We start from the raw sequence: 53,159 nt of genomic DNA, 5'->3' as shown, positions 1-53,159 counted from the left end.
GCTGCAGAAATTGTCGGTCAGGTGATGATGGCGCGCGACGATCTTGAGGAATGGCCGGTTCCCGGCGCGCCCAAGGACGAAACCCGCCTGCTGTCGAATATCGTTCTGATGGGCATGGGTGAACCGCTCTATAATTTCGAAAACGTCCGCGATGCGATGAAAATCGCGATGGACCCCGAGGGAATTTCGCTGTCGCGCCGCCGCATTACCCTGTCGACTTCGGGCGTGGTGCCTGAGATTGCGCGAACTGCCGAGGAAATTGGCTGTCTGCTGGCGATTTCCTTCCACGCCACCACGGATGAAACCCGCGATGTGCTGGTGCCGATCAACAAGCGTTGGAATATCGAAGAACTGCTGGATGCGTTGGCCAGCTATCCCAAAGCCTCGAATTCCGAGCGGATCACCTTTGAGTACGTGATGCTGGATGGCGTCAATGACAGCGACGAGGATGCGCATCGCCTGATCGACCACATCAAGCGCCACAATATTCCGGCCAAGATCAACCTGATCCCATTCAACGAATGGCCGGGCGCGCCGTACAAGCGCAGCTCGAACAACCGTATCCGGGCCTTTGCAAACATCATCTATCAGGCGGGCTATGCCTCGCCGATCCGTAAAACCCGCGGCGAGGATATCATGGCGGCCTGTGGTCAGCTGAAATCGGCCACCGAGCGCGCCCGCAAATCGCGCAAGCAGATCGAGGCCGAAGCCGGGCTGCAAAACTGACCGGTACCATTGTCTCGCGATGGGCGACAATAAATTAATGTTTGTCCCGCTGTTTTTTGAATGCACAATTTGATATATTTAAGCAGTCAAGGCGGGATGGGCGCATTTCACTCTTGCGCACAAAGCGGTGAAAGCCGCTGTCCGGTCGTGGCGTGTTTGTTCACGGCCGCTATCTTTTTTCAGGCATGACGAGCGGCGTTCAGGCGAACCTTTTGAAACAGGTGGGCCATCCCTATGTTATTACGATTAAAACGAATGTATTCGATCTCTCTTGCAGCGTTGGTGATTTCGGGCGTTTTTGCCACCCATGCCGCTGCACAGTCTACCGGCGAGAATGCGCATATTGCCATCGAAAACCCGGCGGATTTGACCAAAGACGAGGCGTTGCAGGTCTACCAGTCGCTGCAACGACGTATGGCGCGCGGGTACCGTGCCGCCCAATTGGACCAGTTGCTGAACTACCAGAACTGGCCGCTGTTCAATGATGCGCCCTATATTTCGGCCACACATGGCCAGCGTTTCGTGAACACCTATGCCAATCGCATGGCACATAATTACGGCACCTTGCAGGAGGGTGAAAAACTGCCCAAGGGCTCGGTGCTGGCCAAGGACAGCGTGACTGTCACGGATGAGGGCAACATCCATCCCGGCGCCCTGTTCGTGATGGAGAAACTGGCCGAGGGTGCCAGTCCCGAAACGGCAGACTGGCGCTATATCATGGTATTGCCGGACGGGTCTTTGTTCGGTGACACGATGGGATTCCGCGCCTCAGCGGTCGGTTATTGCCATGACTGTCACGAAGCGGTCGCGGATCGGGACTACACGTTCTTTGTTCCCGAAGAATACGCCGTCGGGAACTGATCGTCAGACGGCCTCGTCGGGCAGTTTCAGCGCCGTGGCTTCGCGGCGGCTGAGTTGTTCACCCTGTTTTCGTTTCGACAGGACCTCTCGGGCCAGCGCGTATTTCTCATCCTGCCAGAAGATCAGACAGCCGTTGCAGCCTTTGCCGCAACAGCCTTCGGTACCGATCCGGTTGGTCTTGAACCGGCGTTGGTTGCCATCCTCGCCGATCTTTTCCACCAGTTCGTCGCGGCGGCGGGCATAGGCGTTGGGGTTGTCACGGCCCGAGGTTTCCAGCCCTTGCACCAGCTTGTCAAAGCGGATGCGGCTCCAGTGTTCGTCGGTCAGTGCGCGTTCCTTGCGCAGCACGGAGTAGACAGGGAACCGGGCACGCAAGTCGTCGATGTCTTCGTGATCGAACAGGCAGAAGGGCAGGCGGATGACGGTTTTCGTGCTGCCATGCATCACGTCCAGCCGCGCGCCATCATGGGCGCGTTCGAAATCATAGACCCGCAGCAGAACCGTGTCGCGCGAGATGGGTGAGACGAAATCCAGCACGTCGCCTGGTTCCAGCTTGTTCTTCACCTCGACCAGAAACGCGTCCTCGGTGACCTCGGTGACGATCCCGGCATATTCCCATTGTGCGATCGAGGCCGTGTGTTCGTAATCATGCGCATAATTGGTCAGGCGCCCTTGGTGGAAGGCCAGCGTATAGCCACGGTTCCCGACGGTTTCGAGTTCGCGCATGTAAGGTTTCGGGTCCCAGCTCTCGGGGTCGGCGTGATAGTCATCAATGGCCATACGATAGGCCCGCGCGACGATAGCGGCGTAATACTCGGACTTGCCGCGCCCTTCGACCTTGAGGCTGTCGACGCCGATCTTCAGGTATTCATCCAGCTTGGGCATGATGCACAGATCGCGGGAGTTCAGGATATACGAGCCGCGATCATCCTCTTCGATGGGCATCAGATCACCGGGGCGGCAACCTTCTTCCAGCAGGAATTCGAACAGGTCGGCATTTTCCTCGGTAATTCGGATTTCTTCACGCGTGCCATCCTTGAGGCGCAGCTTCAGGCCATAGTTCCAGCGGCAGGAATTGGCACAGTTGCCCTGATTAGCACCACGCTCGGCCATGAAATTCGACAGCAGACAGCGGCCCGAATAAGTCATGCACATGGCGCCGTGAACAAAGGCCTCAAGCTTGATGTCACGGCATTTCTCGCGGATTTCGACCAGTTCAGGGTAGGAAACCTCGCGGGCCAGAACCACCAGTTCGGCCCCCTGATCCTGCCAGAACTTCACCGACAGCCAGGAACAGATATTGGCTTGGGTCGAGATATGCAGTGGCAATTCGGGCGCGCGTTCGCGCACATATTGGAATACACCGGGATCGGCGATGATCAAACCGTCGGGCTTTACCTTGCGGACCGTGTCGATATATTCGTCCAGCTTCGGGATGTCCTTGTTGTGCGAAAACAGGTTCAGCGTCAGGTAAGCGCGCCGACCATGCTGGTGACAGAACTCGACCCCTTCGATCACCTCTTCCAGCGAAAACTCGGATTTTGTGCGCAGCGACATGTCGGGCGTACCAAGATACACCGCATCCGCCCCGTAGAGGATGGCGAGTTTCAGCTTGCGCAGATTACCCGCGGGCATCAGCAATTCGGATCTGGACTGGGTCATGGACATACCGGGGTTTGGATCAAGGGGGCCTTTTACGGCAAACACCCCGAGTCCAAAAGCCCGTTATCTGCGACGGAACCGCGCTGTGCCGATAACCTCGATCAGTTGTTGCCGGACGGGGTCGGGCTGCGCCTGGACGGCGTTCAGCACCTCGCGAAGTTCGGCGCGCAACCCGTGCATCTGGTCGATCAGAGAAATCATCATCGACAGCGCGTCCGGCTCCATCTCGTACTGATCGTGAAGTTCACAGGCCAGTTCCAGACGGGCGACATCGAGGCTGTGATAGACCAGACCCTCATCCGTTTGTTCAGGGATCACGATCTCGGCGGCTAGATACTCGGTCAGCCGGGCCGAGGTCAGGCGGGTGACTGTTGCGATCAGTTCCTTTTCTGTCAGGCTCATGACGGCATTCCTTTGCGCGGATCATAGCGGTGGCTTTCGCGCCACGTCTCCATGAAGTGCTTCAAATCGTCGTCGATTTGGTCGGGCATCGAAACAGTCAGTTCGATCAGTTGATCGCCCCGTTCGGTTGAGCCGCGTTTCTTGACCCCTTTGCCACGTAGGCGCAATGTCTTGCCGCTGCTGGTACCCGCCGGGACGCTGACATTCACGCCACCGTCGATGGTGGGGGCGGGGACCTTGCCGCCCAGAATGGCCTCGTCAATCGTGATCGGCAGAATGATGTGGATGTCGTCGCCCTGACGGTCGAAGACCGGGTGTTTTGCAACCGAGACCGTGACCAGGGCGTCACCCGGAGGACCCTCACCAAAGCCGGGATCACCCTTTCCGCGCAGACGGATGGTCTGGCCGTCCGTGATGCCAGCGGGTATCTTCACCTCGATCCGGTCGCCGTCGGGCAGGGTCAGTTTCTGGCTGGCGCCGAATACGGCATCCAGAAAGCTGATCTGCAGGCTGTAGGCGCGATTGTGCCCCGGCGCGTGGAATTCATGGGTGCGCTGACCGTATCCGCCGCGGCCCCGCATGAACTCGGCAAAGATGTCCGACATGTCGTCCGGGTCTGCGGCGCGCCCGCGATAGGGGTTTCCGGCGGCCTCGGCGTAGTCGCGGTAATACTGCTGCTGCGGGCGTTCCTGACCCGAGGCGTCTATCTCGCCATTGTCGTATTGCTCGCGCTTTTCGGGGTCTTTAAGCAGATCATAAGCTGCAGCGGCGGCCTTGAACTTGGCTTCGGCCTCGGCGTCACCGGGTTTCAGGTCGGGGTGGCATTCCTTGGCGATGCGCCGATAGGCCTTTTTGATCTCGGCATCGCTGGCGTCTTTGGCGACACCAAGGACGGAATAGGGATCGTCGCTCATCTCACCTCTCGCAGGTCGGGCGGAACAGGATGGGTTTTATCATGCGTTTTCAACGGCCCAAAAGGAAGGGACTTTTGAAACCGCTCGCAAATTCCCGCAGGTCTGTTAACATATGCATGTTTCGAATTGTTTTTTGACGGAGATCCCCATGACGCGCAGAATCAAGTCCATTCTGGCTCTGCTGGCCGGGAATGCCATCGGGTTGCTGCTGGCGGCGGTTCTATTGTCAGAATTTGCGATCCGGCCGATCTCGTTCATCGTGGTGGTGATCGTCTTTACGCTGGTTCAGGTGATTGCCGAGCCACTGATCCTGAAGCTGGGGGAAAAGAAAGCACCCGCTTTGAAAGGCGGGATCGCGTTGATCGTGACATTCGTAGGTTTGCTGGTGACCGATCTGGTGACCAACGGGCTGACGATTGGAGGGATTTCGAACCTGCTGGCCGCAACACTGCTGGTATGGTTGGGCGCGCTGATCGGCAGTATAGTACTGCCGATCTATGTGTTCACGGAACTGCGCGAGCCCAAGAAGTAGCTACAGCGCGTTCAGGCTGGTCTCGATCGCCTGCCACAGCTCTTCCACTGGTTCACATCCGACAGACAGGCGGATGAAGGCGGGGTCGACATTGTCACCCCACCGCGCGCGGCGCTCGGCCGAACTGTGTACGCCACCGAAGGATGTTGCCGGGCGCAGCATCGGGCAGGCGTTGATGAAGGCTTCGGCCTTTTCTTCGGTCTCGAGAGTGATCGACATCAGGAACCCGAACCGCGTGGTTTGGGTTTTGGCCAGCGCGTGTGAGGGATCATCTGGCAGGCCGGGATAGCGGATTTGCTGAATCGCCGGGTGATCGGCCAATCGTTCGGCCAGCACCTGCGCCGAGGAACACATGCGGTCGAAGCGCACGTCCAGCGTTTCCAATCCGCGATGCAGCAGCCATGCCTCATGCGGGCCCGGGATCGCGCCGGAAACCCGCCGCCATTCCTCAACCCGCTCCATGATCTGCGCATTGCGGCTGGCTACATGCCCCATCAGCAGGTCGGAATGCCCGCCCATGGCCTTGGTGTCTGATGCCACCACCACGTCGATGCCCATATCCAGCGGGCGCTGGCCCAAGGGGGTCAGGGTCGTATTGTCGGCAATTGTGATCCCGCCGGCGTCACGAACGGCCGAGGCGATGGCAGGCAGGTCTATCATGTCCAACCCGGGGTTCGAGGGGCTCTCGACAAAGACCACATCGAACCCGTCTAACCCGCCTTCGGTGAAGGTGGTTGTCGGGCGTTCTGTAACCGAAACACCCAGACCGGACAAAAACCGGTCGGCCAATACCCGCGTGACGTAGTACCCATCCGAGGGAATCAGCAGGCGCGACCCCGCTTTCAGTGTTGCGAACAAGGCCGCCGAGATCGCCCCCATGCCGGACGGGAATGTCAGACAAGGTGCGTCCTCAAGGTGGGCCAGCACATGTTCCAGATGTTGCCATGTGGGGTTGTCGACGCGCCCGTACGTGGGCAGACCGGCCGTTGCGCCCGGCAGGTGGTACATACTGCTTTGGGTCAGCGGCAGGGTCAGCGGCTCACCCGCGTTCAGCGTGTTGCCGCGCAGGTGCAGCATTTCTCCGGTCTTCGGGGCCATGGCTCAGCGCCCCGGGATTTCGTCACGAGGCGGGGCGGGTTCCCAGTTCTCGATGATGTCGACTGCCTCTTGCGCGGTGTCGACAAAGCGGAACAGGTCGAGGTCTTCGTCCGAGATCGTGCCCGCATCAGCCAGAGCCTCCCAGTTGATAACCTTTTCCCAGAATTCGCGACCAAACAGCAGGAAAGGCACGCGCTCCATCCGGCCGGTTTGGATCAGGGTGAGGGATTCGAACAGCTCATCCATTGTACCAAACCCGCCGGGGAAGATGGTGATGGCGCGGGCGCGCATCAGGAAATGCATCTTGCGGATTGCGAAATAATGGAAGTTGAAGCTGAGATCGGGCGTAACATAAAGGTTCGGCGCTTGTTCATGCGGCAGCACGATGTTCAAGCCGATGGAACAGCCACCCGCATCCTGCGCACCCCGGTTCCCGGCCTCCATCACACCGGGGCCGCCGCCGGTGACGATGACGTTTTCACGGCAACCGGTTTCATTAGATTTCTCGGTCATCAGCCGCGCAAACTCACGCGCCTCGTCATAGTATTGCGACAGGTTGGCCAATGTCTCGGTTCGGGCGGTGTGTTTCTGCGACGGCTCGGGGATGCGCGCACCGCCGAACATGACGATGGTCGAGGTGATCTCGCGCTCGGTCATAATCATCTCGGGTTTCAGCAGTTCCAGCTGCAGGCGCACCGGGCGCAGCTCATCCCGACACAGGAAATCGTCATCCGCAAAGGCAAGGCGATAGGCGGGTGAGCGTGTCTGCGGCGTGTCCGGAACTTCACTCGCGGTCGAGCGGTCGGTCTGCGCGTCGCGGAAGGGGCTCAGGCGGTCTTCTCTCATAGGTGATCTATCCCTGCTTGCGTGTTCTTCAAACAGCTATAGGGTTCGCGGCCAGAGCGCCAGTCACGGAAGAACAACAATGAATTGGAAGAGTGAAATTTCGGAAGCAACCGCCCGGATTGCCGGGTACGCGCAGGTGACTCCGGTGGTGGAAAGTCAGGCTTTGGGGCTGGGCTATCCGGTCGAAATGAAGCTGGAGCACTTGCAGCATACCGGCAGTTTCAAGGCGCGCGGGGCGTTCAATACGTTGCTCAGCCTTGATGTGCCCGAGGCGGGTGTTGTTGCTGCATCCGGCGGAAACCATGGCGCGGCGGCGGCTTACGCAGCGCGGTCCTTGGGCTATCCGGCGAAAATCTTCGTGCCGGAAATAGCGGGGCCGTCCAAGATTGCCCTGATCCAACAGACTGGCGCTGATCTGAGCGTGGTGTCCGGTGAATATGCCAACGCGCTGACCTGCGCGCAGCAGCACGAAGAGGCAACCGGCGCGATGCAGATCCACGCTTATGATGCACCCGCCACCGTGGCCGGGCAGGGCACCTGCTTTGCCGAATGGGAGGCGCAAGGACTGAAGGCCGATACGGTTCTTATTGCTGTCGGCGGTGGTGGATTGATCGCGGGGGCGCTGGGCTGGTTTCAAGGCGCGCGCAAGGTTGTGGCGGTCGAACCAGAGGCCTCTTGCGCGCTGAACGCGGCCTTGCAGGCAGGAAAGCCGGTGGATGTCACCGTCTCGGGCATTGCCGCCAACGCGCTGGGCGCGCGGCGGATTGGCTCGATCTGTTTCGGTCTAGCGCAGGGGATGACCTCGGTTCTGGTGAGGGATGAGGCCATTGCCGAGGCGCAGCAGTTGCTTTGGCAAGCCCATCGAATCCTTGTGGAACCGGCAGGTGCGACGGCGTTGGCGGCACTGCTATCGGGGGCCTATCAGCCGGAACCGGGCGAGCGGGTGGCGGTGCTGATCTGCGGCGGCAATATCTCTCCAGACCCTCTGGGCGCATAAAACCGCAGCAAACAGCCGCAAAGCGCGCGTTCAGCGTCGCATTGCGGCCAGTCCTTCGCTTGCGTATAGGCAACACCAACGTGAACAGATTCTGCAGGGAGCCCACACATGTCCAACGCGCAACTGGAAGCCGCCATCGAAGCCGCCTGGGAGGCGCGCGACACCATTACCCCCGCCACCACCGGTGAGACCCGAGAAGCGATCGAAGATACGCTGAACGCATTGGACAGTGGTTCGCTGCGTGTGGCCGAAAAGCTGGAAAGCGGTGACTGGCACGTGAACCAGTGGGCCAAGAAAGCGGTTCTGCTGGGCTTTCGCATCAAGGATATGGAAATCCAGAACGGCGGCCCGCAGGCTGGCGGCTGGTGGGACAAGGTGGACAGCAAGTTCGCCGGTTGGGGCGAGAACCAGTGGCAAGCCGCCGGTTTCCGCGCGGTTCCGAACTGCGTGGTTCGCAAGTCGGCCTATATAGCGCCGGGCGTGGTGCTGATGCCGTCTTTCGTGAACTTGGGCGCCTATGTCGACGAGGGTACCATGGTTGACACATGGGCCACCGTCGGCTCTTGCGCGCAGATCGGCAAAAACGTTCACCTGTCCGGCGGAGTTGGCATCGGTGGCGTGCTGGAGCCGATGCAGGCCGGCCCCACCATCATCGAGGACAACTGCTTTATCGGCGCGCGCTCCGAAGTGGTCGAGGGCTGTATCGTCCGTGAGGGCTCGGTTCTGGGCATGGGCGTGTTCATTGGCAAATCGACCAAGATCGTCGACCGCGAAACCGGTGAGGTCACGTATGGCGAAGTGCCGCCTTATTCGGTGGTCGTTGCCGGCTCGATGCCGTCCAAGAACAATGTCAGCCTGTACTGCGCCGTGATCGTGAAGCGGGTGGACGAAAAGACCCGTTCGAAAACCGGTATCAACGAGCTGCTGCGCGACTGATCGAACCGCAGATCAAACAGGGGCCGCGGCATCGTGCTGCGGCCTTTTTTGTTTACGCTTTAACCGGATAGCGGTCGGGTTCCTCGAATACGTCGATCACCCGCGTTCCGGCCTTGATCTTGCCGCCATGTTCGACACCGGACGGGATCGAATAGCTATCGCCGGGGCGGTAGATTTTGGTCTCATCCCCGATAATAAGTTCCACTTCACCTTCAATCACCGTGCCCCATTGGGCCTTGTGCGAATGTGCGGGCAGTTCGAAATCCTTCAGGAAGGTGAAGAAGGCTACCAGCCCCGTATCCGACCGGATCACCGCTGATTGCACCACGTCCTCGGGAAAAGGCACGTCGAGGCTCGGAAAGTCGGTGATGAATTCAGGATAGGGCATGGATGCATCCTTTGCGATATGTGTCACCGCACTATGACGGCGAAGTCGCGGTCCTGCAATTCCCGAACGCTTGACCGTAGGCGGGCGCACGGCTATGGCCCCCACCATGGAAAAGCAAAAGAAACCCTCTCGTCAGCAGGTTTATACCCTGCTTGTGCAGATCGGCCGCAAGGACGGCGACGGCCTGCCCGAAGGCGCGACCGGGGCGGCGCTGATGTGTTTCGCCAGCGGAGTGGACGAGGCCGAGGCCGTGCGTGAAACCGTGGCCATACTTAAACAGGCCGATACCGCGCCGCTGGATGTCACCGGCTATGGCACCTTGGCCGAGCGCGAGGCGCAGGGTCATGACATCGACCCCGACGAACGGGCGTTGATGCAGCGGGCTTTGGATGAAAACGCCGTGGTCGTCGCGCAGATGACGCCGTTTTTTGGCGATGAGGAACAGGCCTAGTTCCGCGCCCCGAACCACTTGCGGTAAATCTCGTCATAAGTGCCATCTTCGCGCAGCGACAGCAGGGCCTGGTTGACTTCTTCGACCAGGGGTGAGCCGGTCGGAAACGCGATCCCATAGCTTTCACGCAGGAAGACGCCGCCAGTCATTGTGGCGATCCTGCGGCCTTCGTGCGAGGCGTAGTAGGACAGGATCGGTGCGTCAAAGACCGCAGCGTCCAAGTCCTTGTCCTCGAAGGCGGCCAGCATCTCATCAAGGCCGGAATACCCGACAAACTCGATATCGCGACGGTTCAGGAAACTGGCGGCGGTCGAGTCGGTGATCGTGCCGACCTGTTTGCCATACAGATCGTTGACGGAATTAACGCTGCCGCTGATTGCATCCACCGTCATGACCGAGGTGATGCGCGCCGTGAACACCGAAACGATGAACAGGGACGAGACAACCAAAATTACGCCCAACAGGCGGCCGAACGGGGTGCGGGGCATCCGTTCCTCGAAGCCGCCATTCACTACAAGATTCAGCGCCCACCAGAATGAGGGGAACCACGCTTCGTTTAACTTGCGGTCGAAATAAGGCTGCGAGCGGCGTTCGAACGTCCACATCAACATGCCACCGCCCAACAAGAGGGCGAAGGCCAGGCCGATGGCGATAAACAATTCGCGCGACAGCAGCGCATGCAGCAATGACGGCTGGCGCGCTGCCTCGGACGGGACCATAATCTGCAACCCGGCCTCGAAAATCGGCTGGCTGAAGTCCATCTGCGTCTCACGCGCGGCGGTGATCGAGATATTGGCGATGGCCAGATCAGCGGATCCGTTCTGCACCGCGCCCAGCATCTCGCCGAACGACCCGACACGGTTGACCGAATACTCCCAGTTCAGCGACTCGGCGAGCGCCTCAAGCAAGTCCATGGAAAACCCGGTCTGCGCCCCGTCTTCAGCATAGGAAAACGGAGGGCGGGTCACCGTGGTGACATTCAGGGTCTGTGCCTGGCTTTGCTGTGCAAGAACGGCAAAGGTCATACAGACCAATGCGAAAAGCGCGCGTATCATCTTCTAATCACCTGTTTCGCGGGGCTCTAACGCAGATTTGAACGGTGCAGCAAGGTATTCGCGGGGTAAAGTCCTGTGTTTTGTTGGGGTGTCAAAGCGAAACGCTTGCAAAAAAGCGATCAGATTTACGTGGGCAGGGGTTGGCAATCGGCCCAATTCGTTGAATCTGTGCGCGCAAACGAACCAGAGGGGCTCCGCCATGACTGATCCGGTAGAATTGACAGCGGCCCTGACCCGTTGCCCATCGGTCACACCCGAGGAAGGCGGCGCCCTGGTTCTTTTGGAACAACTTCTGTCCGATGCGGGGTTCGACTGCACCCGCGTGGACCGCGGAGGCATCAGCAACCTGTTTGCCCGCTGGGGCGAAAAAGGCCACGGGCGCAGCTTTGGCTTCAACGGTCACACCGATGTTGTGCCCGTCGGGGACGAGGCCGCGTGGACCATGCCGCCCTTTGGTGCCGAGATCCGCAACGGCTTGATGTATGGGCGCGGGACCACCGACATGAAATCCGGCGTGGCGGCCTTTGCAGCAGCAGCGGTGGATTTCGTGCGCGAAACGCCGCCCGATGGCGCCGTTATCCTGACCATCACCGGCGATGAAGAGGCCGATGCGTTGGACGGCACCACAGCACTGTTGGACTATATGACTGAATCCGGTGAACGGATGTCGGTCTGTCTGGTGGGCGAACCGACCTGCCCAAACACGATGGGTGAGATGATGAAGATCGGCCGCCGAGGTTCGATGACCGCATGGTTCACCGTGACCGGCGTGCAGGGCCATTCGGCCTATCCACACCGGGCAAGAAACCCTGTGCCCGCGATAGCGCGGCTGATGGACCGGCTGGCCAGTCACGAGTTGGATCGCGGTTCGGACCATTTCGACGCCTCGACGCTGGCGGTTGTGAATATCGACACGGGCAACGAAGCGACCAACGTGATCCCGGCGCAAAGCAGTGGGGCGGTGAATATTCGTTTCAACGATCTGCACTCAGGGGCAAGCCTCAGCGAATGGCTGCGCACCGAGGCGCAAACCGTGGCCGAAGACTTTGGCGTCGAGGTCGCAGTAAGCATTAAAATCTCGGGCGAAAGCTTCCTGACTCCGCCCGGCCCGCTGTCCGATCTGGTGGCGCAGGCGGTCGAGGCGGAAACCGGTACCCGGCCCGAGATGTCCACGACGGGCGGCACCTCGGATGCGCGGTTTGTGAAAAACCACTGTCCGGTGGTCGAGTTTGGCCTGGTTGGCCGCACGATGCATCAGGTGGATGAATGCGTTGAGGTGGCGCATATCGATCAGCTAAAGGCGATCTACACGCGCATCCTGCGGGACTATTTCGCCTGAGTGATGCAGCGCACTCTGGTCATCATGGTCAAAGAGCCACGCCCCGGGCGGGTAAAAACCCGGCTGGGCCGCGATATCGGCATGGTCGGTGCGGCGTGGTGGTTTCGGCAGCAGACCCGGTCGCTGATCCGGCGACTTCGCGACCCGCGCTGGCAGATCGTGCTGGCGGTGTCCCCGGATCGCGAAGGGCTGACCAGCCGCATCTGGCCTGCTGATCTGCCGCGCGCGGCACAAGGGCGGGGGGATCTGGGTCACCGGATGGGTCGGATGCTGCGCGGAATGCCGAAAGGACCCGTTTGCCTGATCGGCGCGGATATTCCCGGCATCACACGCGGGCACATCGCACGGGCGTTCAAGGCGCTTGGTCAAGACCAGATGGTCTTCGGCCCTGCACCGGACGGAGGGTACTGGCTGGTCGGTGCGCAACGATACAGTGCGCTGCCGCTGGGCCTGTTCCGCGATGTTCGTTGGTCAACCGAACACGCCCTGGCGGACACGCTGGCCTCTGTCACCGGCACGCGCGTGGCCTTGCTGGATCAGTTGCGCGATGTCGACACGCTGGCCGATCTGAAGCCCTGACCCTTTTTAGTCATGACGCGGTCGCATCCCCGTGCTAGGCCGGAATCATGACTCGCATCCCCACCAAGCAAGAGGTCCTCGACTGGATCTCGGCGAACCCCACCCTGACCTCGAAACGCGATATCGCCAAGGCCTTTGGCATCAAGGGCGCGGACCGGATCGACCTGAAACGAATCCTCAAAGAGCTTGAGGCCGAAGGACATCTGGAAAAGCGCAAGCGCAGCTATCGCGACCCGGATCGTCTGCCGCCGGTCAGCGTGTTACAGGTGAAGGCTCCGAATGCCGATGGCGATCTGTTTGCCCGTCCGCTGGAATGGCATGGCGAAGGGGTCGAGCCCATCGTTCTGATCATCACCCGTGCCAGCGACCCGGCGCTGGGCGAGGGTGACCGAATCTTGGCCCGCCTGACCGTGGTGCATGAGGAAGACCACAATTACGAGGCCCGCCTGATCCGCCGCATCGGGACCAACCCGCGCAAGATCGTCGGCATTTTCCGCAAAGGGGCCGAGGGCGGGCGGATCGTGCCTATCGACAAGAACGGCCAGACCGAATGGCTGGTCCAGGACGGCGCGGTTCTGGGCGCGAAAGACGGCGAATTGGTCGAGGCCGAACAGGCCGGACCCAAGAACCGCATGGGCCTGCCCCGCGCACGGATCGTGGAACGTCTGGGCGACCCGTCTGCGCCGAAGGCCGTGTCCCTGATCGCCATCCATCAACATGGCATCCCGGACGATTTCCCCGACAAGGTGATTGCCGAGGCCGACAAGGCCAAACCTGCTGGCCTGAAGGGCCGCGAAGATCTGCGGGACATGCCGCTGCTCACCATCGACCCCTCGGATGCGCGGGATCATGACGACGCCTGCTACGCCCATGCCGATGACGATCCGAAAAACCCCGGCGGTCACGTGGTCTGGGTCGCGATTGCCGACGTTGCTGCCTATGTGCAGCCCGGCACCGCGCTGGATCGTGAGGCACGCAAGCGCGGCAACTCCAGCTATTTCCCCGACCGCGTGGTGCCGATGCTGCCCGACCGTCTGTCGGGTGATCTGTGTTCTCTGCACGAGGGCGTTCCGCGTGCCTGTATCGCCGTTCGGATGCAGATCGATGCTGAGGGCAACAAGATCGGCCACCGTTTCGTTCGTGGCCTGATGCGCTCTGCCGCGTCGCTGCATTACGCCGAGGTGCAGGAGGCCATCGATGGCAACCCGAACGACCGCACTGGGCCGTTGTTGGAGCCGGTGCTGAAACCGCTCTACGCCGCTTACGCTGCGCTGAAGAAGGCCCGCGCCGTGCGGCAGCCGCTGGAGCTGGACCTGCCGGAACGCAAGATCGTCCTCAGCGAATCAGGAGAGGTCGAAAGTGTGGCTTTTCGCGAGCGTCTGGATGCGCACAAGCTGATCGAAGAGTTCATGATCCTCGCCAATGTCGCCGCTGCCGAAACCCTGATCGCCAAACGCCGCCCGCTGCTGTTCCGCGTGCACGAGGAACCCGCGCCCGAGAAACTGGAAAGCCTGCGGGAAACGGCGCAAGCAGCGGGGCTGAATCTTGCCAAAGGGCAGGTGCTGCAGACCCGTCATCTGAACGCGCTGCTTAACGCTGCCGCCGGGACCGAAGACGCCGAACTGATCAACCTCAGCACGCTGCGGTCGATGGCGCAGGCCTATTATAACCCCGAGAATTTCGGCCATTTCGGGCTGGCGCTGCGGAACTATGCGCATTTCACCTCGCCCATCCGGCGTTATGCCGACCTGATCGTGCACCGGGCGCTAATCTCGGCGCATGGCTGGGGTGAAGACGGGCTGACCGAGGACGAAATCGCGCGGCTCGATGAAACCGCCACCCATATCTCGGACACGGAACGCCGTTCGATGATGGCGGAACGCGACACGACCGATCGCTATCTGGCCGCCTATCTCAGCGAGCGGGTGGGCAATGAGTTCTCGGGCCGTATCAGCGGTATCGCCCGGTTCGGGGCTTTCGTGAAGATGGATGAGACCGGCGCGGATGGGTTGGTGCCCGTGCGATCGCTGGGGCGCGAGTTTTTCCACTTTGACCGCGAGGCCGGGACCCTGATGGGTTCGGACACCGGGCTAATCATTGCCATCGGCCAGCGCGTCACCGTGCGCCTGACTGAGGCGAAACCCGTCACCGGCGGGCTGGAACTGGAATTGCTGTCCATCGATGATCAGGCTTTGCCGCGCGGTCGTGGCCCGAAAGGGCGGCCGACACGACGCAAGGCGGTCAGCACCAAGCGCAAGAAAGACAAGATTAAACGCAAGGTCGAACGCAAACGCCGTCAGAGGTGATAGGTCAGCGCACGCGCAATCAGCCAGCCGTGGCGGGTCGGGTCGATCTGCGCGGGTTCGTCGAATAGAACGGCCCTGTTGCCATCCAGCCGATCCACACCAGGAAAGGCCGAGGTGAAATCACCCATCAACCGGCTTTGGCAGTGCACGAACAGTGCAAAAGACGCGGCCTTATGCGTTCCGACCCGGATCGTCGATCCTTTTGGCGCCAGATAGGCGGGTTGCCCCCAGCGCAGCGCTTCTTCCAGAGGCTGCGCACGGGGGTGGGACTCGGCCGTCTCAAAGATCAACTCGCGCAGGACCAGCGCACCAGCGCGGGCCTTTTTTGGCAGCGCTTCGTAAGCAGCGGCTACTTTTGGGTCATCAAATGGCTTCATCTCAGCAGCTTATCCCGTTTGATCCGACACGTCAGAAGTTTCGGCCTGAGTACTTTGTGAATCCCGCGTTTTGCGCTATTCTGGCCCCGAGCAGTAATCAGGAATTTCGGAATGCGTAAATGCACAAGTGGCGTCATTGCCGCTGCATTATGGGCATCCATTGTGCAGGCGGAATCCCTCAATTCGGCGGATGGGTCTCAGACCTTTCAGCTGGCCTCGGCCGATCTGACAGTATCGTTACGACCGGTTCTGCGGCCCTCAGCGATGGAGTATCGGGTGTCAACCGAAGGAAACGCGCGGTTTCAGGCGTGGCTGGGGGCGTTTCGGGAACGGGCGCTTGAACAGGACATCTCCGCCGCAACGCTGGATCGGGCGCTGGCCGGGCTGACCTATGACAAGAAGATCATCGAACGCGACCGCGATCAGGCTGAATTCTCGAAACCGATCTGGGAGTATCTGGATTCTGCCGTCTCGGATACGCGCGTCTCCAACGGCCGGGCAGGGCTTGAGCGTCACCACGCAATCCTGACCCGGATCGAGGCGCAATATGGCGTCGAGAAAGAGGTGGTCACCGCGATCTGGGGCCTTGAGACCGCGTTCGGCACGTTCCGGGGCAGTGACCATACCATCCGATCACTGGCGACGCTGGCCTTTGACGCGCGGCGGTCGCAGTTCTTTGAAACCCAGCTGATTGCTGCGTTGCAGATCATTCAGGCCGGGGATGTCAGCCCCGGTGATATGGTTGGCAGTTGGGCGGGTGCGATGGGGCACACGCAGTTCATGCCGACCTCATACCTGGATCACGCGGTGGATTTTGACGGCGACGGGCGGCGGGATATCTGGTCGGATGACCCCACCGACGCGCTGGCCTCGGCCGCCGCCTATCTGGCGCGGCACGGCTGGACCAAGGGGCAACCCTGGGGGGTTGAGGTGCACCTGCCCGAAGGGTTCGACTATGCCATCGCCAAACGGGACTACACCCAGATGCCATCTGACTGGGCCGCGCGTGGGGTGGTCGGGCGCGACGGCAACCCGGTCCCGGATCACGGGCAAGCCGCCATCCTTTTGCCCGCTGGAGGGCAGGGTGTGGCGCTGATGATCTTCGACAATTTCGGGGTGATCGAGACCTACAACGGCGCCGACGCTTATGTGATCGGCATCGGCCATCTGTCCGACCGTCTGGCCGGACGCAACCCGTTTCAGGCCGACTGGCCCCGCAGCGACCGGGCGCTGAGCTTTTCCGAGAAAAAGGAACTGCAATCCCGCCTGACCGAGGCCGGGTTCGATACGCAGGGCATCGACGGGCGTACCGGGCCAAATACGACCGACGCGGTGCGGGCTTATCAACTGGCACAGGGGTTGTTGCCGGATGGATATGCGAGTCTCAGACTGTTGGAGCGGTTGCGGTAAGGACGCAGCAAAGACCCTGACCTTTGACAACGTTCCGGCGTATTAGTTGCAGAAGGTTGGTCGAGTTGGCCAATCTCTTGTTACTTCCTGCCACGGATATTGTGTCGGTTCTTACCGGTCCCAAGTGTGCTTCAAATTGATGAGGCCGCTCCATGATTGATGACGAACCGAAGCCAGCACAATATTACGATGATCGCAGCATCTGGACCCTAGACCCAACATCCGCAGACAAAGAAGTCTACGATGTCTTCGCGACCAACGTGGTCCAACTGGTACAGCTTCTCGACGAAAAGGAACCTCTTATGTCGAGGGACGTTTACGCAAGGCTTTTTGCGTCCTTGCTGGATTTGTCCAGAGTTTTGGGAGAGTACGAAGACAGTTGGAGCCGGAGCTATGAAACGCGGTAAACCGGTACCTGCCGAAAAAGTGAACCCGAAGGACACCGGCAAAAAAGCCGGTGTCATCAGGCGGTCCTTACGTTTTCTTATGCCGCCGCCTTCATCAGCCCTTGGGCGATGATCTCGGCCTGCGCCTCGTCCAGCGACTTGCGGATACGCACGAACATCTCGTCGATATCCGCAGGCGTCAGAACCAGCGGCGGTGAGATGATCATCCGGTCGCCCACATGGCGCATGATCAGGTTGTTGGCAAAGCAACGGTCGCGGCAGATATAGCCGATGGTGCCGGGCTCGGACGCGAACTTGGCACGGCTGACCTTGTCCGGCGTCAGTGCGATCGAGGCCATCATGCCGACAATCTTGGCCTCACCCACCAGCGGGTGATCGACCAGCGCCTCCCACTTCTCTTTCAGATAGGGCGCGGCCACGTCGCGGACGTGATCGACGATTTTTTCTTCTTCGAGGATACGCAGGTTTTCCAGCGCCACGGCGGCGGCGACGGGGTGGCCGGAATAGGTGTAGCCGTGGTTGAACTCGGTGCCGCCGATAACTTCGGCAATCTCGTCGTTGACGATGGACCCACCGATGGGCGCATAGCCCGAGCTGAGCCCTTTGGCGATGGTCATGATATGCGGTTTGATCCCAACGGTTTGCGAACCGAACCAGTTGCCGGTGCGGCCAAAGCCGCAGATCACCTCATCGGCGATCAGCAGAATATTGTATTTGTCGCAGATGCGCTGAACCTCGGGCCAGTAGGTGTCGGGTGCCACGATCACACCGCCCGCGCCCTGAACGGGTTCGGCGATGAAGGCAGCGACGCGATCCTCGCCCAGCTCCAGAATGGCCTCTTCCAGCTCACGCGCGCGGGCCAGACCGAAATCCTCGGGCGTCATGTCGCCGCCCTCGGCCCACCAGTTCGGCTGGTTGATGTGATGGATGTTCGGGATCGGAATGCCGCCTTGCGCGTGCATCCCGGCCATACCGCCCAACGAGGCCGAGCCCACGGACGAGCCGTGATAGGCATTCTTGCGGCTGATGATGATGTTCTTGTCGGGTTGGCCTTTCTCGGCCCAATAGGTGCGCACCAAACGGATATTGGTGTCGTTTGCCTCTGATCCGCCCGCAGCAAAGAACACATGGTTCAAATCGCCCGGTGCCAGTTCGGCCAGTTTCCTGGCCAGCGCAATGGCTGGCACGTGGGTCGTTTTGAAGAAGGTGTTATAGTACGGCAGTTCACGCATTTGGCGGGCGGCGACCTCGGCCAGCTCATCCCGACCATAGCCGATATTGACGCACCAAAGGCCAGCCATGGCGTCCAGAATCTCTTCGCCCTCGCTGTCGGTCAGATAGACGCCATTGGCGCGGGTGATGACGCGCGCGCCTTCTCGGCCAAGCGACCCATTGGCCGAAAACGGGTGTATGTGGTGGGCGGCATCCAGCGCCTGCAACTCAGCGGTGGGCATGTGATTGGTGATGGTGGACATCCGGAAATCTCCTGCAAAAGCGGTTACCATTCACAATATGATCAAATTTTTTCCTGTCAATCGAATCGACTGTGTCTAGCCGTCGGTCAGGGAGTCCGCCATCAGCTCCATCCCCTGTTCGATGTCCTGAGCGGTGGCTTTTGCCGCCCCGTCGACATCTTTGGCGCGCAGGGCGGCGATGATGTCCTTATGCCGGTCCGGTAAGCTTTGAGTGCCAAACCGTCCGCAAACCACGCGCAGAGACGGCCCGAATCTGAGCCAGAGCCGTTCGGCCAAGTCACGTAGAATCGGAGCATCCGCAAAGGAATAAAGCGTCTCGTGGAAAGTGTGGTTCAGATGCAAATAGCCGCTGACATCTCCATCCGCGATCATGCGGTCCAGCCGCCGGTCGATATGCTCCAGATGGTCGATATCGGCGCCGCTCATATTCACGGTCGCGCGTTTGGAAAGCTCTGATTCTATTGACAGTCTAGCGAAAATCATCTGCTCGACATCACCCGCGGACAACAGCGGGACACTGACCCGTCGGTTGCCCTGAAACACCAGTGCACCGTCGGAAATCAGGCGGCGGATCGCCTCGCGAACGGGGGTCATGCCAACCTCCAGAGAATCAGTCAGCCCCTGAATCGTGACGGGCTGTCCGGGTACCAATTCACCGAACATGATCTGAGCCTTGAGGGTTTGATACACCTGCTCATGCGCGGGCCGTTTTTCGGCCTCTGTTTTGGAGCTCGACGCTTTATTTTTGATCAAATCCAATTAGTTTGCCCTGTTTCCAATGATGCTGACTTGCCAGATGCCTGACCTTTTGAAACCATACGCGGGATCGGGGGAAAACGCAAAACTTGATCAAATCCAAAAAAACGGGAAAATACCCGTACACTTTCAGGGAGAAAAAAATGTCAATCAAAACGCTGACGATGACCGCAGTCATCGCATTGGGGACTTCGGCGGCCTTCGCCGAAGAGGTGCGCGTTTACAACTGGTCCGACTATATTGATGAAGACCTTCTGAAGAAGTTCGAGGAAGAGACCGGCCTGACGCTGATCTACGACGTCTATGACAGTAATGAGGTTCTAGAGACCAAAATACTGGCTGGCGGATCAGGGTACGACGTCGTGGTGCCAACCGGCAGTTTTATGGGGCGTCAGATCGAAGCCGGGGCCTACCAGGAGCTGGATCAAGCCAAGCTTTCGAATATCGGAAACGCGTGGGATGTCATTGCCGAGCGCGTGGCGCAATTCGACCCGGGCAACAAGCATTCAGTCAATTACATGTGGGGGACGACCGGACTTGGCGTCAATGTCGACAAGGTCAAGGAAGTTCTGGGCGAGGATGCACCGCTGGACTCGATGGAATTGATCTTTAACCCGGAAAATATGGAAAAGCTCGCGTCTTGTGGCGTGCATTTTCTGGATGCCCCCGACGAGATGGTGCCTGCCGCAATGATTTATGCGGGCGTTGATCCGAACTCGTCAGAGAAGGACGATATCGCAAAGGCCGAAGAGGTTTTTGCAGCCGTTCGTCCCTACGTAACGAAGTTCCACAGTTCAGAATATATCAACGCGTTGGCGAATGGCGACATTTGTGTTGCCGTTGGTTTCTCGGGCGATGTTCTGCAAGCGCGCGACCGGGCTGCAGAGGCTGAAAACGGTGTTGATATTGCCTACAACGCGTTCAAGGAAGGATCGCAGATGTGGTTCGACCAAATGGCTGTGCCGGTCGATGCCCCCAACCCGGATGGTGCGCACAAGTTCATAGACTTTATGCTTGATGCTCAGAACATGGCCGCCGCGTCGAATTATGTGTACTACGCCAATGGTAACAAGGCTTCTCAGGAATTTCTGGCGGAAGACGTGATCGGTGATCCGGCGATTTACCCCTCTCCTGAAGCTATGGATAACACCTATGTCAAAGGGCCTTACCCTCAGAAAGTTCAGCGCGTCGTGACGCGCATGTGGACCAAGATCAAATCGGGCACCTGATCCGGTTTTGCGCAAGGCGGCCTGGCCGCCTTGCATCCTTTTACAGAATGTCGAACGGGGGCCGTTTTGAACTCTGACGTCTTTGCGCCGTGGAATGACCCACAGGCGAAACCTTTGATCCAGTTCCAGAATGTCACGAAACGGTTCGGCGACTTCACGGCCATCGACAACCTGTCTCTGGATATCTTCGAAAAAGAATTCTTTGCCTTGCTGGGGCCATCGGGCTGCGGCAAGACCACGATGATGCGGATGCTGGCTGGGTTCGAAAAACCCACCGAGGGGCACATAATGCTGGGTGGGAAGGACATCGACCCGATCCCGCCGAACAAGCGGGCGGTGAACATGATGTTCCAGTCTTATGCGTTGTTTCCGCATCTCAGCATTTGGGACAACATCGCTTTTGGCCTGCGCCGAGACAACATGCCCAAGCATGACCTTGAGGATCGAGTCGAAGAGATGCTGCGCCTGACCCGGTTGGAGCAATTCGCACGCCGCAAGCCGCACCAGATCTCGGGCGGGCAACGTCAGCGGGTGGCGCTGGCGCGGTCTCTGGCCAAGGCGCCCAAGCTGCTGCTGCTGGACGAACCGCTGGGCGCGCTGGACAAGAAATTGCGGCAGGACACTCAGTTCGAACTGATGGATATTCAGGAAAAGACCGGCACCACCTTTGTGATCGTGACCCACGATCAGGAAGAGGCGATGACGGTCGCCAGCCGCGTTGCGGTGATGGATCAGGGCAGGCTGATGCAGGTGGCAACGCCGGATCGCATCTATGAGAACCCGAACTCGGTCTATGTCGCGGATTTTATCGGCGATGTGAACATCATCGAAGGCCGGGCCTCGGCCAATGGCGAAGATACCTATCAGATCGACTGGGCCGAGGGGCAGTCGCCCTTGACGGCGACCTCGGCCAACGGGTTTTCGCAGGGACAGACCTGTCACCTTGCGATCCGGCCTGAAAAGGTGACGATCTCGGCAGACCGCCCGGCGGATGCGATCAATGCGGTGCAGGGCAAGGTGCACGACATCGCCTATCTGGGCAATCTCTCCACCTATCACGTTGAACTGCCGAACGGCACGATTATCAAGGCGCAGACGGCCAACACTCGCCGTATCTCGCGCCGGTCGTTTACATGGGAAGACCCGGTTTGGCTGTCCTGGACAGCAACCGCCGCGGTTTTGCTGGCAAGCTGATGCGCCGCGCGTTTCTGATTGCCGTTCCGTATGTCTGGCTGCTGGCGCTGTTTCTGGTGCCGTTTTTCATTGTCCTGAAAATCTCGCTGTCGGATACCGAACTGGCGATCCCGCCTTACACGCCGACGCTGGACCTGTCGCAGGGTTGGGCCGGGATCAAGGATTTCTTCAGCCAGTTGGACTTTGAGAATTTCGTCTGGCTGACCGAAGATGATCTGTATTGGAAGGCCTATCTCTCCAGCGTCAAAATCGCGGTCATTTCTACTTTTCTGACGCTGCTGGTGGGCTATCCCATCGCCTATGGTATGGCCCGCGCGCCCGCAGAATGGCGCCCTTCGCTGATGATGCTGGTAATCCTGCCTTTCTGGACCTCGTTCCTGATCCGGGTTTATGCGTGGATGGGTATCCTGTCGAACGAAGGCTACCTGAACCAGTTGCTGCTGTGGACGGGTATCATCTCAACTCCGCTGACCATTCTGAACACCAATACGGCTGTCTATATCGGCATCGTCTACACTTATCTGCCCTTTATGATCCTGCCGATCTATTCGTCTCTGGAACGGATGGATGAATCCCTGATCGAGGCCGCCGAGGATCTGGGTTGTTCCCGCCTGCAAGCCTTCTGGCTGGTGACCATCCCACTGTCGCGCCCCGGTATCATCGCCGGGTGTTTTCTGGTGATGATCCCGGTGATAGGCGAGTTCGTGATCCCGTCGCTGCTGGGCGGCTCGGGCACATTGATGATCGGCAAAGTGCTGTGGGAGGAGTTCTTCTCGAATCGTGACTGGCCGGTCGCCAGTGCAGTGGCGGTGGTGTTGCTGCTGATCCTTGTGATCCCGATCGTGCTGTTTCAGCGCAACCAGCAGAAACAGGCGGAGGTAGACCGATGAACAGGATGAGTTGGTTCAACACGGTTTCGCTGACCCTGGGGTTTGCATTCCTTTATATCCCGATGATCATCCTGATCATCTTCAGCTTCAACGAAAGCAAACTGGTGACGGTCTGGGCTGGGTTTTCGACCAAATGGTATGCATCGGTCGTGCAGAACGAAGCGTTTCTGGACGCCGCTTGGGTAACCGTACGTGTTGCGGTGTTCTCATCGACGCTGGCCACCATTCTGGGTACCGCGGCGGCTTATGTGCTGGTGCGCGGCGGTCGGTTCTTTGGCCGCACGCTGTTTTCCGGCATGATCTACGCGCCGCTGGTGATGCCCGAGGTGATCACCGGCCTGTCGCTGCTGCTGCTGTTCATCGGCATCGGGTTGGACCGGGGCATCCTGACCATCGTTCTGGCGCATACGACCTTTTCGATGTGTTTCGTTTCCGTGGTCGTCTCCTCGCGTCTAGTGACATTCGATCAATCGCTGGAAGAGGCCGCGTTGGATCTGGGCTGCTCGCCTGCGCAGGCGTTTCGTCTGGTGACCTTGCCGATCATCGCCCCTGCGGTGATCTCGGGCTGGTTGCTGGCCTTTACCCTGTCGCTGGACGATCTGGTGATTGCCTCCTTCACATCGGGGCCGTCTGCGACGACCTTGCCGATCAAGATCTTCTCGGCCGTGCGTCTGGGCGTAAGCCCCGAGATCAATGCGCTGTCCACGATCATGATCGGGATTGTGACGGTGGGGGTCATCACCGCGTCGTTGATCACGAAACGGGCGATGGTGCGGCAAAAGCAGGATGAAATGGCCGCAGCGCGCACTGAATGAAACGGCTGTTTCCCGACTATACCTACGGTCCCGGCCCCCGGACCAACTGCTGGTGGGATGAAACGATTGCCCGCCCCGAATGGCCGGTCCTGCAGGGCGATCTGAATGCGGATGTTGCTATTGTCGGCGGCGGCTTCACCGGCCTCTCGGCGGCGCTGCATCTCGCCGAGGCCGGAGTGTCGGTTGCCGTACTTGAGGCCAAAACACCGGGCTGGGGCGCATCCGGGCGCAATGGTGGGTTCTGTTGTCTGGGCGGATCAAAGCTGAGCCGTCACGCGATGATCCGCCAGTTTGGAGAGACTGCCACAAGCAACTATGCCCAGGCCGAAGCAGACGCTGTTCACCTGGTCACCGACCTGCTTGGGACGCATTGCATCGACGCCGAGGTGCATTCACGGGGTGAGACCCAACTGGCCCATACCCCACGCGCGATGGACAAGCTGCGACGGCAGGCTGAGGCGTCCGGCACGCTACATGAACCGGGTGATCTGCCGGGGCTTGGCTTTGGCGGCAAGTTCCACGGCGGCTACACCAACCCTGTCGGATTTGCGCTGAACCCCAGAAAGTACCTCTTCGGATTGGCGCAGGCGGCACGATTGCGCGGCGCTGATCTGTTCCAACAAAGCGCCGCGCAAACCGTCCGTAAAACGAAATCCGGCTTCGAGGTTCAGACCGATTCAGGCCGGATCAGGGCACGGAACGTGCTGATCTGCACCAACGGTTACTCCAGCGAGGACATCCCATCTTGGATGGCAGGCCGGTACATGCCTGCGCAGTCCACTGTACTGGTGACCCGTCCCTTGTCCGAGGCCGAATTGCAGGCGCAGGGCTGGACCTCGTACCAGATGGCCTATGACACACGCCAACTGCTGCACTATTTCCGCCTGATGCCCGACCGAAGGTTTCTGTTCGGAATGCGCGGAGGATTGCTGTCATCACCGCGGGCAGAAGCTGCCATCAGGCGCAAGGTCATAAGGAATTTCAGGAAGATGTTTCTGGGTTGGTCGGGTGTTGACGTAACCCATATGTGGTCAGGCATGGTCTGCCTCTCGCGGGGTCTAACGCCTTATGTCGGGCCTGTGGACGGCCAGCCGGGGCTGTTCGTCGGATTTGCCTATCATGGAAACGGGGTGGCGATGGGCACCTATTGCGGGCGTGCGCTGGCCCAGATGGTATTGGAGCAGGGTGCCGAACTCCCGGAGCCTATTGCACGTGCGCCGCAACGGTTTCCGCTGGGGCGCTGGCGTCGTGCGTTGCTGCCACCAGCCTATGCGGTGATGGCGCTTGCAGATTGGTGACGGTTAGAGCGTTGCCAGCTCCAGCTCTAACCCTTTCTCATAATCGCCCGCACCGTTTTCGATGCGCCACAGGCAATAGGCGGCCATGCGCCACGCGAACCAGCGGCGAAGCCGTTGATACCGATCCACTGTATCTGTATGGCCATAGGCAGACAGGAACCGCCGCTCTTCCGCCTGAGTCAGAGCCGCGCCCCGGTACAGATACTGCATCGCCGGGGACAAGAACAAAGCCAGGTCCTCACACGGGTCACCCTGCGCTGGGCATTGCCAGTCGATAAGTGTCAGACCGGAAGGTGCGGTTAGAATATTCCCGGCCACGGGGTCACCGTGAATCAGGCACGTGCGTGCGGTAGGCGGTACCCGCTCCTTGGGCTTTAACTCTTCTAAAAGAACCCGCGTCTTCGAAATGCACCCACCAAGAATACTCTGCCCGTGCCGCGCCAAATCCGCGGTGCCATTACAGCCTTTCGGCGCCTGAACGTGCAGGTCGAGCGTATGGAGCTTGCGCAACAACTCCCCTACCTCAGCCGACCCCTCGCGCCAGGGTGAGCCCGGCGCGTGATCGTAGAACACCCATCGGCCATGATTATGTTGACCGGCCGAGCGCAGGCGCGGAACAAAACCGGTGGGCTCCAAGGCGGTCAAGCACAGCGCCTCCAGCTCGGCATCGTTGCGGAACAGCGGGTTGCGCGGTCCGGCGCGATACAGTTTCAGCACCTTACCACCGTTTTCTTCCAGTACCTTCCAGACCTGGTTGGTGCGCCCGCCATACAATGTCTGAAACTGCGCATCCGCTGCAACCAGGCCCTGAACGCGCAGGTCATCAACAAGATCCAACGGAGGGGTAATTGGGTCAGACAGAGGGGTCACCGGTACAAAAGCGAGTCGTAGTTGCACAGGTGTGGCCTGTCGCGCCCTGCAGATCAAGTTCCGGTTCGGACTGCTGTCACCATTCCCACCGGTACCACCTGACCGCTTTCCAGCGTCAGCAAGACAGTATCGTCCCCGACCTGTGCCTCAACCACCTGATTGTAGGCTGCGACGGGTTGGGTCGACAGCAATTCATCCCCGTCATAGCTTTCCAGTGTTGCCGTATAGCTGCCCGTCGGCAAGGGGTTGCCGTCACTCTTTGTGCCAGCCCAGGTATAGTCGGTTTGTGTTACTGGTACGGAAATCCGCTCAATCTCGGTGCCGTTGCTGTCACGGATGACCATGACCGCGCCATCAGCCGCCTCTGCAGATTGCGCGGACAGGGCCACAGGTTCACCGTCGAAGTGAAACGCCGCAGTGGTCCGGACGTTCACACCGACCCAATTGGCCAACTCCTCCAGCTTGATGCCGCCTAGCGACAGCACCAACTCTGAGAGCGCGTCGTTGGTTTGCACCTGCTGCTCGACCATCGAAAACTGTGCAAGCTGCGACGCATATTCGCTGGAATCCATCGGCTCCAGCGGGTCCTGATTCTGCGCCTGGGTGGTCATCAGCAACAGGAACGTATCAAAGTCGGATGCCACGGATGCAGCTTGTGAATTGGATGCCGTCTGCGCGGGCGTGTTGGTCTGTGTCGTCGATTGCGTTGGGGTGATCATGGTTAAAGCCTCATATCGATCCGCCCGTCGGGGGCGATGTGTGGGCGTGCCGGGCCGACTTCGGCGACGTGCTCAGGTTGAGGGGCCGAGAGCTCGGTGCCCGCACCACCGTCAGAATCATCGTGCTGCGCATCGGCAGATGTACCCAGATCAAAGGACAGGTTGCCCATACCGAAATTCCGGAATTCGCCCTCAAGAACCGAGAGGTGGCGCCGCATCATGTCCAGCGTCTCGGGGCGTTCCGCAGTGATCGTCAGGTGCAGGCCTTCGTCGCGGCCATTCAAAACGATCGAAACGCGCCCCAGTTCCTCGGGGTTCAGCGCAACCTCGATTGCCCCGGAATGCGGCCTTACGTTGATGGCGGTTGCCATCTGAGATGCGATGGCGCGCGCTGTTTCCGCGCGGGCGGTGGCTGTCATCGCCTGAACCGCTGGCCCCGAATCGCGTGTGACTGATAAAGTCGGGGCCTCTCTGGCGGCCTGTATGTCCTCGATCTCGGGAACCGGCTGCGTTGTGGCCTGAATGCTGGTTGTGTCGGATGCCAGAAGCTGCGTTTGCACTAAAGACCGCGCGCGATCGGGTGTATTTGGATGTTTCGGCATCGGTCCGGGAGTGAGCGGCGCCTGCAGTACATTCCGAACCGGGTCTGCAATTGCCGACAGAAACGGCGTCTCTCTTGAGTGAGAGTCCGCAATGATCGGACCCGTCGGCAGGCTCTGCGGTTTAAGGACGTTTTCATGTGGCCGCCTCGGTTGGTCGGCTCCTGAGACCAAAGCCTGAAAGGCCGGCGGTACCGAACGCTGCACTGGGTTTTCGGTTGTTCGCAGGGTTTCTACCCCCGGGAAATCCGGTTGCTTGTCCCCGGTCGATTCAGCATCAGCCGTGGCGACCGGAGGTGTGAAAGTGGGCTCTTTTGGAGGCGATTCCAAAACCGGAATTGGAACGACCTCCGTTGCAACAGGGTGTGTTTCGACAGGGGGCCGGTCATTCGCAGCAACAGCAATGTCTGTGGCCTGATTCTCTTCCGAGATGATCTCCAGCTCTGCCGCCGCATCCGGATCCTGAACCAGAATGTCAGCCGATTCAGCGTCACCGGACTGCGGGCCGATGTCCTGATCCATCACCGTTTGAAAGGACATGCCGCCTTTGGATTCGCGTGCCTCATGCGGGGTGGCATCTGGTTTCGTGGCGGCGGTTGGTGAGGACATCGCCGCTGAAAGAGGGTTGGGCATTTTGCTCCGGCTCCTTTTGTGTAACCGAAAATCTGCCCGCAGGAAGTTACGTTTATTTTAACCGCTTTCGCCTTTGATCGAGAAAGTTCGATGCAAATCTCGGAGAAAGCAATGAAGGTTTCTGCGACCCTACCCGCCCCGCAACCGCCGACAACATCCCAGAAAGTTCAGGCCGCCGCCGTCGAGTTGGAGGCGGCGTTTCTCGCAGAAATGCTCAAGGCGACCGGAATGGGCAAAGCGCGCCAATCCTTCGGCGGTGGCGCAGGGGAAGACCAGTTTTCCTCTTTCCTTGTGCAGCATCAGGCGCGCGCCCTGGCCGAATCCGGTGGCGTCGGCCTGTCCGAAATTTTGATCCAGTCAATGATGGAGAAAACCAATGCCGAACAAAACTGATGCCGATCTGATCAAGTCCTTGGAAGAAGTACTAGACCTTGAGCGTAACGCGCTTGTGGATGGTGACCTGGACTGGCTGAATCACATGGCGCCGGAAAAGGAAAAGCTTATCGGGTCGATCAATGAGCTTCGGGTTTTTGACAGTGCCGAGTTGATTCGCCTGCAAGAAAAAGTGGAACGCAATCAGGCTCTGCTGAACAGCGCGGCAGAGGGGATTCGCGCCGTCGCCAGCCACATGGCTGAATTGCGTCGCGTGCGGCAGGAGTTCAGCACCTATGGCGCTGACGGCCAGCGCAACGGATACACCGTGCGTCACCATGCGAAGCTGGAAAAACGGGCATAGCGACGGGTTTGATTCAAATCCGAATTTTCTCGCTTGGGCGCTTTAGCACTCCGTTAGGGGATCAGGGGCAAAGGTGGTCGGGCACCTGAATTCAGCAGGTGGCGCGAACAGCCCGGCGGCGGATCGCACTGATCAGAAAGACGTCAAAGCCCGCGGATGATGCGGGGTAAGCATGGGCGTAAAAGGCCCGAACGGAAAAGGAAGAAAGCTATGTCCAGCATTCTGACCAACAATGGCGCAATGGTTGCGCTGCAAACTCTGAAATCGGTCAACAAGAACCTGGCACAAACCCAGAACGCGATCTCGACCGGCAAGGACGTTGCAACTGCCAAAGACAACTCAGCCGTCTGGGCGATCTCCAAGGTCATGGAATCCGACGTTAATGGATTCAACGCGATCAAGGACAGCCTGGCGCTGGGTGAATCGACCGTTGCAGTGGCCCGGAATGCCGCTGAAACAGTGACCGATCTGCTGACCCAGATGAAAGGTAAGATCGTCGCGGCACAGGAAGACAACGTGGATCGTGGCAAGATCAATGACGACGTGACCGCTCTGAAAGATCAGATCAACTCGGTTGTTAGTGCGGCGCAGTTCAACGGCCTGAATCTGGTGGACGGGTCTTCAGGTTCCGCTTCGATTCTGGCCTCGCTCGATCGTGACAACACAGGCGCGGTGACCGCTTCGTCGATCTCTGTGGCTGGTCAGAACCTGTCGACTGGCGGTTATACGGCGGCTCAGGTGTTTGACGGTTCGACAGGCGCCTCGACCGGCAACGACCGAGTGGGCGCGACCATCGACAACGGGGCAACCTCGGCAACTGCGCTGGTGACAGATGAATCCAGCGGCGCTTTTGCTGCGGGTGACAAGGTTGTTGTCGCAATTAACGATCAGGTCGTTTCATATACCGTCTCGGCTGCGGACGCTGCTGCGACAACCACAGGTGACCTTGTCGCTGTGGGCCTGAAGGCAAAGATCGACGAACTGGGCATCACCGGTTTGACCGTTGATTACGACTCGGGCACTCCAGGCACGCTGTCGGTCGCCAACGCAACTGGCAATGACGTCTCATTCTCGGCTCAGTATGTGAACGCAGGCTCGGGCGGTCTGGGCGCGTTGACCGGCATTGACGTTTCGACCGGCGCTGGCGCAACCGCGGCTATGGCAACGATTGAAACCCTGATTGACACTTCGATTGACGCTTCGGCTGCATTCGGTTCGTCGCAGGGCCGGATCGAGACCCAGAAAGAGTTCATCTCAAACCTGGCTGACTCGTTCAAATCCGGTATCGGTTCGCTTGTTGATGCCGACATGGAAGAGACCTCGGCCCGTCTGCAGGCCCTGCAGGTTCAGCAGCAGTTGGCCACCCAGTCGCTGTCGATCGCCAACCAGGCGCCGCAGTCCATCCTGTCTCTGTTCCGTTAACCTTCGGAACCCGGCTGGGGCGTGGAAATGCGCCCCGGCCCTGATCGCCAAAAGACGGACTATTGGAAGGATTTCAAGTGACACCGCACACTCTTGCACAGCGAGCCTATGCGCAGACCGCTGCCCCCACGCGCACACCGCGCGATACCGAGTACGAGGCGATTTCAAAGATCACGCACCGGCTCAAGGCTGCCGCAGCCCGGCAAAAATCGGATTTTGGCGGGTTCGTTCAGGCACTGCACGAAAATCGCCGTCTTTGGACCGTTCTGGCCAGCGGTGTCACGGATTCAGACAATGCCTTGCCCAACGAGTTGCGGGCCCGGATTTTCTATCTGGCCGAGTTCACCGAGCAGCACAGCAGCCAGGTTCTGGGCAACAAGGCGACGGTGGAACCTCTGCTTGAGATCAACATGGCCGTGCTGCGCGGCCTTCGGCAAATGGGGACTACCTGATGGGCGGGCTGGTTCTGAAACTCGCACCAAAAGAGAGGGTGCTGATCAACGGTGTGGTTGTTGAAAACGGGGATCGTCGCTGCCGGTTCTCGATCATGACGCCCGATGCAAACGTCTTGCGCTTGCGGGACGCCATCCACCCGGATGAGGTAAACACCCCGGTCAGGCGGGTCTGTTACGCCGCGCAGCTTGTGTTGTCCGGCGATGCAGAGCCTGATCGCGCCCGTCAGCAGCTGCTGCGCCGTGTCGAAGAGCTGAGCCAGGTCTTCACCGACGCGGACAGCCGCCGCGTTCTGTCAGAGGCGACCGAGGCCCTGTTGGCCGAGCAATACTACAAGTGTCTGAAATCGCTGCGCGCATTGTTGCCGCGCGAAGAACGCTTGATGGCGTATCAGCAATGACATTCCAGCCTGTCATTCCTACGGGCGGTTTGGTGGGCTGGCGGTTTCTGCAGCGCACCTACGAGGCGCAACTCGACAGCTTCTCCTCGTCATCCGTCAATGAGAGGGAGAGGCAGTATTTTCTGGAAAATATCGGCAAGGTGCAAACGGCTGAGGATTTGGTGTCGGACCGCCGCTTGTTGCAGGTCGCCCTGGGCGCCTTCGGTTTGGAAGACGATATCAATAATCGCTACTTCATCCAGAAGGTGCTGTCCGATGGCACCAGTGCCGATGATGCGCTGTCAAACCGGCTGTCGGACGGCAGGTATCGGGAGTTTTCCGAAGCCTTCGGTCTTGGGCCGGGGGAAATACGCCGGACGGGGTTGGCGACGTTCATGGAAGATATTGCGCGCGACAACGACGTGTCGCGGTTCGAAATCGCGGTGGGCGAGTCCGACGAAACCATGCGTATTGCGCTTTATGCACAGCACGCCCTGGGCGATCTGGCCGCGCAAAGCGGCAGCGCAGATACAAAGTGGTTCGATCTGATGAGTCTGCCTCCGCTGCGCAGCATGATGGAAACGGCGCTCGGCCTGCCTTCGAGCTTCGCTCAGTTGGATATCGACCGGCAACTTGTGGTGTTCAAAGACAGGCTGTCGGGGCTGACCGGGTTCGATGATCTGTCGCAGTTCACCGATGAGGCGGCGGTGGCACAACTGATCGACCGGTTTCTGGCCAGCAGCCAGATTGCACAGTTGCAGAACACGATTTTCCCTGCTCAGACTGCTCTGATCTTGCTGGGGGCTTGAGATGGGTCACGGCCTCGGCGTCTAGCACTCCACGTCCCGGCCCAAATCACAATACTTGTACGGAATTACGGGCGTCAGTTGTTCAATACCGCATCTGCTGACGTTTGGAGGGCGTAGGATATGACCGGCTGGGATACGTTATGCAGTTTGATATCCCCCAGCGGCACCGCATTGGCGCAGGCTGGCTGAATATCAGCCGAGACGACAATACGATGGCCTACCTTTTTGCCATATTCCCCCAATCGGGCCGCCACGTTTGCGGCCTGTCCAATCACGGTGAAGTCCAGCCGTTCGCGTGATCCGACATTGCCATAGGTAACGCGTCCATAGGCAACACCGATCGAGCAATCGCAATGGGTCTCGGAGCCGGATTGACGCAGATCGCCCAGTTTTTCAACGATTTCGATGGCTGACCGCTGGGCGTTCCAGCGCGCCGACTCTGAATCGTCTCCGGCCGGGAACACCGCCAGAACGGCGTCGCCGATGAACTTGAGAACTTCGCCACCATTGTCATGCACGATGCCGGAAACGGTTTCAAAGAACTCGTTCAGCAGGTTGATATAGGCGGAGCGGCCAAGCCGTTCTTCCAGGCTGGTGGAGTTGCGCAGGTCGCAGAACATGATGGCAGCGTCGATCTCGTCCCCGTCACCCCGTCGGATTTCGCCCCCCAGAACCCGCGCGCCGGATCGTTTGCCCACATAGGTTTCCAGCAGAACCTGCGCGTTCTCACGTTGCATGAAGACCTCGTAATACCGGGCAATGACCGAGGAACATTCGAACACCAGCCCCAGGTTTTCGGTGGTGAACCCGTTCGGGTGGTCGCAGGTCAGCGTTAGGACGTTAGTGCGCCCGTCCGAAAATGGCAGCGGCATGGCGACGTAATCGGTTGCCCCCTTAGCGCGCAAGTCTTCCATGATCGGAAAGCTGTTTTGCGGGTTTTCGTCGTTCAGCCGCTGGCGTACCCCGCCCAAACCGTTCGACACGTGGCGCAGGGGGCTGTTGATATAGGCCGGATGGTCGTGGATTTCATAGGTGGGCACATTGGTCGAAATCTCGGCCTCACCCTTTTCCCAGATATAGTGTTTGCCTGCGATCAGCGGATGCAGCGACCAGGCCAGAATGCTGAGCCGCTGGATGGCGATCCCGTGCTCCAGCATTTTCTCAGCCAGGGCTTTAGTGAATGCTTCAGGGGTTTGGTTCTCGGACGCGCCGCGCATCAGCCAATCGATCAGTGGGCCGCTGATATTGCCATCCTCGGGGTCGCGCAGATTGTTCTCGCCCAGATCGATCCGCGTATAGGCTTCGGGCATGAAGCCGATATGGCCCTGAATGGCTGTGCTTTCGGGCAGGGCGTCTTCATATGCCCAGACGGAATTGGCCAGACGTTGACCATCCAATATGACATCGTGATAGGTCGCGGTTCCTTTGAAGGGGCAGAAGGTCTGCAATTCGGTTTCGTCGCCAAGATTGATGCAGACGTCATCGCGCGGAAAATAGATCGTTGCCGGCAGTCGCGTTTCATACATGACTTTGGCGTTGGTGCTTTCGGCCAAAAGGGTGTCATCGCGGTAAATCGCAACCCGCCCGGTCAGCTCTTCGACCGAGATGCCGTAACCTTTGGTCTTTGGGGTGGTGTGCACATTCATCATCAGACTCCCTGACGCGAGTCTTTATAGGATGGGGCTTTGGCGGTTGCATTCCAAGGGGTGTCACCGGCTTTTTACCGCACGTGCCCTGTGCGAGGCCGCCGTATCAGATCATTTGAATCACGTCTTTTTCGATCGACAGCATATAGCCTTTTTTGGCGATGTTCTTGACCAGCAACTCGCTGACTATCTGGTTGCCCAAGGCATCGCGCAGCCGTTTGATCCGGGTGGCGCCTGCTGCCTCGTCACATTCCGAGGCGTCCTTGCCGGAAATCATCGCCTCGATCTGTACGCCCGAGAGGACCTCGTCATCTAGACGGGATTCAGCCAGCACAGACAGGGTTTCCATCGCCGCCGGGGTCAGTTTGAAATCCATATTGTTCAGGTAGACGGTGTTTTCCTCGCGGCTGATCAGCAATGAGGTCACCTGAATACCGGTGCGCTCGATCTGGGCCATGCGCCGGTTCAGCAACACCAGCATCACCAGAAACACCAGCGCCGTCACCAGCATGGCGGAGGCAAAGACCAGCAATACGAAGATCACCATCCGATAGCTGGACAGCGTGTCGGCAAAGGCGGTGCCGGATTGCGCCAGAATCTCAAGCAGGCGGATTTCCGTCTGCGAGGTCAGGTCGCTTTCGATGAACAACCGCTCGACTCGCGCGTTGAAGGCGTTGGCATCGGGCAGTGTCCAGAACAGGAAGATCGCCGCCGTCACCAGAATCAACACGATCGCCGCGATGCCCGCGCCGACCAATCTGACACCGGATCGGCGGGCCTCAGTAACGGAGATAGAATTGTCCGGCATTTGCCTTCCTTTTATCCAATCCTTCCGGTCCGAACACGGACATGACGTTCAGCAGGGTCCACCCTGAGCCCTTGAGGCGCTGGGCGACTTCACGTTTTGCCTGCCCCTTGTCGCAGGCCGAAACCTGCATGACGCCATAGTGCAGGCGTAGCGGATTGTCCCGTTTGGCCTTGTAATCGGCATAACAATCGGCCGCCGCGGCAGCAGAGCCAAGCGATATCAGGGCCAGCAGGGCCAGAGAAGAGAGGATATGTTTCATAGGCCGCATCCTGCGCATGGGTCGGTGCGATATTCAATAACCCAAGGGGTTTGGCCGGCCTGATATCGGATAACAGGGGGCCGTTATTGCTTGTCTGGGCAGGGAGGACCCAGTGTCAGGGCATCGAGCACATGGCCCGCCACCGGGCCCCTGAGACTACTGAAGGACAAGCACCATGCATAAGAAGTTCATAGCCCTGATTGTGGCCTCTGCGGTTGCCATCACCGGAATTTCGGCGTCGCAGGCGCGGGCAGCCGATGTCGAAGATATCCTGGGTGGATTGGCGGCCATCGCACTGCTTGGTGTCGCGGTAAAGCACTTCAACGACGAAAACAAAAAAAAGAACACCGTTACGAATAACTACAATCACATATATAAGGCACCCCAAAACCACGTGCACACAAAGCCAAAACACAGGCCGCATAATGTGCGCCCGCTGCCGGAACGGGTTGCGCGCTATAGCTTGCCGCAACGATGCTTGCGCACCTTCCATGGGTTCTCGCCCGATCAACCGCTGTTGGGCAAGAACTGCCTGAGCAAGTATTACAAATACAGCAATAGCCTGCCGGACCAGTGCAAGGTCAGGTTCTGGAATGGCAAAAAGGTCAAGCGGGCGTACCACCCAGGCTGCCTGCGTCAGAACGGATACCGGGTGAGTTACAAGTAACGATTTTCGAGCAGGAGCGGCGCCACAGAAGCGCCGTGCAGGGAGAGGGTGGCGCAAGCTGCCCTCTCTTTTTTCTTGCGATGAGCGGTGAAACGCGGTTTTCCGAAGGCATGACGAAACCAGATTATGAAATTGAAAAAGCCGCCGCGAGGCAAGGGTACCTTCGGATCGCAGGCGTGGATGAGGTTGGCCGCGGGCCGCTGGCCGGGCCGGTGGTGGCGGCCGCCGTGATCCTGAACCCTGAAGACATCCCCGAAGGGTTGAACGATTCCAAGAAGCTGACTGCCAAGCGCCGCGCCGCGCTGGAGGCCAGCTTGCGCGGCCGAGCCGAGATCGCGGTGGCTGAGGCCACGGTGGCAGAGATCGACGAACACAACATCTTGCGCGCCTCGCACTTGGCGATGGAACGCGCGGTCGCGACATTGGACCCGCCGCCGGATTACCTGCTGATCGATGGGAACCTGATACCGCACGGGTTAACGATTCCAGCGCAGGCGGTGGTGAAAGGTGATGCGCATTCGGTGTCGATCGCAGCTGCTTCGATTGTCGCAAAAAATTGGCGCGATCAACTGATGGTGGATTTGGCGCAACAGCATCCGGGCTATGGATGGGAGACAAACGCAGGTTATCCGTCGAAACAACACAAGGACGCACTGCAAAATCTTGGTGTGACCCCACACCATAGACGTTCGTTCAAGCCGGTCCACAATATCTTGTATCAAGAGTAAATTGTAAGTTGCTGATTCAAAAAAGAAATTGACGGCGAATCGTCTTTGACTCATCCTTGTCTCAACCAAATGAGCGCAAAAGCGCCGTGGATACTTGAGGCAGTAAGATGACAACAACCACCAAAAAGGGCGTAAAAGCGCTCCCTTTAAACACGATTCTTTCCGGGGACTGCATCGATGTGATGAACAGTCTGCCCGAGGCGTCGGTGGACCTGATCTTTGCGGATCCGCCCTATAACCTGCAGCTGAAAGGCCAGTTGCATCGCCCCGATAACAGCCAGGTAGACGCGGTCGATGATCACTGGGATCAGTTCAGCAGCTTTGGCGCGTATGACCAGTTCACCCGCGAGTGGTTGAAAGCGGCGCATCGTCTGCTCAAGCCGAATGGTGCGATCTGGGTTATCGGCTCATACCACAACATCTTCCGTGTGGGTTCGGCCTTACAGGATGCGGGCTACTGGATTTTGAATGACGTCGTGTGGCGCAAGTCGAACCCGATGCCGAATTTCCGCGGTAAGAGATTCACCAATGCGCATGAGACGATGATCTGGGCGTCGAAACGCGAAGGTGCGAAGTACACGTTCAACTACGAAGCGTTGAAGGCGCTGAACGAAGGTGTTCAGATGCGCAGCGACTGGGTGCTGCCGATCTGCACCGGGCATGAACGCCTGAAGGATGAAAACGGCGACAAGGCGCATCCGACGCAGAAGCCGGAGTCGCTGCTGCATCGCGTGTTGATTGGTTCGACCAATCCGGGCGATGTTATTCTGGACCCGTTCTTTGGCACCGGGACAACAGGCGCCGTTGCCAAAATGCTGGGCCGCGAATTCATCGGGATCGAGCGCGAGGAAAGCTATCGCAAAGTGGCTGCAAAACGCATCTCCAAAGTTCGCAAATTCGACCGTGAGGCGCTGGAAGTCAGCGCCAGCAAACGCGCCGAGCCGCGCGTCCCCTTTGGCCAACTGGTCGAACGCGGGATGCTACGCCCGGGCGAGGAGCTTTTTTCGATGAACCGGCGCCACAAGGCCAAGGTCCGCGCCGATGGCACGCTGGTGGGCGACAACGTCAAGGGCTCGATCCATCAGGTTGGTGCGCATCTCGAGAATGCTCCGTCCTGCAACGGCTGGACCTACTGGTGTTTTAGGCGCGACGGCAAGACCGTACCGATCGACGTTCTGCGCCAGCAAATCCGGGCCGAGATGAATTGATTTCACCAATACCGCCGGTGCCTGTGGCCTGACACAAGGCACTAAGCCTTGCCCCGCCGATTTCGGCGGGGTCTTTTGTTTTCCGGGTGTCTGGTCTCAATCCGCGCCTGTTGTATCCTGCGGCACAGTGAAGGAGCCTCAGCGATGTCTGATACCATTGCCAGCCAATCCCGCTTTGACCGGTTCTTTGTGACCCGCCCGGACAGGTTTGATCTGGAGAACAAATACACGGAAGCCGCGCTGGAAAGGCACAAGCGCGAGGGGCTTGAGCTTGCCGTCCGCGCCCGTTGGATCGCGATGGGACTCACCGGTGTGCTGCTGATTTACCTCAATCCACAATGGGATGTGATGTGGTATCACTTCATCCTGCTGCTGATATGCGCAAACGGTTGGTTGATCCGTCGGGCGGGCCGTGTTGGGCAATCGCGGACCGAGTTGTTGCTAATTTTTGCAGACCTGCTGATCATGACCACGGCAATGATTGTGCCCAATCCGTTCAGCGACGATGTGCGGCCGCTGGCAATGCAGTACCGGTTCGATAACTTCCAGTATTTCTTCATCATTCTGGCGGCCGGAACGCTGGCGTATTCCTGGCGCACGGTGATTGCGATAGGATCATGGACAGCGGGGATGTGGACCGCAGGGTGGATCATCGCCTGGTGGGTTGCGATGCCGATGCCTGGGCTCAGCGAACGTGTGGCGGAGGCTTTGACCGGTTATCCGGATGTGGCTGAGTTGTTGGACCCCAACAGTTTCATGCCCACCCAACGCATCCAGGAAGTAGTCGTATTCATGATGGTTGCGGTGACGCTGGGCGTGTCGATGCGGCGGCTCAACCGGTTGCTGATGACAAATGCGGGGTTGGAGCGCGAAAGGGCGAACCTGTCGCGGTACTTCTCACCGAATGTTGTGGATGAACTCAGTCAGAATGACGAGCCGCTCAAGCAGGTGCGTAAGGAAGATATTGCGGTGCTGTTCATCGATATTGTGGGGTTCACCAAATATGCTGCCGGGCGCGATCCCTATGAGGTTATCGAGGTTCTGCGCGGTTTCCATGCCCGGATGGAGGCTGAGGTGTTTCGGCACCACGGTACGCTGGATAAATATCTGGGTGACGGGCTGATGGCGACCTTTGGAACTCCGGTGCCAACGCCATCGGATGCGAGCAACGCGGTGGCCTGTGCCCGGGCAATGGTTGCGGTGATCGACCGGTGGAACATTGAGCGCCGCCGGGCGGGAGAGCCCGAAATCAGCGTCGGGATCGGGGTCCATTTTGGTGCAGTGGTTCTGGGTGATATCGGGGCCAATCGGCTGGAATTTGCGGTGATCGGGGATGCGGTGAATGTGGCCGCCAAACTGGAAGCGCTGACCCGTGGTTTTAAGGCGAAGGTGATCATCAGCGACTCGGTGCGGAGCCAGTTGCAGAAGGAAGGCGCCAGCGTGCCGGAGGTGATGGCCGGGTTTGCCGAACACGAAAAGCAAGCGGTCCGGGGGGTGGAGAATCCGATGGACGTGTGGGTGATGGCAGAGTAGGCGCTCCCGCCGATCTACCCTGCATCAGAGATTCAAGACGGATCGTTGGGCCGGGCAGCGCGCTGGCGCGCGCTGCGGTCAGGGTTGAGGTAAGGGGTTTTCTGCGCGGTTGTAGGGTGCCCAGTCGGCGACCTCGGGGTAGTATTGGAGGCGCCAGGCTCGAACGCGGGGATTCATGACCCGGCGCCAGAGAGGCGGGACCATCGCGGCGACGGTCATCACCGGATAGCCGTAGGGCAGTTGCGGCGCGGCATCTTCGGAGTGGTGCTGCAGCAGCGGAAACCGGCGGTTCGGTTTGTAGTGGTGGTCCGAGTGCCGCTGCAGGTTGATCAGCAGCCAGTTCGACGCCTTCTGCGAGGCGTTCCAGGAATGGCGCGGCAGGACATGCTCGTATTTGCCCTGACCCAGATGTTTGCGGGTCAGGCCGTAATGTTCGACATAGTTGACCAGTTCCAGCTGCCAGATGGCAGTACCCGCTTGAATCAGGAACAGGGCGAGTCCAGACAGGCCTCCGATCGCAAGGGCAAGGGCAAGCATCGCGCCTTGCAGAGCCCAATATCGCCAGAAGGGGTTGGAAGAGTCGGTCCAGTGGCGATCCTTGCGGGCCAGTTTTGCGCGCTCGGCACGGAAAGCAGAGACGAGGCATTGTTTCAGGACGCGGGGATAGAAGCGGTGGAAGCCTTCGTTATAGCGCGCGGTAACCGGGTCGCGCGGGGTGCCGACATAGCGGTGATGAACCAGCAGGTGTTCGGAGCGAAAGTGCGAATACAGCACCATCGCAAGAAGGATATCGCCCAGCCAACGCTCGAGCCGACCCTTTTGGTGCATCAACTCGTGGCTGTAGTTGATACCAATTGTGCCCGAGATGGTGCCCATGCCGAAGAACAACCCGAACTTGGCCGGCGTGGACAGGTGGTCAGTATGGGTAGCGTACCAGATCAGCCCGTACAGGGTCAGGAACTGCAAAGGAACCCAAGCTTTAGTTAGCAGGATATACCAGCGCAGCGCGCGGTCTGGCGTGTCGGGGTCGGCGTTGCTCAGGTCAAGCCCGGTCAGGCGGTCCAGCACGGCAAAGGCCCACCATGTCGACATCGGAATAAGCAGGACCCACCAGCTGCCAGCCGTCGCCGTTGCCCAGATAATCGGGATCAACAGGAACGAGATCCAGAAGGGCAGGGCCGATTGCCAGCGAGACAGGGACTGGGTTGCGGTCATGGTGGGGCTCCGAACGATTGCGCATAGACTAGGCACAGTCCGACGGGGCGTTCAATGGGCTATCGGTTGCGCCACAGGTCGTGCGCCTTGCGCATTACGGTCGGCAGGTCGCCAGGGCGGAAGGCGTGCTTATCCAGTAGGATCAGGCCTTCGGGCGTGCGTCCGGCTGGCAGCGGAGCCGTCCAGATACGCAGGGTCAGGTGGAAATGTGTGAATGTGTGTCGCACCTCACCAGACAGCATTTGCCAATCCGCCTCAAACGGGGGCGTTTCCTCCGGTGTGTCAGACCAGCCCGAGCCGGGCCATCCCAGCATCCCGCCCAGTAACCCTTTGTCAGGGCGGCGTTCCAGCAGCACGGCGCCGTTGTCGCTTTGTGCGATATAGACATGACCGTACCGCGTGGGCTTGGGCTTTTTGGGTGTCTTCTGTGGCAAGTCGGACTGCGTTCCAGCTGCGCGGGCCTGACAGGGATCGCGCATCGGGCAAATACCACAGGCCGGAGATTTCGGCGTGCAGATCGTGGCCCCCAGATCCATCACCGCCTGCGCATAGTCCCCTGGCCGCGTGTCTGGCGTCAGCGCGGCGGCTTTTTCCCTGAGCAACGGTTTCGAACCGGGCAGGGGATCGTGGAGGTCGTAAAGGCGGGCCATGACCCGTTCGACATTGCCGTCCAGCACCGTCTCGGGTCGGTCGAAGGCAATCGCCGAAATGGCCGCGGCGGTATAGGGGCCGATGCCGGGCAGTTTCAGTAGCGCGTCATAGCTGTCGGGGAAGACACCACCGTGAACGTCGGTCAAAACCCGCGCGCATTTCAGCAGGTTGCGGGCGCGGGCGTAGTAGCCCAGCCCGGCCCATTCGCCCATGACTTGGTCGTCCGGGGCTGCGGCCAGTGCCTGAACCGTGGGCCAACGCGATGTGAAACGGTTGAAATAGTCGCGCACGGCGGCCACGGTTGTCTGCTGCAGCATCACTTCGGAAAGCCAGATGCGATAAGGGTCGGGTATCACCCCTGCGACCCGATCTGCCGGGCCGATGCGCCAGGGCATTTCGCGGGCGTGGCGGTCGTACCAGTCAAGCAGAGCACCGCTCAGGTCCTGTTGAATAGAGTCACGCAAGTTTTATCTATCTCCCTGTCGGGTTTCGCTGGCGCCCGGTGTCACGCCCTTTACAATAGCGGCGCAGGAGTTGGAAACCAGATGCAACGCAGACGTTCTTCGACCCGCGGGTTCAAACGCACCGCGACATTGCTGAACGGTCAGATTCGGCGCGCCGGGGAAAGCCGGGGCTTTGCTGTGTCGCGCCTGTTGACCCACTGGGCCGAAATCGTAGGTCAGGACCTGGCCTCTATCGCGCGACCCGTAAAGGTGGGCTATGGCAGGGAAGGGATCGGCGCGACGCTGACCGTTCTGACCACTGGCCCGCAGGCCCCGATGCTTGAGATGCAGAAGGAACAGCTGCGGGGCAAGGTGAACGCGGTGTACGGCTATAACGCCATCAGCCGAGTACGCATCACCCAGACCGCTCCGACCGGATTTGCCGAGGGGCAGGCCAGTTTCGACCATAAACCGAAACCGGCGAAACCCAAGATTGACCCAGAGATTGCAGCCGAGGCAGGCCGGACCGCACGCGACGTTCACGATGGTGATTTGCGCGCGGCCCTTGAACGTCTGGGCCGTAACGTTTTATCCAAGCAAAAACGCTGAGAAAGGGCTAAGAAATGAGCCGTATCGCAACTGGAATCTGCGCGGCGGTCGCCATCGCCGCAGGCGGCTATTGGCTGTCGCTGTCAAATTCCTCTCCGTCTTACCCGCTGGTCGGCAGTGCCGAGGCGCAAGAGGCTGATCTGGACACCTCGACCATCGTCGAGATGGTGCAGGGCGCCGAGGATGCGCCGGTCGAGATCATCGAATATGCGTCCTACACCTGCCCCCATTGCGCCACTTTCCATCTGGGCGCGTACAAGCAGATGAAGAAGGACTTCATCGACACCGGCAAGGTCAAATTCACCTACCGCGAGGTGTATTTCGACCGCTATGGCCTGTGGGCCTCGATGGTGGCGCGCTGTGGCGGCCCCGAAAAGTTCTTTGGCATTTCCGATCTGATCTTTGAAGGCCAGTCCGAGTGGGTCAAAGCCGGTGGCCCGGCCGAGATCGTGGACGAGTTGCGCAAGATCGGCCGCCTGGCCGGTATCGACAACGACCAGCTTGAGGCCTGCCTGCAGGACGGCACCCGCGCACAGACTCTGGTGGCCTGGTATCAGGAAAACGCCGAGCGGGACGGCATTCAGGCAACGCCTTCGTTCATCGTGAACGGCAAGAAGGTCGACAACATGTCCTATCCCGATTTCAAGAAGCTGATCGAAGAAGAACTGGGCAGCTAACTGCCTGCTGCGACCGGCTCAATTCGGGCCGGTCGCCAATCACGGTGACGGGGCGATCTGCAGCAGCATCTGCCGGATCTTGTCGGCTTCATCCACTTTCAGACGAACAGGTAACGTAAGAACCTTGCTGCGGAATGCGGCGGGCAGGCGCACGGCGTCTTTTTCCGTTGTCACCATCTGCGCACCCAATAGCCGCGCCTCGTTATCCAGTCGCGTCATCAGGGCCGGGGTCAGCGGTTGGTGATCGTCCAGCGCCTCGGCCCGCAGCAGCTTTGCGCCTTGCTGGCGCAGCGTGCGAAAGAACTTTTCCGGATGCCCGATGCCTGCAAAGGCCAGAACGGGCGTGTCGGCCCAATCCATACCGGTCTGCAAGGGTGCGACCTCACCGGTGGCGTGGGGCACCGTCAGGGCCGCGTCCCAACGGTTGGAGAATTGCACCTGAGATTCCGCATCCCCCAGCGAAAGCACCAGATCGGCACGTTGCAGTCCGATATCAACGGGCTCGCGCAGGGGGCCGGCAGGCAGGCAGAGGCCATTGCCAAAGCCGCACGCCGCGTCCACCACGATGATCGAGAAGTCCTTTGCGACCGAAGGGTTCTGAAACCCGTCGTCCAGCACGATCACGGTTGCCCCGTCTTCTGCGGCGGCGCGGGCTCCGGCGGCGCGGTCCTTGGCCACCCAGACCTCGGCGAATGCGGCCAGCAATAGCGGTTCATCTCCGACTTGAGCGGCGCTGTGTTTGGCAGGATCAACGCGCACGGGCCCTTCCAATGAGCCGCCATGGCCGCGCGTGACTACATGGGTTTGGTGCCAGGCGTCGCGCAACTGTTCGATCATCCAGATTACGGTGGGGGTCTTGCCGGTGCCACCCGCGTTCAGATTGCCGACGCAGATCACCGGTAGCCCGGGTCTGACACCGGTATCTGAAGCTACCCGGCGGGCGGTTGCCGCCGCATAGATGCGCCCCAGCGGCGCCAGCAGTCTGGCGCGATAATCCAGCCGGTCTGGTGCGGTGTTCCAGAAATCAGGTGCGCGCATCATCTGTCCCCCGCTGATCCAGAAAGTCTTGCACCATATCGATCAGCTGATCCGTCTGTGGTGCGCCTTCGGAAACAATTTGCCACCCCGCCAGCGCCATGTCCGCAGCGCGATCTGGCGACAGCATCTCGACCACTGCGTCACCCAACTCGGTTGCGGTTTTGACCATGCGCGCAGCGTCAGCACGATCCAGCTGATCGTATATCTGCTGATGTCCATGAACAAACGGCCCGTGGATGATGGACGAGCCGAGGGCCGCGGCGACAAGCGGATCGTACCCGCCCGCACCGCGCTCCATCGAGCTGCCCATGAACGTGACAGGCGATATCCGGTACCACAGGCCCAGGTCTTCGGGTTCGGCCGAAAGGATCACCTGCGTGGTATCTTCGATCTGCCCGTCGGTATCCCAGTTGGCACAGCGCAGGTCCATGGATTCCAGTCGCCTTTGCAATGGCTTGGCTTCAGCTGTGTCTGCGACATGCAGCACCATCGTCAGTCTGGGCAGGATTCGCATCGCCTGACGGTGGGCGCTGAGCACCGAGATGAATTCCTTGTCCAATACGTTAGCCGCAAGCCAAACCAGTCGCCCTGCCAGAGCATGGTTTGTTTCGATCAACTCGTCTTCGGGCCAGGGTCTCGGGTTTGGGCTGACATGCAGGGGCGGGGATTCACCGACCTTGTCCGAGGCAACACCAAGGCGGCGGATCGTTCGGGCTGTTTCGGAGGTTTTGGTCAGGATCGATTGGAAACAATCCAGCGTATAGCGGGTGATATCAGGCAGCCATCGTGCCCCACGCGCGACCTTGATGTCGATCTGCGCCTCAATCAGGATCAGGGGAATGCCGTGTTCCTCGGCGCGGGTGATGACGTTGGGCATCAGCCCACCCCCGACCCAGAGGCCGATATCGGGATTCCAGTGTTCCAGAAATGCGCGCGCGGCGCCGGTCTGTTCCAGAGGCAGGTTCACAAGCGGGTAGTCACCCTGATCCCAGCGCTGCAGATCGGCCTCGGGCGGTGCCGTCAATAACACATTCAGCGTGGGGCGGGCCTGTTGCAGTCTGCGGCAGAAATCAATCACCGCACGCTGGCGGTTCTGTACGCTGATATGGACCCAGATCAGCTCGCCTTCGGGGCGGGGCAGGTCGGGGTGGCTTGCCGTGTTCGGTACGCCCCAGGACAGGACCCGATACGCAGCCAGGCTAAGAGAGCGCGGCTTGCTCATGGGCGGATACCAGTGCTGTCCCGGTCTAGCCGGGCCCGCAAGGCATCATGAAGCGCCGGGCCTGCCGCGATTACGCCGTTCAGGCGCGGGTGCGCGTTGTTGAACCGCAAGGGCTGGCCCAGTTGATCCGTACAGATGCCGCCCGCCTCGCGGATGATAAGGTCTCCGGCGGCAATATCCCATTCCCAGCTGGGTCTGAGCGTCAGCATCCCATCAAACCGCCCTTGGCCGACAACGGCCATTCGATAAGCCAGCGAAGGGCGATAGACCCGTTTGAATTCAGGCGCCTGACCGTGCAGCCAATGGCGCGGGTCCAGATTGGGTTTGGCGGCCAGAACCTCGGCCGTTTCTATTTTCGAGACTCTGGACACCCGGATCGTTGCGCCGTTCAGGGTGGCACCTTCGCCTTTGGCCGCGGCATAAAGAAGGTCACGCTTCGGTAGGTAAATCACTGCGGCAGTGACTTCGCCGCCTTCGGCGACGGCAAGCGAATGTGCCCAGGTGCGGGACCCTTCGGCAAAGCTGCGCGTGCCGTCGATCGGGTCGATGATGAACACCCGGTCTCGCGTCAGCCGATCCGAGGAATCCTCGGTCTCTTCGCTCAGCCAGCCATAGCCGGGTCGGGCCGAGGGCAGGCGCTGTTCCAGCATGGCGTTGACGGCCAGATCGGCCTCGGTCACCGGACCTGCTCCACCGGGCTTGTCCCAACGCTGCGCCGTAGTGCCCGAGAATCGGGTGGCGATTTTTCCAGCCTCAAGTGCGGCGTCGATCAGAAGGTGCAGGTCAGCTGCCGGCAAGTGTCATTCCTTCGATCAGCACCGAGGGCACTACTCGCGACAGGTAGGGCCGCGCATCGTTTGCCGGGATGATCCGTTTCAGCATATCGCGCAGGTTCCCGGCGATGGTGCATTCATTCACTGGATGGGTGATCTCTCCGTTTTCCACCCAGAACCCCGAGGCGCCGCGCGAATAGTCACCCGTGTTGGGGTTGATGGTAGAACCGATCATCGAGGTCACCAGCAGCCCGGTACCCATGTCACGCAGTAGGTCTTCGCGGGATTGGGTGCCTTGTGTCAGGCTCAGATTCCAGTTGCTGGGTGAAGGCGGCCCGGACACGCCGCGTGCTGCATTGCCGGTTGATGTCATGTCCAGCTTGCGTGCGCTGGACAGGTCCAAAGTCCAGCTGGTTAGAATGCCGTTTTCAACAATCGCACGACGCCGGGTCGCCAGCCCCTCGGCATCGAAAGGACGTGAGCCTGCAATACGCGGACGGTGCGGGTCTTCGATCAGCGACAGATGCTCGGGCAGGACCTGTTCGCCCAGACAATCCTTCAGCCAAGAAGCGCCCCGCGCAATGGCGGCCCCGTTGCTGGCCGCCAGCAGGTGGCCGATCAGCGAGGATGAGATGCGTTCGTCAAACAGCACTGGAAAGGTGCCGGTAGCGGGTTTTTGCGCGCCCACCAGCGACACGGCACGTTTGCCTGCAGTACGGCCAATCTCTTCGGGGTTGCGCAGGTCGTTCTGGAAAGTACGGCTGTCACCGTCATAATCGCGCTCCATCCCGGTGCCTTGGCCTGAGATCGCCACGCAAGAGGTCGAGCGGCTGCTGCGGACGTAGCCGCCGGAAAACCCGTTGGTCGCCGCCAGATGGACGCGATGCGTGCCATAACCCGCCGCCGCGTCGGATACCTGCGAGACCCCCTGTACCGACAGCGCTGCGGCCTCGGCGGCCAGTGCATCGTGCAACAGGTACTCAGCTGCCGGTTCCGGTGAGGGGTCGAACAATTCCAGCGCGGCCAAGTCCCAGCCTTTGGCCAGCTGTTCCGCGCCGGCCAGCCCGGTAAATGGGTCCTCTGGCGCTTCTCGCGCCATGGCCACGGCGCGTTCGGCCATCGCGGTCAGGGTTTCCGGGCGACTGTCCGAACTGGACACGATCGCCTGCCGCTGGCCCAGAAACACCCGCAGGCCCAGGTCGGTCCCTTCCGAACGCTCGGCATGTTCCAGCGCGCCGCCCCGTACCTCGACCGAGATCGAAGAGCCGTCGATCACGATGGCATCCGCCGCATCCGCCCCGGCTGCGCGGGCTGCATCCAACAGGGATTGGCTGATCTCTTCGGGTATTTGGGTCATGCGGCCTCCGGTCTTTATGCATTGGACCTAGCCTTGGACTGCCCGACCCGCAAGACCTGCGACTGTTTTGCCTAAGTCGAACACACACTGCCGAGGAAAAAAATGCCGATTTCCAATCAAACCTACTGCAGTGGTTGCAACCTTGATCTAAGTTGCCCTGCAAGGCGATAATCTTAAAGCTGGTTTTCGGGGTACACGGGCAGGATACTTTATGAATGATTTTCACTTACTGCGGGGCGTCAAACTTCCGGATGATCCGCGCATCATCACGCCACAGGTGAAACGATCCATTCTGGCGCAACGCTATGAAAAAGACGAAGTTGAAGGCCTTCCCAAGTTTATTGAATCAGACGACCGCGTGGTTGAACTCGGCGCCGGGATAGGCTTTATCTCCTCATTTCTAGCCACTCAATTGGGTGTTCGATCTGTCATGTGTGTGGAGGCGAACCCCAAGCTGTGCGATTTCATTACGCGCGCGCACGCAGCAAACGGGATATCAAACGTCGAAGTGCTGAATGCAGTTGCATTGAGCGATTCCCGGACCCCGGGCACGTCTACCTTTTACGTTCGAGACCCCTTCTGGTCCTCGTCCCTGGACCCCAAGCCAGATTATGTCAAAGAGGTCAGTGTGCCCGAGCGGCACCTTTCAGAAATACTGGACGAGTTCGACGCCAATGTTCTGATCGTCGACATCGAAGGTGGTGAAAAAAACCTGTTCGATGGGGCCAATCTGGCGCGGGTTCAGAAAGTTTACCTAGAAGTCCACACACGTAAAATCGGTCTTCGAGGGATAAAAGCCTGTTTTGATCATTTGTCGGCGCTGGGATTTGCCTATGATCAACGTGTCAGCCGGGGCGGGTCCGTTCTGTTCCGCCGCATTGGCCGCCGATAGGTTTGTTTGGTGGGAAGGCAGTCAAACCGCCTTCCCGACCGGTTTTATTTGATGCGTTGACCATTGGCCAAGATCTGACCGTCTTCGGTGAACTCAATTTTCGAGTTCAGCGTGTCAGGCTCATCCCCCGGTACCGCCATCAGACCCATCATCATCCGGGCGCCCATCGCGTCGCTTTCCTCGACCAGGCCCATACCGATCAGTTTGTCGATCAGCGCATTGGCGCCGACCAGCTTCAGGTTCGCCACGCCCGCCGGTGCGGGCATTCCATCAAACTCTTCCGTGTTCGAATTGTCGAAGGTAAAGTCTGCGTCACCGGTCAGTTTCGCACCGACCAGAGATACCAGCAACTCGTTGATCTTCAGCGAGTTCAGCTCACCCGGCGCTTCACCGGATTCCTCCATCGCTTCGATCGAGGCAGGGTCGAAGAAGTTGGTCAACACCTTGGCTGTGCCGGTGGTGTCCAGCGCGATGGTCGCAGGATCACGCGGCAATTCACCGGCCGGGTCGAAAATGCTCCACAACACGTCCGACATGGTGAAATCCGTTAGGTTCAACGCTAACCCGAAGGGCTGCTCTTCTTCGGATTGCTTCAGCGGAAATTCGAAGCTCAGACCGGACTTGGCCATGGCGATTTCGATCGGGAACGGCAGGTCAGCCGTAGTCACCGCCAGTTTTGCGCTGTTCTGCTCAATGTCATATGCAAGGCGCTGTTCATCCAGGCTGGCCCCAAAACGCCCGCCTTGGGATTCACTACCCATCGAGAACGCTTCGCCTTCGCTGGTCCCTTCAATGGCCGTGTTGCCCGAACCATAGGTGAACAGGCCCGAGAATGATGTGTCACCCTGGAAAAAGCTCGCGGGGTCAGCGCCATCGAAATCCGAGGGGATCACGCTGGTGCCTTCAAAGGCCAGATCGTTCATCGAACCGTCGATTTTGCCGTCATCCGATCCTTCCGGGTCTTTGAACGCCAGATCGTATACCAATCCTGCGGCGGTGAATTTCTGATCGACCTCACGGTTTTCGCCAGTTTTCATCTGCGAGCTACCTGCGACTTCGGTCAGTTTGACATCCAAAGCCAGAACGTCACTTGGCATGGTGTCGCCATCGACTGTCAGATTCGCCAGCTTCACGCCCAAAGTGGGTGCGGAATAATCATAGGTCATGTCTTTCGGGTCACCCGAAACGACCATCTCCAACCCATCATGATAATATTCGACATCGACAGAGAACGAGCTGTCTTCTTCATCGCCGGAGAAAGTCATAGGGAAACTTTCAGGTACGCCGATATTGACCGTACCATCGCCGTTCTCAGTCAGCGTCATTTGGGGAATGGTCATCTGGAAACCGCCTTCGGTATCCGGAACTTCCACTACCATTTTCATATCAGTGATGGTGGTTACGTTACCCGACACGGATTGTTCTGCTGAAACCGTGTATCCCATCTGGGTCATATAGGCCTTCCAATCATCCCAGACCTGCTGCGCGGTGACATCGGCAAGCGCCCCCTGAGTGACAATGGCATAAGCCAAGACTGCGCCGCAGCTGCGGCGAACGAAAACGGACATTTGAGAACCCTTCTTGATCAATTTTGCGGGCATCGTCGTGTCTGTGGGGCCGGGCGTCAAGGGGCAAGGGCTGGACCCGTTCCCCTTTGGCGCGGTAGAGATTCACACAATCTCAAAACAACGGAGCTACAGGGATCGTATGCAGGGGAAAACCGTACTGATAACAGGGGCCAGCCGCGGCATTGGAGCCGAGGCGGGGCGCGTATTTGCCGCAGCCGGGGCAAATGTTGCTTTGGTGGCGCGGAACCGGGATCAGATCGGGGCGCTGGCGGACGCGCTGGGCGAAAACGCCATCGCGCTGCAATGTGATGTCAGCGATTTCGTGCAGGTCGAACAGGCAGTTGCCGATTGTGTCGACCGGTTCGACGGGCTGGACGTTCTGATTGGAAATGCAGGCGTCATCGATCCGATCTTCCATTTGTCCAACGCCGATGTCGCGGCCTGGAGCGCGGCCATCGACATCAACCTCAAGGGCGTTTTCTACGGGATGCGCGCGGCCTTGCCCGTCATGCGCGCCGCAGGTGGGGGCACAGTGATCACCGTGTCCTCGGGCGCAGCGTCCAACCCGATTGAGGCGTGGAGCCATTACTGCGCCTCAAAAGCAGGCGCCAAGATGCTAACCGAATGCCTGCATCTTGAGGAATCTATTCACGGCATCCGCGCCATGGGGCTGTCGCCGGGCACCGTGGCCACGGATATGCAGCGTGTCATCAAGGCCAGCGGTATCAACGCGGTCAGCCAACTGGACTGGAGCGATCACATCCCCGTCGATTGGCCCGCGCGGGCGCTGTTGTGGATGTGCTCGGCGGATGCGGACGATTTCCTGGGCACCGAAATCTCGCTTCGGCGCGAGGATATCCGGCAAAGGGTTGGGCTGACGTGATCGAACTGACCAAGGAAGGCGGGTTATGGACCGTCACGCTCAACAATCCGCAAAAGGCCAACGCCTTGACCGAAGCGATGCTGACCGAACTGGCCGAGATTGCCGAGTCCGCGACCGAGGCGCGCGCCTTGATCCTGACCGGTGCGGGCAATGTATTCAGCGCCGGGGCCGATTTGGACGAGGCGCGCGCTGGTCTAGCAACCTCGGACGTGTGGGAGAGGCTTTCGGGTGCCATCGCCGCCCTGCCGTGTCTGACGGTCGCGGCCCTGAACGGAACGCTTGCGGGCGGGGCCAATGGGATGGTGCTGGCCTGTGACATTCGGATCGCGGTGCCGCAGGCCAAGTTCTTCTATCCGGTCATGAAGCTGGGTTTTTTGCCGCAACCGTCGGACCCTGTGCGCATGGCCGCATTGATCGGCCTGGCGCGGACCAAGATGATTTTGATGGGCGGGCAGAAGATAGGCGCGGATGAGGCCTATGCCTTTGGCCTGGTCGACCGCGTGGTTGAGCCCGACAGGCTGATGCCAACGGCGCATGAACTGGTGGTGGACAGTCTGGCCGCCAACCCCCGGATTGCCACCGGTATTGCAAGGATGTGCCGATGAGATTGTCTGCTGTGCTGCTACGTGTCGCTGATCCAGACCGGCTGACCGCGTTTTACGCGGACGTTCTGGGTATGACGGGGCGGGCGCAGGGGTCAAACCGCCGCGTTGGCTATGGCGGGCAGGACGCCGACTTGCTGCTGATGCCAGGCGGGGGGGGCTATACCCATGACGGCGGGCAGAGGTATTGGAAGATCGGTATCACCGTGCCGGATGTCGATCTGGCCACCGCGTATCTGCACCAAAAAGGAGTTGAAGTCTCGAACCCGAAACAATTCCTCGACATCGGCTATATGTGCCACCTGAAAGACCCTGAGGGCTTTGTGATCGAGCTGTTGCAACATGATTTCAAGGGCAACCGCCCCGAAAATGTCGCCGACCCGGGCGAGCCTTTCGCCAAAGCCTGTATCGGCCAGATCACCTTGCGCACCGGCGATATCGCCGCCGAGGATGCGTTCTGCCGCGGGCAGGGAATGCGTCTATTGTCGGTGCAGGATGTGGCCCAACACGGGTTCGACCTGCATTTCTATGCCTTCACCGATGAGGAACCGCCGAATGCAGATCTCTGGTCGGTTGAAAACCGGGAATGGCTGTGGAAACGTCCCTATACCACGTTGGAATTCCAACATCTTGCGGGCGCGCAGTTTGCTCCGGCACCGGATTATCGAGGGTTGGAGGTGCAGGGTCTGACGAGTTCTCTCCGCGATGCCTTTGATGACCCGGTGCGGCCCGGCTGATCACCGACCGCGCCGCTTACCCGGCACTTTCGACCGAAACCCGGGTGGGCGTTTTCGGACCCAGTTCAGAAATTTCTCAAGCCGTGGGTGGGCGCGCAGGGACTCAACCGAATTGAACTCGCGTGCCAGTTCGGCCTCAGACAAGGTGGCGTGCACCTCTTTGTGGCAGATAATGTGCAGCAAAACCGTAGGTCCGCCCTTGCCCCCTTTGAGTTTTGGGATCAGATGGTGCAGGCTGCCACCCCCATCCGGGATGGGGCGGTCACAAAGTGGGCAGATTGGATCACTGGTCGGCATGGCAGGGACTAATTTGCGCCAGATGGCGTGGAAGGCAAGAGGACGGCAATGGCGCAGGCAGTGGTAATTGGGGCCGGGCCCGCGGGCCTGATGGCGGCAGAGGAACTGGCCGCTGCGGGTCATGATGTGCTGGTGGCCGAGGCCAAACCTTCGGTCGCTCGCAAGTTTCTGATGGCCGGGAAGTCGGGACTGAACCTGACCAAAGATGAGCCGTTCGAGATCTTTCTGCAGGCCTATGGTGCGGCGTCGGACTGGTTGCGTCCGATTATTGCCACGTTCGACGCCGCCGGTGTGCAGGGCTGGGCGCGGGGGCTGGGGCAGGACGTGTTTACCGGTTCGACAGGGCGGGTGTTTCCCACGGTGATGAAAGCCTCGCCTTTGTTACGCGCGTGGCTGAGGAGGCTTGAAGGCGCAGGCGTACAGATCAGAAGCCGCTGGCGTTGGCAGGGTTGGGACAGCGATGCGCTGTTGTTCGAGACAGTGGAAGGACGGCAGGCGATCACACCGGATGTCACCGTGCTTGCGCTGGGTGGGGCTAGTTGGGCGCGGCTGGGGTCTGATGGCCAGTGGGCGCAAATCTTGCAAGAAAAAGGTGTGGAGCTTGAAACGTTTGCGCCTTCGAACTCGGCCCTGTCCGTCGATTGGAGCCCTCACATGCAGCTTCATTTCGGTGCGGCGCTGAAATCGGTGCGGTGGATGGCCGGGGAACTGGACAGTCGCGGTGAAGCCACGATATCGGCGACCGGGCTTGAGGGGGGCGGGCTGTACTCTCTAACTCCGGCCCTGCGTGATGGCGTTAATTTCTTCGTTGATTTGGTGCCTGATCTGGACGCGTCATCTTTGCAAGAACGATTGGCTGCGAAAGGTTCAAAGACCACGCAGTCGCAATGGTTGAAAAAGTCGCTCCGTCTGCCGCCGCAAAAAGTTGCTCTGTTTCACGAGATGGCCAAGGCTAGTGCTTTGCCCCAAGCGCAATGGGGCGATGCACTAAAGCATCTTCCGATCCGCCACGCGGGTCTTCGTCCGATGGATGAAGCAATTTCAACGGCAGGCGGTGTCAGGCGATCCGCTTTGGACGACGGGCTGATGCTGACCGCTTTGCCCGGAGTGTTCTGCGCCGGGGAGATGCTGGACTGGGAAGCCCCGACCGGTGGGTACCTGCTGACCGCTTGCATGGCGACCGGGAAATGGGCCGGGCGCTCCGCCGCAGACTGGCTGAACCGCGCCGGTTAGCGTGACCGGGCCAGCATCGCCAGGCGGATCATGGCGCGTTCGACCAGTGCCATTGCGGGGGCGGTTTGGCCCGCCGACCGCAGCGACAGGTCGGTATCGGTAAGAACGGTCAGAGCGGTTTGCAGTTTCGGTGCGCCCCAACCCTGCGCCTGCCGCAAAATGCGGTCGCGGCGTTTGCCGTAGACCGGCGGTCGCAGCTTGCCGATGCCTTGCGCTGCCCCGCCCGGGTCGGAAGCACAGGCGTATAAAGTCCGAAAATGCCGGGTCGCACCGATACACAGGCTGACCGCGTTGGTGCCCTGCGACTGCAGACGCCGGATCAGCGGGCCGATCTCGCCCGCACGGCCTTCGGCGACCACGTTCAGAACATCGTTCAACCCCGCCTCGGTCGAGCGGGGGGCGCAGGCTTCGATATCCTCCATGGTCAGTTCCGAATTGTCGCCGCGTTTGTAGAGGGACAGTTTTTCAATGGTTTGCGCGAAATCTCCAGGGCTGATCCCTGTGGCCAGCTCCGCAAGCGCTGACATCGAATCACGGGGAATGCTCTGTA

58 protein-coding genes (2 of these 58 only partly in view) are annotated in these 53,159 nt (G+C 59.7%); 33 read left to right on the top strand and 25 right to left on the bottom strand.

Going from position 1 to position 53,159, the window contains the following annotated elements; translation table 11 throughout:
• Together rlmN and ACR1XY_RS14115 are read left to right on the top strand one after the other, a co-directional pair.
• On the top strand, positions 1–726 hold the 3' portion of the coding sequence (rlmN, locus tag ACR1XY_RS14120) for a dual-specificity RNA methyltransferase RlmN (RefSeq protein WP_480594176.1). Its footprint begins 462 nt before the window's first position; the window shows 726 of its 1,188 coding nt (coding positions 463–1,188); the start codon falls outside the window, past its left edge; it ends in the stop codon at positions 724–726.
• Positions 727–981: 255 nt separating this feature from the next.
• Entirely contained in the window at positions 982–1,587 is a 606-nt protein-coding gene (locus ACR1XY_RS14115; protein WP_480594173.1) for a cytochrome P460 family protein, read from the top strand.
• Positions 1,588–1,590: 3 nt separating this feature from the next.
• Here the strand turns inward: ACR1XY_RS14115 and ACR1XY_RS14110 are convergent, their stop codons facing one another.
• From ACR1XY_RS14110 to ACR1XY_RS14100, 3 genes are all read right to left on the bottom strand, one after another.
• Positions 1,591–3,249 carry a U32 family peptidase gene (locus ACR1XY_RS14110; RefSeq protein ID WP_480594171.1) on the bottom strand — a complete coding sequence of 553 codons (1,659 nt, stop codon included), beginning with the start codon at positions 3,247–3,249 and terminating at the stop codon, positions 1,591–1,593.
• 63 nt (positions 3,250–3,312) lie between these two features.
• Entirely contained in the window at positions 3,313–3,651 is a 339-nt protein-coding gene (locus tag ACR1XY_RS14105) for a chaperone modulator CbpM (protein ID WP_480594168.1), read from the bottom strand.
• On the bottom strand, positions 3,648–4,565 hold the full coding sequence (locus ACR1XY_RS14100; RefSeq protein ID WP_480594165.1) for a DnaJ C-terminal domain-containing protein: 918 nt from the start codon (positions 4,563–4,565) through the stop codon (positions 3,648–3,650). The genes ACR1XY_RS14105 and ACR1XY_RS14100 overlap by 4 nt, the downstream gene beginning before the upstream one ends.
• A 148-nt stretch (positions 4,566–4,713) precedes the next feature.
• Here ACR1XY_RS14100 and ACR1XY_RS14095 point away from each other — a divergent pair, with 148 nt between their 5' ends.
• Entirely contained in the window at positions 4,714–5,097 is a 384-nt protein-coding gene (locus tag ACR1XY_RS14095; RefSeq protein ID WP_480594161.1) for a hypothetical protein, read from the top strand.
• Here ACR1XY_RS14095 and ACR1XY_RS14090 read toward each other — a convergent pair whose 3' ends face one another.
• Both ACR1XY_RS14090 and ACR1XY_RS14085 read right to left on the bottom strand, forming a co-directional pair.
• On the bottom strand, positions 5,098–6,195 hold the full coding sequence (locus ACR1XY_RS14090; protein ID WP_480594158.1) for a cystathionine gamma-lyase: 1,098 nt from the start codon (positions 6,193–6,195) through the stop codon (positions 5,098–5,100).
• A 3-nt stretch (positions 6,196–6,198) separates the two neighbouring features.
• Entirely contained in the window at positions 6,199–7,041 is an 843-nt protein-coding gene (locus tag ACR1XY_RS14085) for an LOG family protein (RefSeq protein WP_480594155.1), read from the bottom strand.
• A gap of 79 nt (positions 7,042–7,120) precedes the next feature.
• Between ACR1XY_RS14085 and ACR1XY_RS14080 the strand changes: the two genes are divergently transcribed.
• Positions 7,121–8,038: a threonine/serine dehydratase gene (locus ACR1XY_RS14080; protein ID WP_480594152.1), complete on the top strand. Its 918-nt coding sequence runs from the start codon at positions 7,121–7,123 to the stop codon at positions 8,036–8,038.
• A 108-nt stretch (positions 8,039–8,146) separates the two neighbouring features.
• Positions 8,147–8,974 (top strand): 2,3,4,5-tetrahydropyridine-2,6-dicarboxylate N-succinyltransferase, encoded by an 828-nt coding sequence (dapD, locus tag ACR1XY_RS14075; protein ID WP_480594150.1) that lies wholly within the window; start codon positions 8,147–8,149, stop codon positions 8,972–8,974.
• Between the two features lie 52 nt (positions 8,975–9,026).
• Here dapD and ACR1XY_RS14070 read toward each other — a convergent pair whose 3' ends face one another.
• Positions 9,027–9,362 carry a cupin domain-containing protein gene (locus ACR1XY_RS14070; protein WP_480594147.1) on the bottom strand — a complete coding sequence of 112 codons (336 nt, stop codon included), beginning with the start codon at positions 9,360–9,362 and terminating at the stop codon, positions 9,027–9,029.
• A gap of 106 nt (positions 9,363–9,468) precedes the next feature.
• Here ACR1XY_RS14070 and ACR1XY_RS14065 point away from each other — a divergent pair, with 106 nt between their 5' ends.
• Positions 9,469–9,813, top strand: coding sequence for a hypothetical protein (locus tag ACR1XY_RS14065; RefSeq protein WP_480594264.1), 345 nt, complete (start codon positions 9,469–9,471; stop codon positions 9,811–9,813).
• Here ACR1XY_RS14065 and ACR1XY_RS14060 read toward each other — a convergent pair.
• Positions 9,810–10,868 carry a transporter substrate-binding domain-containing protein gene (locus tag ACR1XY_RS14060; protein ID WP_480594144.1) on the bottom strand — a complete coding sequence of 353 codons (1,059 nt, stop codon included), beginning with the start codon at positions 10,866–10,868 and terminating at the stop codon, positions 9,810–9,812. The two genes, ACR1XY_RS14065 and ACR1XY_RS14060, sit on opposite strands and share 4 nt — an antisense overlap.
• A 199-nt stretch (positions 10,869–11,067) precedes the next feature.
• Here ACR1XY_RS14060 and dapE point away from each other — a divergent pair, with 199 nt between their 5' ends.
• Genes dapE through rnr form a run of 3 tightly spaced genes read left to right on the top strand, consistent with a single transcriptional unit; the run spans position 11,068 to position 15,092 of the window.
• A complete protein-coding gene (dapE, locus tag ACR1XY_RS14055; RefSeq protein WP_480594141.1) occupies positions 11,068–12,207 on the top strand; it encodes a succinyl-diaminopimelate desuccinylase in 1,140 nt (379 codons plus the stop codon).
• Positions 12,208–12,210: 3 nt separating this feature from the next.
• The gene (locus ACR1XY_RS14050) at positions 12,211–12,786 is read left to right on the top strand and encodes a TIGR04282 family arsenosugar biosynthesis glycosyltransferase (protein ID WP_480594138.1); all 576 of its coding nucleotides are present in this window, start codon (positions 12,211–12,213) and stop codon (positions 12,784–12,786) included.
• A gap of 47 nt (positions 12,787–12,833) precedes the next feature.
• A complete protein-coding gene (rnr, locus tag ACR1XY_RS14045) occupies positions 12,834–15,092 on the top strand; it encodes a ribonuclease R (RefSeq protein WP_480594135.1) in 2,259 nt (752 codons plus the stop codon).
• On the opposite strand, the gene ACR1XY_RS14040 is transcribed toward rnr, so the two are convergent.
• Positions 15,083–15,469 (bottom strand): DUF1801 domain-containing protein, encoded by a 387-nt coding sequence (locus ACR1XY_RS14040; protein WP_480594133.1) that lies wholly within the window; start codon positions 15,467–15,469, stop codon positions 15,083–15,085. The two genes, rnr and ACR1XY_RS14040, sit on opposite strands and share 10 nt — an antisense overlap.
• Positions 15,470–15,580: 111 nt before the next feature.
• On the opposite strand from ACR1XY_RS14040, the gene ACR1XY_RS14035 reads away from it, so the two are divergent.
• Both ACR1XY_RS14035 and ACR1XY_RS14030 read left to right on the top strand, forming a co-directional pair.
• Entirely contained in the window at positions 15,581–16,879 is a 1,299-nt protein-coding gene (locus tag ACR1XY_RS14035) for a lytic murein transglycosylase (protein ID WP_480594130.1), read from the top strand.
• 152 nt (positions 16,880–17,031) lie between these two features.
• Positions 17,032–17,286 (top strand): hypothetical protein, encoded by a 255-nt coding sequence (locus ACR1XY_RS14030; protein WP_480594128.1) that lies wholly within the window; start codon positions 17,032–17,034, stop codon positions 17,284–17,286.
• A gap of 77 nt (positions 17,287–17,363) precedes the next feature.
• On the opposite strand, the gene ACR1XY_RS14025 is transcribed toward ACR1XY_RS14030, so the two are convergent.
• Both ACR1XY_RS14025 and ACR1XY_RS14020 read right to left on the bottom strand, forming a co-directional pair.
• Complete coding sequence (locus ACR1XY_RS14025) at positions 17,364–18,761, bottom strand: aspartate aminotransferase family protein (RefSeq protein ID WP_480594125.1); 1,398 nt, start codon at positions 18,759–18,761, stop codon at positions 17,364–17,366.
• Between the two features lie 75 nt (positions 18,762–18,836).
• Positions 18,837–19,520, bottom strand: coding sequence for a GntR family transcriptional regulator (locus ACR1XY_RS14020; protein WP_480594122.1), 684 nt, complete (start codon positions 19,518–19,520; stop codon positions 18,837–18,839).
• Positions 19,521–19,660: 140 nt separating this feature from the next.
• Between ACR1XY_RS14020 and ACR1XY_RS14015 the strand changes: the two genes are divergently transcribed.
• From ACR1XY_RS14015 to ACR1XY_RS13995, 5 genes are all read left to right on the top strand, one after another.
• Positions 19,661–20,746, top strand: a complete 1,086-nt coding sequence (locus tag ACR1XY_RS14015) for a polyamine ABC transporter substrate-binding protein (protein WP_480594119.1) — start codon at positions 19,661–19,663, stop codon at positions 20,744–20,746.
• Between the two features lie 66 nt (positions 20,747–20,812).
• A complete protein-coding gene (locus ACR1XY_RS14010) occupies positions 20,813–21,940 on the top strand; it encodes an ABC transporter ATP-binding protein (protein ID WP_480594115.1) in 1,128 nt (375 codons plus the stop codon).
• A complete protein-coding gene (locus ACR1XY_RS14005; protein ID WP_480594262.1) occupies positions 21,940–22,830 on the top strand; it encodes an ABC transporter permease subunit in 891 nt (296 codons plus the stop codon). Before ACR1XY_RS14010 ends, ACR1XY_RS14005 begins: the two co-directional genes overlap by 1 nt.
• Positions 22,827–23,645 carry an ABC transporter permease gene (locus ACR1XY_RS14000; protein ID WP_480594111.1) on the top strand — a complete coding sequence of 273 codons (819 nt, stop codon included), beginning with the start codon at positions 22,827–22,829 and terminating at the stop codon, positions 23,643–23,645. The genes ACR1XY_RS14005 and ACR1XY_RS14000 overlap by 4 nt, the downstream gene beginning before the upstream one ends.
• The gene (locus tag ACR1XY_RS13995; RefSeq protein WP_480594108.1) at positions 23,642–24,943 is read left to right on the top strand and encodes an NAD(P)/FAD-dependent oxidoreductase; all 1,302 of its coding nucleotides are present in this window, start codon (positions 23,642–23,644) and stop codon (positions 24,941–24,943) included. Before ACR1XY_RS14000 ends, ACR1XY_RS13995 begins: the two co-directional genes overlap by 4 nt.
• Positions 24,944–24,946: 3 nt before the next feature.
• On the opposite strand, the gene ACR1XY_RS13990 is transcribed toward ACR1XY_RS13995, so the two are convergent.
• Genes ACR1XY_RS13990 through fliK form a run of 3 tightly spaced genes read right to left on the bottom strand, consistent with a single transcriptional unit; the run spans position 24,947 to position 27,764 of the window.
• The gene (locus tag ACR1XY_RS13990) at positions 24,947–25,840 is read right to left on the bottom strand and encodes a phosphotransferase (RefSeq protein ID WP_480594105.1); all 894 of its coding nucleotides are present in this window, start codon (positions 25,838–25,840) and stop codon (positions 24,947–24,949) included.
• Positions 25,841–25,866: 26 nt separating this feature from the next.
• Positions 25,867–26,532: a flagellar hook capping FlgD N-terminal domain-containing protein gene (locus ACR1XY_RS13985; protein ID WP_480594102.1), complete on the bottom strand. Its 666-nt coding sequence runs from the start codon at positions 26,530–26,532 to the stop codon at positions 25,867–25,869.
• 2 nt (positions 26,533–26,534) lie between these two features.
• Positions 26,535–27,764, bottom strand: coding sequence for a flagellar hook-length control protein FliK (gene fliK, locus ACR1XY_RS13980; RefSeq protein WP_480594099.1), 1,230 nt, complete (start codon positions 27,762–27,764; stop codon positions 26,535–26,537).
• A 111-nt stretch (positions 27,765–27,875) separates the two neighbouring features.
• Here fliK and ACR1XY_RS13975 point away from each other — a divergent pair, with 111 nt between their 5' ends.
• From ACR1XY_RS13975 to ACR1XY_RS13950, 6 genes are all read left to right on the top strand, one after another.
• On the top strand, positions 27,876–28,157 hold the full coding sequence (locus ACR1XY_RS13975) for a rod-binding protein (RefSeq protein WP_480594096.1): 282 nt from the start codon (positions 27,876–27,878) through the stop codon (positions 28,155–28,157).
• Positions 28,141–28,500, top strand: a complete 360-nt coding sequence (locus ACR1XY_RS13970) for a flagellar biosynthesis protein FlgN (protein WP_480594093.1) — start codon at positions 28,141–28,143, stop codon at positions 28,498–28,500. The genes ACR1XY_RS13975 and ACR1XY_RS13970 overlap by 17 nt, the downstream gene beginning before the upstream one ends.
• A 210-nt stretch (positions 28,501–28,710) precedes the next feature.
• Complete coding sequence (locus tag ACR1XY_RS13965; protein WP_480594090.1) at positions 28,711–29,922, top strand: flagellin N-terminal helical domain-containing protein; 1,212 nt, start codon at positions 28,711–28,713, stop codon at positions 29,920–29,922.
• Between the two features lie 77 nt (positions 29,923–29,999).
• Positions 30,000–30,374: a flagellar biosynthesis regulator FlaF gene (gene flaF, locus ACR1XY_RS13960; RefSeq protein ID WP_480594085.1), complete on the top strand. Its 375-nt coding sequence runs from the start codon at positions 30,000–30,002 to the stop codon at positions 30,372–30,374.
• Complete coding sequence (gene flbT / locus ACR1XY_RS13955) at positions 30,374–30,775, top strand: flagellar biosynthesis repressor FlbT (protein ID WP_480594082.1); 402 nt, start codon at positions 30,374–30,376, stop codon at positions 30,773–30,775. The genes flaF and flbT overlap by 1 nt, the downstream gene beginning before the upstream one ends.
• Complete coding sequence (locus ACR1XY_RS13950; RefSeq protein ID WP_480594078.1) at positions 30,772–31,563, top strand: DUF1217 domain-containing protein; 792 nt, start codon at positions 30,772–30,774, stop codon at positions 31,561–31,563. Before flbT ends, ACR1XY_RS13950 begins: the two co-directional genes overlap by 4 nt.
• A gap of 74 nt (positions 31,564–31,637) precedes the next feature.
• On the opposite strand, the gene ACR1XY_RS13945 is transcribed toward ACR1XY_RS13950, so the two are convergent.
• The 3 genes from ACR1XY_RS13945 to ACR1XY_RS13935 all read right to left on the bottom strand — a co-directional run bounded on the left by ACR1XY_RS13945 (position 31,638) and on the right by ACR1XY_RS13935 (position 34,276).
• Positions 31,638–33,209, bottom strand: coding sequence for a DUF427 domain-containing protein (locus tag ACR1XY_RS13945; RefSeq protein WP_480594075.1), 1,572 nt, complete (start codon positions 33,207–33,209; stop codon positions 31,638–31,640).
• A 106-nt stretch (positions 33,210–33,315) separates the two neighbouring features.
• A complete protein-coding gene (locus ACR1XY_RS13940) occupies positions 33,316–34,017 on the bottom strand; it encodes a winged helix-turn-helix domain-containing protein (protein WP_480594073.1) in 702 nt (233 codons plus the stop codon).
• Positions 33,989–34,276 (bottom strand): hypothetical protein, encoded by a 288-nt coding sequence (locus tag ACR1XY_RS13935; RefSeq protein WP_480594071.1) that lies wholly within the window; start codon positions 34,274–34,276, stop codon positions 33,989–33,991. Before ACR1XY_RS13935 ends, ACR1XY_RS13940 begins: the two co-directional genes overlap by 29 nt.
• Positions 34,277–34,451: 175 nt before the next feature.
• Between ACR1XY_RS13935 and ACR1XY_RS13930 the strand changes: the two genes are divergently transcribed.
• The 4 genes from ACR1XY_RS13930 to ACR1XY_RS13915 all read left to right on the top strand — a co-directional run bounded on the left by ACR1XY_RS13930 (position 34,452) and on the right by ACR1XY_RS13915 (position 38,412).
• Positions 34,452–34,943: a hypothetical protein gene (locus ACR1XY_RS13930; protein ID WP_480594069.1), complete on the top strand. Its 492-nt coding sequence runs from the start codon at positions 34,452–34,454 to the stop codon at positions 34,941–34,943.
• Between the two features lie 110 nt (positions 34,944–35,053).
• On the top strand, positions 35,054–35,671 hold the full coding sequence (locus tag ACR1XY_RS13925) for a ribonuclease HII (RefSeq protein ID WP_480594067.1): 618 nt from the start codon (positions 35,054–35,056) through the stop codon (positions 35,669–35,671).
• Positions 35,672–35,778: 107 nt separating this feature from the next.
• A complete protein-coding gene (locus tag ACR1XY_RS13920) occupies positions 35,779–36,879 on the top strand; it encodes a DNA methyltransferase (protein ID WP_480594065.1) in 1,101 nt (366 codons plus the stop codon).
• A gap of 144 nt (positions 36,880–37,023) precedes the next feature.
• Positions 37,024–38,412, top strand: coding sequence for an adenylate/guanylate cyclase domain-containing protein (locus tag ACR1XY_RS13915; protein WP_480594063.1), 1,389 nt, complete (start codon positions 37,024–37,026; stop codon positions 38,410–38,412).
• Positions 38,413–38,490: 78 nt separating this feature from the next.
• Here the strand turns inward: ACR1XY_RS13915 and ACR1XY_RS13910 are convergent, their stop codons facing one another.
• Together ACR1XY_RS13910 and mutY are read right to left on the bottom strand one after the other, a co-directional pair.
• The gene (locus tag ACR1XY_RS13910) at positions 38,491–39,627 is read right to left on the bottom strand and encodes an alkane 1-monooxygenase (protein ID WP_480594062.1); all 1,137 of its coding nucleotides are present in this window, start codon (positions 39,625–39,627) and stop codon (positions 38,491–38,493) included.
• 59 nt (positions 39,628–39,686) lie between these two features.
• Positions 39,687–40,742, bottom strand: a complete 1,056-nt coding sequence (gene mutY, locus ACR1XY_RS13905) for an A/G-specific adenine glycosylase (protein WP_480594060.1) — start codon at positions 40,740–40,742, stop codon at positions 39,687–39,689.
• Between the two features lie 81 nt (positions 40,743–40,823).
• On the opposite strand from mutY, the gene ACR1XY_RS13900 reads away from it, so the two are divergent.
• Positions 40,824–41,330 (top strand): DUF721 domain-containing protein, encoded by a 507-nt coding sequence (locus ACR1XY_RS13900; RefSeq protein WP_480594058.1) that lies wholly within the window; start codon positions 40,824–40,826, stop codon positions 41,328–41,330.
• A gap of 14 nt (positions 41,331–41,344) precedes the next feature.
• The gene (locus ACR1XY_RS13895) at positions 41,345–42,007 is read left to right on the top strand and encodes a DsbA family protein (RefSeq protein ID WP_480594055.1); all 663 of its coding nucleotides are present in this window, start codon (positions 41,345–41,347) and stop codon (positions 42,005–42,007) included.
• A 39-nt stretch (positions 42,008–42,046) separates the two neighbouring features.
• On the opposite strand, the gene lpxK is transcribed toward ACR1XY_RS13895, so the two are convergent.
• The 4 genes from lpxK to ACR1XY_RS13875 are packed head-to-tail and all read right to left on the bottom strand — an operon-like array spanning position 42,047 to position 46,397.
• Complete coding sequence (lpxK, locus tag ACR1XY_RS13890) at positions 42,047–43,045, bottom strand: tetraacyldisaccharide 4'-kinase (protein ID WP_480594260.1); 999 nt, start codon at positions 43,043–43,045, stop codon at positions 42,047–42,049.
• A complete protein-coding gene (locus ACR1XY_RS13885) occupies positions 43,032–44,267 on the bottom strand; it encodes a 3-deoxy-D-manno-octulosonic acid transferase (RefSeq protein ID WP_480594054.1) in 1,236 nt (411 codons plus the stop codon). Before ACR1XY_RS13885 ends, lpxK begins: the two co-directional genes overlap by 14 nt.
• A complete protein-coding gene (locus tag ACR1XY_RS13880) occupies positions 44,264–45,064 on the bottom strand; it encodes an inositol monophosphatase family protein (protein ID WP_480594051.1) in 801 nt (266 codons plus the stop codon). Before ACR1XY_RS13880 ends, ACR1XY_RS13885 begins: the two co-directional genes overlap by 4 nt.
• Positions 45,051–46,397: a TldD/PmbA family protein gene (locus ACR1XY_RS13875; protein ID WP_480594049.1), complete on the bottom strand. Its 1,347-nt coding sequence runs from the start codon at positions 46,395–46,397 to the stop codon at positions 45,051–45,053. Before ACR1XY_RS13875 ends, ACR1XY_RS13880 begins: the two co-directional genes overlap by 14 nt.
• Positions 46,398–46,608: 211 nt before the next feature.
• Between ACR1XY_RS13875 and ACR1XY_RS13870 the strand changes: the two genes are divergently transcribed.
• Entirely contained in the window at positions 46,609–47,289 is a 681-nt protein-coding gene (locus ACR1XY_RS13870) for an FkbM family methyltransferase (protein ID WP_480594048.1), read from the top strand.
• Positions 47,290–47,333: 44 nt separating this feature from the next.
• Here ACR1XY_RS13870 and ACR1XY_RS13865 read toward each other — a convergent pair whose 3' ends face one another.
• Positions 47,334–48,857: a DUF2125 domain-containing protein gene (locus tag ACR1XY_RS13865; RefSeq protein WP_480594045.1), complete on the bottom strand. Its 1,524-nt coding sequence runs from the start codon at positions 48,855–48,857 to the stop codon at positions 47,334–47,336.
• 139 nt (positions 48,858–48,996) lie between these two features.
• On the opposite strand from ACR1XY_RS13865, the gene ACR1XY_RS13860 reads away from it, so the two are divergent.
• The 3 genes from ACR1XY_RS13860 to ACR1XY_RS13850 are packed head-to-tail and all read left to right on the top strand — an operon-like array spanning position 48,997 to position 51,079.
• Positions 48,997–49,740 carry an SDR family oxidoreductase gene (locus ACR1XY_RS13860; protein ID WP_480594257.1) on the top strand — a complete coding sequence of 248 codons (744 nt, stop codon included), beginning with the start codon at positions 48,997–48,999 and terminating at the stop codon, positions 49,738–49,740.
• Positions 49,737–50,345, top strand: a complete 609-nt coding sequence (locus ACR1XY_RS13855) for an enoyl-CoA hydratase/isomerase family protein (RefSeq protein ID WP_480594043.1) — start codon at positions 49,737–49,739, stop codon at positions 50,343–50,345. Before ACR1XY_RS13860 ends, ACR1XY_RS13855 begins: the two co-directional genes overlap by 4 nt.
• On the top strand, positions 50,342–51,079 hold the full coding sequence (locus ACR1XY_RS13850; RefSeq protein WP_480594041.1) for a VOC family protein: 738 nt from the start codon (positions 50,342–50,344) through the stop codon (positions 51,077–51,079). The genes ACR1XY_RS13855 and ACR1XY_RS13850 overlap by 4 nt, the downstream gene beginning before the upstream one ends.
• Here ACR1XY_RS13850 and ACR1XY_RS13845 read toward each other — a convergent pair whose 3' ends face one another.
• Positions 51,080–51,376: an HNH endonuclease gene (locus ACR1XY_RS13845; protein ID WP_480594038.1), complete on the bottom strand. Its 297-nt coding sequence runs from the start codon at positions 51,374–51,376 to the stop codon at positions 51,080–51,082.
• Between the two features lie 48 nt (positions 51,377–51,424).
• On the opposite strand from ACR1XY_RS13845, the gene ACR1XY_RS13840 reads away from it, so the two are divergent.
• Positions 51,425–52,609: a TIGR03862 family flavoprotein gene (locus ACR1XY_RS13840; protein WP_480594035.1), complete on the top strand. Its 1,185-nt coding sequence runs from the start codon at positions 51,425–51,427 to the stop codon at positions 52,607–52,609.
• Here the strand turns inward: ACR1XY_RS13840 and holA are convergent.
• Positions 52,606–53,159, bottom strand: partial view of a DNA polymerase III subunit delta gene (gene holA / locus ACR1XY_RS13835; protein WP_480594033.1) — the 3' portion only. 475 nt of this gene lie beyond the right edge of the window; 554 of the gene's 1,029 nt are visible here — the last part of the coding sequence; its start codon lies beyond the right edge, outside the window — the gene reads right to left on this strand; its stop codon occupies positions 52,606–52,608. The two genes, ACR1XY_RS13840 and holA, sit on opposite strands and share 4 nt — an antisense overlap.

The organism is Ruegeria sp. AD11(2025) (assembly GCF_056542405.1).
This window is presented reverse-complemented; position numbering and strand designations above follow the sequence as displayed.

What these genes read in the sequence shown, in the direction of transcription:
- ACR1XY_RS13965 (WP_480594090.1), top strand. Translation starts at nt 28,711, where the DNA reads ATGTCCAGCATTCTGACCAACAATGGCGCAATGGTTGCGCTGCAAACT.
- ACR1XY_RS14110 (WP_480594171.1), bottom strand. Translation starts at nt 3,249, where the DNA reads ATGACCCAGTCCAGATCCGAATTGCTGATGCCCGCGGGTAATCTGCGC.
- ACR1XY_RS13985 (WP_480594102.1), bottom strand. Translation starts at nt 26,532, where the DNA reads ATGATCACCCCAACGCAATCGACGACACAGACCAACACGCCCGCGCAG.
- ACR1XY_RS13885 (WP_480594054.1), bottom strand. Translation starts at nt 44,267, where the DNA reads ATGAGCAAGCCGCGCTCTCTTAGCCTGGCTGCGTATCGGGTCCTGTCC.
- ACR1XY_RS14005 (WP_480594262.1), top strand. Translation starts at nt 21,940, where the DNA reads ATGCGCCGCGCGTTTCTGATTGCCGTTCCGTATGTCTGGCTGCTGGCG.
- ACR1XY_RS13900 (WP_480594058.1), top strand. Translation starts at nt 40,824, where the DNA reads ATGCAACGCAGACGTTCTTCGACCCGCGGGTTCAAACGCACCGCGACA.
- lpxK (WP_480594260.1), bottom strand. Translation starts at nt 43,045, where the DNA reads ATGCGCGCACCTGATTTCTGGAACACCGCACCAGACCGGCTGGATTAT.
- ACR1XY_RS13860 (WP_480594257.1), top strand. Translation starts at nt 48,997, where the DNA reads ATGCAGGGGAAAACCGTACTGATAACAGGGGCCAGCCGCGGCATTGGA.
- dapD (WP_480594150.1), top strand. Translation starts at nt 8,147, where the DNA reads ATGTCCAACGCGCAACTGGAAGCCGCCATCGAAGCCGCCTGGGAGGCG.
- ACR1XY_RS13865 (WP_480594045.1), bottom strand. Translation starts at nt 48,857, where the DNA reads ATGTCCGTTTTCGTTCGCCGCAGCTGCGGCGCAGTCTTGGCTTATGCC.
- ACR1XY_RS13975 (WP_480594096.1), top strand. Translation starts at nt 27,876, where the DNA reads ATGAAGGTTTCTGCGACCCTACCCGCCCCGCAACCGCCGACAACATCC.
- ACR1XY_RS13895 (WP_480594055.1), top strand. Translation starts at nt 41,345, where the DNA reads ATGAGCCGTATCGCAACTGGAATCTGCGCGGCGGTCGCCATCGCCGCA.
- ACR1XY_RS13995 (WP_480594108.1), top strand. Translation starts at nt 23,642, where the DNA reads ATGAAACGGCTGTTTCCCGACTATACCTACGGTCCCGGCCCCCGGACC.
- ACR1XY_RS14105 (WP_480594168.1), bottom strand. Translation starts at nt 3,651, where the DNA reads ATGAGCCTGACAGAAAAGGAACTGATCGCAACAGTCACCCGCCTGACC.
- ACR1XY_RS13935 (WP_480594071.1), bottom strand. Translation starts at nt 34,276, where the DNA reads ATGAAACATATCCTCTCTTCTCTGGCCCTGCTGGCCCTGATATCGCTT.
- ACR1XY_RS13910 (WP_480594062.1), bottom strand. Translation starts at nt 39,627, where the DNA reads ATGACCGCAACCCAGTCCCTGTCTCGCTGGCAATCGGCCCTGCCCTTC.
- ACR1XY_RS14095 (WP_480594161.1), top strand. Translation starts at nt 4,714, where the DNA reads ATGACGCGCAGAATCAAGTCCATTCTGGCTCTGCTGGCCGGGAATGCC.
- ACR1XY_RS14040 (WP_480594133.1), bottom strand. Translation starts at nt 15,469, where the DNA reads ATGAAGCCATTTGATGACCCAAAAGTAGCCGCTGCTTACGAAGCGCTG.
- ACR1XY_RS13920 (WP_480594065.1), top strand. Translation starts at nt 35,779, where the DNA reads ATGACAACAACCACCAAAAAGGGCGTAAAAGCGCTCCCTTTAAACACG.
- ACR1XY_RS13925 (WP_480594067.1), top strand. Translation starts at nt 35,054, where the DNA reads ATGACGAAACCAGATTATGAAATTGAAAAAGCCGCCGCGAGGCAAGGG.
- ACR1XY_RS13915 (WP_480594063.1), top strand. Translation starts at nt 37,024, where the DNA reads ATGTCTGATACCATTGCCAGCCAATCCCGCTTTGACCGGTTCTTTGTG.
- ACR1XY_RS13845 (WP_480594038.1), bottom strand. Translation starts at nt 51,376, where the DNA reads ATGCCGACCAGTGATCCAATCTGCCCACTTTGTGACCGCCCCATCCCG.
- ACR1XY_RS13875 (WP_480594049.1), bottom strand. Translation starts at nt 46,397, where the DNA reads ATGACCCAAATACCCGAAGAGATCAGCCAATCCCTGTTGGATGCAGCC.
- ACR1XY_RS14030 (WP_480594128.1), top strand. Translation starts at nt 17,032, where the DNA reads ATGATTGATGACGAACCGAAGCCAGCACAATATTACGATGATCGCAGC.
- ACR1XY_RS13945 (WP_480594075.1), bottom strand. Translation starts at nt 33,209, where the DNA reads ATGAATGTGCACACCACCCCAAAGACCAAAGGTTACGGCATCTCGGTC.
- fliK (WP_480594099.1), bottom strand. Translation starts at nt 27,764, where the DNA reads ATGCCCAACCCTCTTTCAGCGGCGATGTCCTCACCAACCGCCGCCACG.
- ACR1XY_RS14025 (WP_480594125.1), bottom strand. Translation starts at nt 18,761, where the DNA reads ATGTCCACCATCACCAATCACATGCCCACCGCTGAGTTGCAGGCGCTG.
- flbT (WP_480594082.1), top strand. Translation starts at nt 30,374, where the DNA reads ATGGGCGGGCTGGTTCTGAAACTCGCACCAAAAGAGAGGGTGCTGATC.
- ACR1XY_RS14065 (WP_480594264.1), top strand. Translation starts at nt 9,469, where the DNA reads ATGGAAAAGCAAAAGAAACCCTCTCGTCAGCAGGTTTATACCCTGCTT.
- ACR1XY_RS14090 (WP_480594158.1), bottom strand. Translation starts at nt 6,195, where the DNA reads ATGGCCCCGAAGACCGGAGAAATGCTGCACCTGCGCGGCAACACGCTG.
- ACR1XY_RS14035 (WP_480594130.1), top strand. Translation starts at nt 15,581, where the DNA reads ATGCGTAAATGCACAAGTGGCGTCATTGCCGCTGCATTATGGGCATCC.
- ACR1XY_RS14115 (WP_480594173.1), top strand. Translation starts at nt 982, where the DNA reads ATGTATTCGATCTCTCTTGCAGCGTTGGTGATTTCGGGCGTTTTTGCC.
- ACR1XY_RS13930 (WP_480594069.1), top strand. Translation starts at nt 34,452, where the DNA reads ATGCATAAGAAGTTCATAGCCCTGATTGTGGCCTCTGCGGTTGCCATC.
- ACR1XY_RS14000 (WP_480594111.1), top strand. Translation starts at nt 22,827, where the DNA reads ATGAACAGGATGAGTTGGTTCAACACGGTTTCGCTGACCCTGGGGTTT.
- ACR1XY_RS13870 (WP_480594048.1), top strand. Translation starts at nt 46,609, where the DNA reads ATGAATGATTTTCACTTACTGCGGGGCGTCAAACTTCCGGATGATCCG.
- rnr (WP_480594135.1), top strand. Translation starts at nt 12,834, where the DNA reads ATGACTCGCATCCCCACCAAGCAAGAGGTCCTCGACTGGATCTCGGCG.
- ACR1XY_RS13850 (WP_480594041.1), top strand. Translation starts at nt 50,342, where the DNA reads ATGAGATTGTCTGCTGTGCTGCTACGTGTCGCTGATCCAGACCGGCTG.
- ACR1XY_RS14070 (WP_480594147.1), bottom strand. Translation starts at nt 9,362, where the DNA reads ATGCCCTATCCTGAATTCATCACCGACTTTCCGAGCCTCGACGTGCCT.
- ACR1XY_RS13950 (WP_480594078.1), top strand. Translation starts at nt 30,772, where the DNA reads ATGACATTCCAGCCTGTCATTCCTACGGGCGGTTTGGTGGGCTGGCGG.
- ACR1XY_RS13970 (WP_480594093.1), top strand. Translation starts at nt 28,141, where the DNA reads ATGCCGAACAAAACTGATGCCGATCTGATCAAGTCCTTGGAAGAAGTA.
- ACR1XY_RS14050 (WP_480594138.1), top strand. Translation starts at nt 12,211, where the DNA reads ATGCAGCGCACTCTGGTCATCATGGTCAAAGAGCCACGCCCCGGGCGG.
- ACR1XY_RS13940 (WP_480594073.1), bottom strand. Translation starts at nt 34,017, where the DNA reads ATGCCGGACAATTCTATCTCCGTTACTGAGGCCCGCCGATCCGGTGTC.
- ACR1XY_RS13840 (WP_480594035.1), top strand. Translation starts at nt 51,425, where the DNA reads ATGGCGCAGGCAGTGGTAATTGGGGCCGGGCCCGCGGGCCTGATGGCG.
- ACR1XY_RS14085 (WP_480594155.1), bottom strand. Translation starts at nt 7,041, where the DNA reads ATGAGAGAAGACCGCCTGAGCCCCTTCCGCGACGCGCAGACCGACCGC.
- dapE (WP_480594141.1), top strand. Translation starts at nt 11,068, where the DNA reads ATGACTGATCCGGTAGAATTGACAGCGGCCCTGACCCGTTGCCCATCG.
- ACR1XY_RS14100 (WP_480594165.1), bottom strand. Translation starts at nt 4,565, where the DNA reads ATGAGCGACGATCCCTATTCCGTCCTTGGTGTCGCCAAAGACGCCAGC.
- ACR1XY_RS14080 (WP_480594152.1), top strand. Translation starts at nt 7,121, where the DNA reads ATGAATTGGAAGAGTGAAATTTCGGAAGCAACCGCCCGGATTGCCGGG.
- ACR1XY_RS14060 (WP_480594144.1), bottom strand. Translation starts at nt 10,868, where the DNA reads ATGATACGCGCGCTTTTCGCATTGGTCTGTATGACCTTTGCCGTTCTT.
- ACR1XY_RS14015 (WP_480594119.1), top strand. Translation starts at nt 19,661, where the DNA reads ATGTCAATCAAAACGCTGACGATGACCGCAGTCATCGCATTGGGGACT.